Origin of the sequence: Streptomyces eurythermus (assembly GCF_014649115.1) — a bacterium.
Taxonomy (GTDB): domain Bacteria; phylum Actinomycetota; class Actinomycetes; order Streptomycetales; family Streptomycetaceae; genus Streptomyces; species Streptomyces eurythermus.
Window position 1 is genome coordinate 278,584 of the sequence record NZ_BMSK01000010.1, and the last position, 56,906, is coordinate 335,489.

Genomic DNA, 56,906 nt, shown 5'->3' on the forward strand with positions numbered 1-56,906 from the left:
ACCTGGGCGTCAAGGACGGCCTGATCTTCGGGCTCTGCCAGGCCTGCGCGCTCATCCCCGGCGTCTCCCGCTCCGGCGCGACCATCAGCGGCGGCCTGTTCATGGGCTACAAGCGGGAGGCCGCGGCCCGCTACTCCTTCCTGCTCGCCATCCCGGCCGTGCTCGCCTCCGGCGCCTTCGAGGTGAAGGACTCGCTGAGCGAGGGCCACGTGGACTGGGGGCCCACCCTGTTCGCGACGGTGATCGCGTTCGCCTCGGGGTACGCGGTCATCGCCTGGTTCATGAAGTGGATCTCCAACAAGAGCTTCATGCCGTTCGTCTGGTACCGCGTCGCCCTCGGGATCGTGATCATCGCCCTGGTGAGCATGGACGTCCTGAGCCCCCACGCCGCCGAGTCGGCGGGCTAGCCGGCCGCGGCGCGCGGCCCCTGGGGCCGCGAGGGATCAGGCATGCTCGGTGACCCCCTTGCCGGCCGGGGCCGGACGCCGGGCGGCGGCGACCAGCGGCCGCACCGCGAGCGTGGCGATCGCCAGACAGCCGGCGAAGACCACCCAGCCGGCCGTGCCGCGGTCGATCACCCCCGCGGTCACGATCGTCGGGCCGACGACGAACTGCAGACCGGTGCCGAGGTTGAAGGTGGCGAGGTACTCGGCCCGGCCCTCCTCGGGCGCCAGGGCGTAGGAGACGCCCCAGCCGCCCGCCGACTGGAACAGCTCGGCGCCCGTCATCACGATGACACCGGCGATCAGCAGCGCGACGACCCCGGCGGTCGCGTCGATGTGGGCCGCGGCGATGAAGAGCAGGCAGCAGCCGACCAGCGCCCAGCCGCCGCGGCGCAGCGCGGTGACGCTGCCGTCGAGGGTGTCGGAGCCCTTGGACGCCCACACCTGCCCGAGCACGGCGACGACCGTGTTGACCACGAGCAGCACGCCGACCGTGGACCGGGGCGCGCCGGTGTGCAGCGTCACCCACAGCGGGATGCCGACGCCGAGCAGCGAGATGTGCAGACTGAGCACACCGTTGATCCCGGCGACGGCCAGGTGGCGCGGGTTGCGCAGGTGGTGCAGGCGCAGGGGTGCGCGCCGGGCCGAGCCGGTCTCGCCGTCGGCCGCGGGGGCCGCGGCCAGCATGGCGGCCGCGGCGAGACAGAACACGGCGTTGCCCAGCATGATCATGTTGAACCCGGTGCGGGTCCCGTAGCCGATCGCGACCGTGGCGGCCAGGCCGCCGAGGGAGAATCCGACGTTGTAGACGACCCGGGAGCGGGCCATCATCGCCAGCCGGCCGTCGGCGCCGACGGTGCGCTCCACGAGGGCCTGGTAGATCGGCGAGAGGGCCTGCTGTCCGACGCCGATCATCGCGACGGCGATCAGGAACTGCCAGTAGGAATCGGCGAGCAGCAGGGCGCCGAAGCTCAGGGCCCGCCAGACGTGCAGCAGCGCGAGGACCTGGCGCGGGCCGTGGCGGTCCGCCAGCCAGCCGAGGACCGGTTGGCAGGCCAGGCCGAGCAGCCCGGCGACGGACAGGCCGAAGCCGACCTGTGCCGCGCTCAGGCCGAGGACGGCCACGAAGTAGACGGCCGAACCGGCCAGGTAGAGACCGGTTCCGGTGCTGTCGATGAGACCGATGCCGAGGAGGGTGCGGGCACCGCGCAAGTCGGCCGCGGGGCCGAGGAGGGCGAGGGCGAGCCGGCGGCGCCCAGGGGGGACGGGGGGTTCGGGGGTGGTCATGGGGCTGGCTCCTCAGGGACGGGCCGGGTGGGGGGACGGGGGAGGAACGGGTCTCCTCCCCCGCTCGGGTGCGGGTGCCGGGCGGGTCAGCGGTCACCGCGTGGTGTGTCGTGGACCGCCGTGGCCAGCAGGTCCGCGACCGCCTCCGGCCGGGTCCGCGCGAAGTAGTGGCCGCCGTGCGTGAGTTCGGCCAGCCGCGGTGCGCGGACCGCCGTCTCCCAGGCCCCGTACGCCTCGCCGTAGCCCTCGGTGGCCGGGTCGTCGGCCGCGATCACCACGGTGCACGGCACGTCCAGCGGCTCCGGCGGCGCGGTGCGCAGACCGAGCAGGTACGTGTTGCTGGTCAGCGAGTCGTGGCGGAAGGTGCGCACGAGCAGGTCGCGGGTCGCCTCCTCGGCCGAGTCGATCGCCGTCGAGCCCGTCCAGTCCACGACCAGGTCGCGTACGTCGTCGAAGGAGAGCCGCTCGGCGTTGCCCAGGGTGTCGCGGATGGTGCCGGCATCGGCGAGCAGCTTGGCCGCCAGGAACAGGTGCCGTACCGTGCGGCCCCGTGCGGTGAGCAGCCGGGCCAGGGCGAGGGCCAGGGCCGAGCCGACACAGTGGCCCCACAGCACCAGCGGTCCGCCGGTCGTCGCGTCGATCTCGGCGGCCAGCCGTGCGCAGAGGTCGTCGAAGGGCAGCAGGTCGGCGTCCGACGACCCCGGAGCGTGCCCGGGCAGTTCGGCGGCGGCCACGGCGACCGTGCCGTCACGCCGGGCGAGCTCCTGTGCGACCGGGCGGAAGTGCACGGCGTTGCCTCCCGCGTAGGGCAGGAAGACGACGGTCGCCGCCGCGTCGGCGGGTTCGGTGAACCGGGCCAGCAGCGTTCCCTCCTCGGAGGAGACCGAGGGGGCCGGGCCGGCCTTCTCCGCCGCGGCCTCCGCGAGTTCGCCGAGGATGGAGTTGCGCATCACGTCCCGCAGCGACACCCACTCCTTCAGCTGCACGCTCACGCGCAGCGCGGCCAGCGAGTTGCCGCCGATGTCGAAGAAGTCGTCGTCGATGCCGATGTCGTCCGGTTCGGTCTCCAGGACCCCGGCCCAGACGGCTCGGATCCGCTCGACGAACGGTGCGAGGGCGTCCTCGGCGTCCGGGCGGGCCGTCGGCCGGGCCGTCGCGGGCGCGGCCGGCGCCCGTACGGCCGCCGCGGGGGAACCGTCCGGGTCCGCGAACTCGAGGACGCCGTCCGGGCGCCAGAAGCCGCGCCGCCCCGTGGGGCGCCCCGCGATCACCACGTCGCCGGTCGTCCCGATGGGCGCGGCCGTCCCGCCGACCGCGTCGACCACCGTCGGTGCGTCCGGGTGGCCCGCGCTGAACGCGGCCAATTCCGCCAGCTCCGTCTCGTCCAGCAGCACCGCGGAGTGATGCGGGGCGTCGGGCGTGTCGACCATGTGTGTCAGGGCCCGGCGGTAGTACCCGCCGATCCGCTCGATGTGCTCGGGGTCGAACGCCCCGGTGTGGTAGTGCAGGCTCAGCTGCACCTCGTCGGTGTAGAAGTGCTGCGAGAACTCCGCGCGCAGCGGGAACTCGGTGATCGCCGCCGCCCGTACGTCCAGGAGCGCGAACTCCGGCAGGTCCTTGAGCGCCTTGAGCGAGTGGAAGTGCGTGAAGTTGAAGACCGTCTCGAACAGCGGGTCGGTGGTCCGCTGGTCCTGCTTCACCTTCGCCATCGGATACCGCCGGTAGGGCAGCAGTTCGGCCTCGCTGCGGTACGTCTGCCGGATCAGGTCCGTCCATGTCCCCTCGTCCACCTTTACTCGCAGGGGCATGGTGTTGAGGAAGACGCCCAGCGCGCGGTCCGCGCCCGGCAGTTCGGGCCGGCCGCCGTGCTCGTACCCGGTGATGACGTCGAGGTTTCCGCACAGCAGGGTGTGCACCCGCAGATGCGCGGCGAGCAGGACGTTCTTCACCGGTACGCCCAGCCGCCCGGCCAGGTCCACGATGCGGTCCGACAGGCCCTGAGGCAGGTCGATGTCCCGGAACACCACGTCCAGGCGTTCGCCGGCCCCGGCCGGCCGCAGCCGCGGGATCTCGGTGCGCGGCCGCCCCTCCAGCGCCTTGCGCCAGAACTCCCGGAAGTCCGGCGAGCCGATGGCGTGCCGCTCCAGGCCGATGAAGTTGCGCAGATGGTTGACCGCCGGGGGCAGCTCGACGGGCCGCCCCTCCAGCAGGGCGTAGTAGATGCCGAACAGCTGGACGTGCACCTGGTTGATGCTCCAGCCGTCCAGTGCGGAGTTGTGCTGGCTGACGCTGTAGCGGTAGAGGCCGTCGGACAGGATGTGGATGTGGAACCGGAACAGCCCCGGCTTGTCCCAGGCGAAGGGCCGGTTCTGCTCGCGGTGGAACCACTCGTCGTACCAGGCGTCCTGCTTGCCCGCGTCGAGGTGCCGGATGTCGTGGACGACGAGCGGCAGTTCGTCGGTCCGCTCGTGCACCAGTTGCAGGTACTCCGAGTACCCGTGCAGGTGGTAGCTCGTGCGGAAGATCGGGTTGCGTTCGACCAGGACGCGTACCGCCTCGCGGAACAGCCCGGGGTCGATGGAGCTCTGGATCAGGTAGCTGATGATGTCGTGGTAGCTCGTGTTGCCGTGCATGATCTCGCTCTGGTAGATCAGCCCGGACTGGAGCATGGCCATCGGGTAGGCGTCCTCGACGCCCTCGGGGATCAGGGCCCGGTCGCGGTCGCCGATCAGCTCGAAGGGCCCGAACTCCGTCGGCAGGGCGTCCCCGGCCGCCGCTTCGCCGACGCCCGCCGCGAGTTCCCGCACCGTGGGATGGGCGAAGAGCTGCTGGAAGGTGAACTCCATGCCTGCCTTGCGGGCCTTGGCGAGCACCGAGACGAAGTGGATGGAGTTGCCGCCCAGCGCGAAGAAGCTGTCCGTGGCGCCGACCCGCTCCACGCCCAGCGCCTCGGCCCAGATGCCGGCCAGGGCCCGTTCGGCGTCCGTCGCGGGCGCAACGTACTCGGTGGCCCGTGCGGCCGGCTCGGGCAGCGCCGAGCGGTCGAGCTTGCCGTTGGGTGACAGGGGGAAGGCCGCGAGCGGGACGATCCGCTCGGGGACCATGTACGCGGGCAGGGTGACGGCGGCGTGTGCGCGCAGGTCCTCCTCGGTGACGTCGCCGGCCGAGACGACGTACCCGTACAGCCGGCCCTGGCCGTCGTCGCCGGTCCGCAGCACCACGACGGCGTCGGTGACCTCCGGGTGGGCCAGCAGCCGCTGCTCGATCTCGCCCGGCTCGATGCGGTACCCGCGCAGCTTGACCTGGAAGTCGATGCGGCCGAGGTACTCGATGGCGCCGTCGGGCAGCCGCCGTACCAGGTCGCCGGTGCGGTAGGCGCGGTCCTCGCCGGGCAGCGGGCCGGTCACGAAGCGCTCGGCGGTGAGTTCCTCGCGGTGCAGATAGCCGCGGGCGAGTCCGGCGCCGGCGATGTACAGCTCGCCGGGCATGCCGACCGGCAGCTCGCGGCCCGCGGGGTCGAGAACGTACAGCCGGGTGTTGTCGATGGGCAGGCCGATCGGCACGACGGTGTCGTCGGCGGTGGTGCGATGGTGGCTGACGTCGACGGTGGCCTCGGTGGGGCCGTACAGGTTCACCAGTTCGGCACCGGTGCCGAGCTGGTGGAACGCGGTCACGTGGTGCCGGCCGAGGGCCTCGCCGCTGGCGAAGACGCGGCGCAGCGACGCCAGTCGGGAGGTCGCGCCCACGGCGCCGGCGTAGTCCAGGAACGCGCCGAGCATCGTGGGGACGAAGTGCGTGACGGTCACGCCGTGCCGGTCGATCGCCTCGACGATCGCTCCCGGTTCCCGCTCGCCCCGCGGTTCGAGCAGGCACACGGCGGCGCCTTCGACCAGCCACCAGAACAGCTCCCACACCGAGACGTCGAACGCGGTCGGGGTCTTGTGGAGGATGACGTCGTCGGCGCCGAGGGGGTAGGCGCGCTGCATCCAGTGCAGGCGGTTGACGACACTGCGGTGTTCCACGACGACACCCTTGGGCAGGCCGGTGGAGCCGGAGGTGTAGATGACGTACGCGGCGTCGTCGGGGCTGCCGAAGGGGACCGGTCCGGGCGTTTCCGCTTCGCATGTCTCCCGCACCGCCTCGTCGAGGGCGATCACGGTGGCGCCGGTCCGAGGCAGCCGGCCGGCCGAGGCGGCGTCGGCCAGCACCAGGCTCGTCCGGCTGTCGGACACCATGTGGGCCAGCCGCTCCCGCGGCAGCGACGGGTCCAGCGGCAGATAGGCGCCGCCGGCCCGGATCACGGCGACGATCCCGGCCAGCGCCGCGAAGGACCGCTCCGCCAGCACCCCCACGATCACGTCCCGCCCGACACCGCCGGACCGCAGGCGTGCCGCCAGGTGGGCGGTCACCCGGTCCAGCTCGGCGTAGGTGTAGGAGCGTTCGGCGGTGACGATCGCGGTCTGTCCGGGGCGGGCCGCCATGGTCCGGGCGAACAGCTCGCCGAGCGTCACCCGGTCCGGGAAGGGGTGCGCGGTGTCGTTCGCGGCCGCGGTGATCCTTCGGTCGTCCTCGGTGCGCAGGTCGAGTGCGGCCAGCGGCTGACGTGGCGCGGTCAGCGCCGCGGCCAGGAGGGTGCGGCACCGCTCGGCGAGCAGGTGCGCGGACTCCGGCAGGAAGCGGCCGCCGTCCACCCGGACGACGATCGAGCGCCGGTCCGCGCCGAAGCCGATGACGGTGTCGACGGCGGGAAGCGGGTCGTCGACGGGCACGGCGTCGCCGAGGACGACGACCTCCGGCGGGTCGGCCACCAGCTCGACCGGGTAGTCCTCGTACGGGCGGCTCTCACCGACCGCCGAGCCGAGGCGGGCCGCGACCGCGGCGAGCGAGTCGTCGTCGGTGAGGGTGGTGCGCAGCGGGACGATGCCGGCGAGGGCCCCCGGGGCGCCGGGAAGCCGGCCGATGACCAGGTCGTCGACGCCCGCGTAGGAGCGCAGCAACGCGAGGGCGGCAGAGGCCAGCAGCACGGTGGCGGCCTCGGCGTTCCCCCGGCTGACGGCCTCGAGGCGCGCGCCGGTGCCGGCGTCCAGTGGCAGCTCGGCCGTGTGGCGGTGGGGTGCGCGGTCGTCGGTGGGCCGGTCGGCGGGGAATCCGACGGCGGTCGCGCCGGCCAGACGCGAGGTCCAGAACGCGGCGGCCTCCGGGCGCTGGGCCGCCGCTACGCGCCGCTGGCCTGCGGTGAGGTCGGACCTCATGGGGACGGCTCCTTCGGTGTGATTCATGGTCGTTTTCAGAAGTCGAAGTCGAAGGCCGGCACGGCCGCGGGCGCTGCCTCGGGGGCGGCGGACGGCGGCACGACCGGCCCGTCGGGGTCGTCCAGCAGCCGGTCCACGGTCGCCAGCAGGAGTTCCTTGAAGGTCTCGACGGTCGGCGGGTCGAACAGCTCGGTCGAGTACTCCCAGTCGGCCCGGAGCCCCGACGGGTGGTCGTACACCTGGAGGTTCAGGTCGAACATGGTGTGGCCGGGGAACAGCGGGCGCAGGGTCCGCGGTGCGCCGAGGAAGTCGACGGCGAGCAGATCCGCGGAGTGCAGGGCGAGCATGGTGTCGAACAGCGGGGCGCGGCCCGGGGTCTGCCCGGCACCGGTCGACGCGGCCAGTTCGTCGAGGCCGCAGGCGCTGTGCGCGAGCGCCTCGCCGACGCGCCGCGCGGCCTGGGTGACCAGGGAGGCCGGCGGCGCCCCGGCAGCGGCGTCGAGCCGTAGGCAGACGGTGTCCACGAACATGCCGACGGTCCGGTCGAACGCGGCCTCGGCGCGGCCGATCACCGGCACCCCCATGGTGACGTCGGCGCTCCCCGTCAGCGTGCGCAGGAACGCGCCGTAGGCGGCGGCGAGCACGGGGAACAGCGTGGTCCGCCGCTCGGCGGCCAGCGCGCGCATCCGTGCGGTGCGCTCCGGTCCGAAGTCCAGCCGCGTGGTGGCGCCGGCGAAGGTCCGCAGCGCCGGGCGCGGCCGGTCCGCGGGCAGCTCGGGCCTGGCCGGCGCCGTGCGGAAGACGTCGTTCCAGTAGGCCCGGTCGGTCTCGCGCCGGGCCGCCGCCGCCTCGCCCTCGGACCAGGCGAGGTAGTCGGCGAACGACCGCGCGGGCGCCTCGACGGGACGCCCGTGGTAGGCGGCGTCGATGTCGGCGAAGACCCGGCGCAGCGAGTCCCCGTCCAGGATCAGGTGGTGCGTGTCGACGAAGAGCTGTGCCCCGTCCGCGTCCCGGAACAGGGCCGCGCGCAGCAGCGGTGCGCTCTCGAGCGCGATCGGCCGGATCTCCGCGGCGGGGTCCAGCGGCGCGTGCCGCCGCTCCAGGTGGAAGTCCACCGTGGGCACGACGCGCTGCACGGGGCCGTCCGGCCCGTCGGCGAACTCGGTGCGCAGTGCGTCGTGGGCCGCGATGACCTGTGCGAAGGCCCGCTCCAGGCCGGCCGGATCGACGTCGGGTGGCAGGTCGATCAGCAGCGCGACGTTGTACTGGACCGTCTCCGGCCTGCTGCGCTGCGCGGCGTACAGGGCGCGCTGCGCCGGTGTCAGGGCGAAGGTGGCGCGCCGCTGTCCTCCGTCCGGGCCGGTACGGGTCTCGGGGGGCGCGCTGTCCAGGATCGCGGCCAGCTCACGGATCGTCGGCCGGCTCAGGATCTCCGAGACCGCGAGGGTCCGGCCGAACTCGTCCGCGATCGCCCGTGACAGGCGGGCCGCCCCGAGCGAGTCGACGCCGAGGTCGAACAGCGAGTCCAGGACACCGGGTGTGTCGATGCCCGGCAGTGCCTCCCAGAGGGAGACGAGCCGTTTCTCGGCCTCGGACTCGGCGGGTACGTACTCCTCGGGCAGGTCCGGCATCGTCGTCGCGTCGGGCAGCGCCGCCCGGTCCACCTTGCCGTGTGCGGTCAGCGGCAGTTCGTCGAGGACGACCAGATAGCCGGGCACCAGATGGGGGGAGAGCTTCGATGCCAGGTGGGCGCGCAGGTCGCGGCTGTCCAGCCGGCCGGTGGCCGCGACGTACCCGACGAGGTAGCGGTCGGCCGGTTCCGGGCCCCGGTCGCGCGGGACGACGACCGCGTCGGTGACCTCGGGGTGGCCGCGCAGGGCCTCCTCGATCTCGCCGGGCTCGATGCGGAAGCCCCGCACCTTGACCTGGTTGTCGGCCCGGCCGAGGAACTCGATGACCCCGTCCGCGCGTCGCCGGGCCAGGTCACCGGTCCGGTACATGCGCCCGCCGGGGCGGAAAGGGTCGGTGAGGAAGCGTTCCGCGGTGAGTTCGGGGCGGTTCAGATAGCCCAGTGCGACGCCGTCCCCGCCGACGTACAGTTCGCCGGCCGTGCCGGGCGGCACGGGGCGGCGGGCCTCGTCGAGGACGTAGGCCGAGGAGTTGGCCGGTGGCAGGCCGATCGGGATCGTCCCCGAGGTGTCGGCCCCGGTGATGGTGTGCAGGGTGGAGAACGTCGTGTTCTCGGTGGGCCCGTAGCCGTTGACGACGCGCAGGTGGGGGCAGGCCGCCATGACGGCCGCGACGTGCCGGCCGACGACGACGTCCCCGCCGACGAACAGTTCCCGCAGCGGCGCGAACAGGCCGGGTTCCTGCCCGGCGAGCTGGCTGAACAGCGGCGCCGTCAGCCACAGCGTGTTCGCGGCGTGCTCGCGCAGCGCGGCGCCGAGCCGGGCGGCGTCCAGGATGGTGTCGTCGTCCACCAGCACCACGGAGCCCCCGGCCAGCAGCGGCCCCCAGACCTCGAAGGTGGTCGCGTCGAACGAGACCGCCCCGGTCTGCAGGACCCGCATGTCCGGGCCGAAGCGGGCGAACCCCGAGTTGATCACCAGCCGCAGGACGTTGCGGTGCGAGACGACGACGCCCTTCGGGACTCCGGTGGACCCCGAGGTGTACATCACGTAGGCGGGGCTGCCGGCCCGGACGTCGGCGGGCAGGGCGGTGTCCGGCGGGCCGCTCGCGCCGGCGTCCAGCACCGGCACCCCGGCGGGGGCGGCGGTGCCCGTGCCGATGACGGCCTTCGCCCCGCTGTCGGCCAGCAGCAGGGCGACCCGCCGGGCGGGTTCGCGCGGGCTCACGGGCAGCATCGCCGCGCCCGCCTTCAGGACCGCCAGATACGCGGTGATCCAGGCGGCGCCGCGGCCCAGCCGTACCGCCACCAGGTCGCCCGGCCGCACGCCGGCCGCGACCAGCGCCCTGGCCGACGCGGTGGACGCCTCGTGCAGTTCTCCGTAGGTCATCGAGGCCGTCGGGGTGACCAGGGCGGTGCGGTCCGGGGTGGTCCCGGCGATCCGGGTGAAGACCTGGTGGACGGTCGCGTCACGCGGATAGTCGGCGGCCGGACCGTGCGCGCCCGGCCCGGGGTCTGTCGGGGAGAAGGTGGCTGTCATGTCGTCGGCCTGTCCGGCTCGGAGCGGAAAACGGGGCGGAAGGCCGCCTGGACGGAGGTCACGGTGGCTTCCAGGGCGGCGTGGTCGGGGGCCTGTCCGTAGACGACGCCGAGGTGGCTCTGCGTCCCCTCCCGCCGGTCGTAGGTCCGGCCGGGGACGGCGTGGATCTCCACGTGGTCGACGCCGGGCAGCGCCGTGAGCTGGTCCACGCCCTCGACGGCGCTCAGCGTGCCGCCGCCGTCGTCCGGGACCGCCAGGAAGTACTGGTAGGTGACGCCCTGGAACCGTGGGGTCAGGTCGCCGCGGACCGGCCGGCCCAGGGCGTCGTCGATGGCGAGCCGGATCAGGTTGATCCCGGTGGCACGCTTGAGGATCTCCGGCACGTAGCCGCCGACGCGGCCGTTGACCTCGATGACCCGCGGTCCGTCAGGGGTCAGTTTGATCTCCGTGTGGGTGACGCCGCTGCTCACGCCGAGCGCCTTGACCGCGGCCGCCTCGACGGCCAGTACGGCGTCCTGGTCGGCGGCGCTCAGCGAACACGGCAGCAGCATCCCGGTCTCGCGGAACGGCTCGGCCAGCCGGAACTTGCCGGTGACGCAGACCTGCCGGGAGCCGGTGTCCGTGTGCACGGACTCGACCGAGACGTAGTCGCCGAAGAACGCCCCGGCGACGCCCGGGTCCCCCCGCAGCAGCTCCTCCACGACGAACTCGCCGTCGTCCGGCAGCGCGCCGAGGACCGTTTCGGCCTCCTGGGCCGTCGTGAGCCGGAAGGTGTCCTTGCTGCCCGCGCCGCGGCGCGGTTTCACCACGGCCGGCAGGCCCACCGCCTCGACGGCGGCCCGCGGGTCCGGTGACAGGGGCCGGAAGCGGGGGGTGTCGACGCCCGCGGCGGCGAGCGCGCCGCGCTGCTCGGCCTTGTCGGTCAGCAGGGCCACGGTCCGCGGGGCGTGGCCGCGCAGACCGAGGGCCTCGGCGAGGCGGGCGGTCTCGCCCAGCTGGTACTCGCTGAAGGTCACGATGCCCGTCGGCCGGTGCCCGGCCACGGCCCGCACCCGCTCGGCGTCGTCCAGTCCGGTCACGTCGCACAGTGCGCCGAGGGCGGCCAGGCCGGCCCAGGCCCCGGCGACGTGCGGCCGGTTCCGGTCGCCGACGAAGAGCAGGTCGCAGCCGCGGCCCGCGGCGGCGCGGATGGTGGCGCCGGAGGCCGAGCCGGTGTCGTACACGACCGCGAGCAGCGGCCGCCGTGATGCCGTCGTCATGCCGACGCGTCCTCGCTCCGGCGCGCGAACAGCTCGGCGAGCTCGGCCGGGGTGGCGTGGACGTACAGCTCGCGCAGCGAGATCGGGGGCAGGCCCGCGCGGCGCAGTGCGCCCGACAGGCGTACCGCGAGCAGTGAGTTGCCGCCGGTCTCGAAGAAGTCGTCGTCGGGTTCCGCGGTCTCGCCGAGCACCTCGGACCACGCGCTCAGGACCTGGCCGAGGAGGGTGCCGGTCGCGGCCGGGGCGGGTGCGGCGGCCGGCTCCGGCGCGGCCTTGGCCAGCTCCCTGAGCCGGGCCGAGTCCACCTTGCCGTTGATGGTCAGCGGCAGCGCGGCGAGGGGGGTGACCGTCGACGGCACCATGTAGGCGGGCAGGTAGGAGGCCATGCGCCGGCGGATGTCGTCCACGGCGCGGTCGCCGTCCACGACGACGTACGCCTCCAGCCGTGCGGTCGCCGAGTCGCCGGGCACGGCCTGGTGCACCGTGACGGCGGCCGCGGTCACCCCGGGGTCGGCGAGCAGCACCGAGCGGATCTCGTCCGGTTCGATGCGGAAGCCGCGCAGCTTCACCTGGCTGTCGATGCGGCCGAGGTGGTCGAGCCGGCCGTCCGGGTCGAGCCGTCCCAGGTCTCCGCTGCGGTACTGGCGGGTGCCGGTCACCGGGTCGTCGACGAAGCGCGCCGCGGTGAGTTCCGGCTGGTTCAGGTACCGGTCGGCGACACCCGCCCCGCCGACCCAGATCTCTCCCGGTACGCCGTACGGCAGCACCGCGCCCCTGCGGTCGCGTACCGAGACGGACCAGCCGGGCAGCGCGCGTCCCACCGAACGGCTCCCCGCCGCGGCGTCGCCCGGGGTCACCGTGCGGGCGGTGACATGGACGGTGGTCTCCGTGATGCCGTACATGTTCACGAGGCGGCAGCGGGTGGCGGGGTGCCGGCGGAACCAGCCCTGGAGCATGCGCACGTCCAGCGGTTCACCGCCGAAGACGACGAGGCGCACCGCGAGGGCGGTGCCCTTGCGCGCGTCGGCCTCCTGGAGGGCGGCGAACGCCGCCGGTGTCTGGCTGAGGACCGTGACGCCACGGGCGGCGAGGAGGTCGTGGAAGTCCTCGGGCGACCGGGCCGTGTCCGCTCCGACCACCACCAGGTGGCCGCCGGTCAGCAGGCAGCCCCAGATCTCCCAGACCGAGAAGTCGAAGGCGCTGGAGTGGAAGAACGACCACACGTCGCGGGAGCCGAGGGACATGTCCTCGCGGGTGGCGTCGACCAGTGCCGCCACGTTGGCGTGCGGGACCGCGACGCCCTTGGGCCGGCCGGTGGAGCCCGAGGTGTAGATGACGTACGCGATGCCGGCCGGGTCGGTCGCGGCCTCCCCGTCCGCCGGGGACGAGGCCAGGAGTTCCGCGGTGGTCACCGTCGGATGGTCGGGAAACGTCTCGTCATCGGCCGCGGCCGTCACGACCGTCTTCACCGCGGCGTCGGTGACGGTGTAGGCCAGACGCTCGGCCGGGTAGGCGGGGTCCACCGGTACGTAGGCGGCACCGGCCATCATCACGCCGAGCATGGCCGCGACGGTGTCGACGTCACGGCCGAGGCAGACGGCGACGTGGTCACCGGGGGCGACCCCGCGCTCGCGCAGCCCCGCCGCGATCCTGGCGCCGCGCTCGGCGAGTTCGCGGTAGGTCAGGGTGGTGGCGTGGTCGGACACGGCCGGGGCGTCCGGCTGGGCGCGGACGACGCCGGCGAAGGCGGCCGGGACGGTCGCCGGCCGGAATCCGGTACGGCCCGCGGTGCGGCCGCGTTCGACGATCCCGGCCGCCATGGCCTCGGGCAGCCGTGCCACCTCGTCGAGCGCCGCGTCGGTGGTGCCGAGCGCGTAGGCGTCCAGCAGGGCGCCGAGGACGTGGGCGAACTGCTCGGCGACCACCGGCGCCAGGACGGAGTCGTCGGTGGCGAGGGCGGCGGACAGACCGTGCCCCGGCGTCACCTCCACGGTGACCGTGACGGGGAACGGCGCGGCGGTGAAGGGGACGTAGCGGTCCCGGCCCGTCTCGACGACGAACACGCCGACCGCCGGATCGGTGCCGGCCTCGGCGGTGCCGACCGCCAGGGCGAGCGCGCCGAGGGACGGGGCGTCCTCGTCGTCCTCGGGGTTCGTCGTGGTGTGGCAGGTGACCGAGTCGTCGGCGAGCACCGCGAAGGGGGCCGAGTCCGCGAGGCGGTAGTGCGCCAGCGTCGCCGCCACGGCGTCCCGGGCCACCGCGGCGGCCTGTTTCGCGTCACCGACCCGTGCCCGGGCCGCCGGGACCGCGAGCCGGAGCGGCTCGCCGCGTCCCGTCCGTTCTCCGAGGCCCCAGGGGGCCGGGCCCGGGCGCGGCCCCGGCCCGGCCGGGAACGCCACGGTGACGTCCGCGCCCTGCGCCACGTCGGCGAGGGCGCCCAGACCGGACCGGCCGAGGCGGTCGCGGTGGGCCACTATCAGCAGGTCGGCGGTGCCGTCCGCGTAGGTCAGGACGGTCAGCCGGGCGACGCCGGCGACCGAGCGGCCGATCTCGCGGGTGCGGCGTTCCTCGGCGGCGGGGTCGTCGGCGGCGGCCGCGACGGACTCGTCCCAGACGCGGAGGCCGGCCAGTCCGGGCTGCCGTTCGGCGGCCGTGGCGAGCCGGCCGCGCAGGCCGTCGATGTCGGGGTCGCCCGCGAGGAGCCGCCGGATCAGGGCGTGGCTGCCTTTGTCGGTGGTGCTCCGCGCCGCTCGGGCGGTGGTCGGTGCCATGGTGGGCTGGTTCCTTCGGAGTTCAGCCGGCGGTGAGCCGGATTCGACGACGTGGCGTGACCGGTGCCCCGCCGGGCGCGGTCGCGTCCGGCGGGTGGCCCGGGGTGAGGGCCCGGGTGGAGGCGCGGCGCGCCGGCCGGTCCGTTCGTCGCCGCGGCGCGAAGGGAACGTTCTGCCGGTGCCGCCGCTGTTCGTGAGGGTGCAGCGGGACTTGCCGGGTGGTGCGGGCGGGCCTTGTCGAGGGGATCAGCGGGCCGTGAAGCCGGAGTCGACGGTGATGACGGTGCCGGTGACCCTCCGGGACTCGTCGCTGACCAGCCAGACCGCGGCGTCCGCGACGTCGAGCGGGTCGACCAGGGCGTTGGTCGGCACCGACTCCAGGTAGACCGCTTCCTGCTCGTCGTAGCTGATGCCGAGCGCGTCGGCGACGACCGCCGTCATCTGGCCGTCCATGGCCGGGTCGTCGCGTACCGGCCCGGGACACAGCGCGTTGACCCTGATGGCGTGGGGGGCGTAGTCGAGTGCGGCCGACTTGGTCAGTCCCACGACGGCGTGCTTGCTGGCCACGTAGCCGGCGAAGTGGCGGTAGCCGACCAGGCCCGCGGTGGAGGCGACGTTGACGATGGATCCGCCGCCGTCGCGCAGCATGACCGGGGCCACCGCCTTCAGCACCCGCCATTCACCGGACACGTTCACGTCGAGCATGACCTGCCACTCCCGCTCGGTGAACTCGTGGGCCGGTTTGCCGGACGGTGCGCCGATACCGGCGTTGTTGATCAGCCCGGTGATGGTCCCGAAGCGATCGACTCCCAGCTCGACGGCCGCCTCGACCGCTTCGGCGCTGCGTACGTCGGCCGGCGCCACGAGCACACTGGCGCCTTCCTTGCGGCACAGGCCGGCGGTGTGTTCCAGCTGCGCGGGCGAACCCAGGCTGTAGGGCACCTCGGAGAGGTCGCCGTCGACGTCGACCAGGATGAGGTCGGCGCCCTCGGCGGCGGCGCGCAGGGCGCAGGCCCGGCCGATGCCCCGGGCGGCACCGGTGATCATGACGACGGAGTCACGCAGGCGCATCTCAGACCTCCAGGGCCGGGGTCGAGCCGGACAGGGCGCCGACGACGATGTCGACGAGGGGCTGGGCGTCCACGGCGGGGTACATGTGGCCCCCGGCCACCTCGACCTGGCGGAACGGGCCCCGGGTCACCTCGCTCCAGCCGGCCAGCGCCGTACGCGGGACCAGCTCGTCCTCCGTGGCGCACACGGCCGTCACCGGGACCTCGACGGGACCGGTGCCGGTCGGTGTGTAGCCCTCGTCCATCCGGAAGTCGGCCCGCAGCGCGCCCATGAGGACCTCGCGCATCTCGGGGATCTCCATGGCGGGGTGCGTGTATCCGGTGGTGCGGCGGACATGGTCGAGGAACTCGTCGTCGGTCAGCCCGGCCGTCTTGGCACAGGCGCCCAGGAACGGCGCCCGGGCCGCGCTGACGAACAGGTGCCGCACCTGCTCCGCGTATCCGGCGGCGAGGAGTCGCAGACAGATCTCGTACGCCAGCGTCGCGCCGAGGAAGCAGTGGCCCAGCAGGGCGACGGGACCGGCCTTCGCGTGCTCGGCCGCGGCGGGCAGCAGGGCGTCCGCCGCGCCGTGCAGATCGGTGAACGGCTCCTCGTCCAGCAGCCGTTCCCGGCCGGGGAGGTTGAGCGGGGCGAACCGGACGGTGTCCGGGGCGAGTTTGTTCCAGGGCCGGAAGAAGCTCGCGCCGGCACCCGCGAAGGGCAGGCAGATCACACGGACGGGAGCAGCGGTACTCATGGGTCTCCTGACAGCACACGAGTGGTGCCTCGTGGGTGGGCACGGTTCTGGGCCGATCCAGGTCTCGGATCGGCCACAGCGAGGTGGGGAAAGCGATACGCCACGCCAAAAAGGGATGCTTTTGGCCATGGTCATATACAGGCGAACGCGCGCCTCTCGAGAAGCCTTTAAAGGTCAGTACATCCGCGTGCGGCACTTCTTGAGAAGTCGCGGATCACATGAGGCAGCGCGCGATTCATCTTCCCCCCGAAAGATCTTCCAAGACTCACTCAATGGGTGAGCAAGAGTGCGGTCGCACGCCTGACGACGGCCTGGCGACCACGACGACTAGAGGGTAGTACCAACGCGAGCAGCCGCCAAGCCGTCAAATTTCAACGGAATGCACAACTCCACTTCCATTAAATCAGGATATCTACCCCTATAGCTGATCATTCGGTTCCGTCGACCCTCACCGCCGGGACACATTCGACACTTTCGCGAGATGAAGCCGCGACGTCGGAATTCCACACGGTCGGCCATCGCACGGAAATGAATTTCCGGATTCCGCCGAGAACCGGAGCCCGGGACCGCGGCCCCGGTCGGCACCGCCGGTTTCCGCACCGCCGGTTTCGGACATCGTGCCGTCGGCCGCGACCCGTCCGTGACCTGCGGACCGCCCGGCGGGCCGCCGGCCGGCCGGGCGGCAGCGCACGGCCACGCGCGGACGACCGGGCGACACCGGTGACCAACGCGTTACCGTCTGCGTAGCCAGGCGGTAGCGCAGGGTCAGTGCTTGGGCCTAGGCTGTGCCGCATGTCCCCGGATTCCCCGCCCTCTGGTTCCGTGCGCTCCGCCGCCGAGCTGAACGAGCGGATCAGAGCGCTGTGGCTGCGCGCGGGCGGCACCCTGTCGGCCCAGGAGCGCGCGGAGTACGAGCTGTTGGTGATCGAGTGGGCCGCCGCCGTCCGCGGCCGGATCATCGAGGCGGCCTGAAGCGGCGACCACGGCAAGGCCCCTGAGCGTCCCTACGCCCGCAGATGCGCGAGCACCTCGTCGGCCACCGGATACGGCCGCTCCCCGGGCAGCAGCGCGCTCGCCCGCTCCGTCTCGCCCGCCCGTACCAGCGCGTGGATCTCCGCTGCCAGCGGGGTGACGTCCTCGATGCCGGCGATCCACTCGTCCGCGTACCGGGCCGCCGCCTCCCCGGCGAGGCCGAGCTGCAAGGACCGGTACGGCAGCGGATTGTGGTGAAGATCCCGCTCCGGGTCCCACTGCACCCGCGCCGGGCTGCGCGCCAACTCCCGCTTCCAGGCGGCCCGGTCCGGGTGCAGGGCGGGCACGTGGTGGGACAGGCAGGCATGGCGCAGGGCCCACTCGAAGCCCTCCCGGGTGATCTCCACGGCGAGGACGGTCTCCTGGTTCTCCTTGGTGCCCCAGCCGCAGCGGTACATCATCCACAGGAACGACGGCTTGACCCAGGTCATACGGTCCCGTTTCCAGCCGGACGGGAAGCGTCCGGTGCGGGCGGCGGCGCGGCCGATCCCCGGGTGGTAGGCCTGGTAGACGGTGATTGTGGTGTCCGTGTGCCGGGCACGGATGCGGAACTTCGGTTCGGTTTCGACGGCTTGCGCGTTCACGGGGACAGGGTCGGCCGCCGCTCCGGTCCCGCACCACCGAATATTCACCCCGCAGGCCTCTTGGCTCGGCGTCCCGCGTACCCAACACTGTGGCGATGACGCAGCGTGCGGAGTTCGCGACCGTGAGGGACCGGCTGGCCGTGGAGGACCTGGTCACCGCCTACGCGGTGGCGCTGGACGACGGCGACTGGTCGGCGTACCACGGGCTGTTCACGGCGGACGGCCGGGCCGACTACCGTTCGGCGGGCGGTATCGAGGGCGACGCGGGGCGGGTCGCCGCCTGGCTCGCCGAGAACCTGGCCGGCTTCGCCATGCGGCAGCACCTGATCGTCAACCGGCAGGTGCGGTTCGGGGTCCTGGAGCACGACACCGGTGACACCGCCCGGGTGCGCGCCGACTACCTCAACCCCATGCGCCTCGCCGCTACCACCGGCTCCGCCGCCCCGGACCTGGTGTGCGGCGGCCGGTACGACTTCGGTCTGCTGCGCACACCGGACGGCTGGCGCCTGCGCGAGGTCGTCGTCCACGAGAAGTGGCGCCGGCTGCCGGCCGGACAGCCCGGCACCGCGTGACGTCCGGCCGCCCGCGCCCACGAGCACCCGTCCCGCCCGGCCTCCGCACGCGCATGCTGTCGAAACCGCCGCGCACACTGGAGGCATCGGCTGGGTAGGGAGGCTCCCTATGAGGACGATCGACCGCTGGCTGACCTCCCCTTGGCGCCGTTCGGCCGCCGCCGCCCTGTCCGGCGCGCTGCCCGTGCTCGCGTTTCCGGCTCCCTCCCTTTGGTGGTGGGCGTACGTCGCCCTGGTGCCGTGGCTGCTGCTCGCCCGGTCGGCGCCGACCGGGCCGCGGGCCGCGTACGACGGCTGGTGCGGCGGCTTCGGCTTCCTGCTGGCCGTGCACCACTGGCTGCTGCCGAGCCTGCACGTGTTCATCTTCCTGATAGCCGCGCTGCTGGGCGTGCTGTGGATGCCGTGGGGATGGCTGGTGCGCCGGCTGCTGGGCGGGCCGGCGCCGGCGGGCCGGGGCTTCGCGGCGCTGCTGGTGCTGCCGTCGGCCTGGCTGGCGGTGGAGCTGGTGCGGTCCTGGCAGGGGCTCGGCGGGCCGTGGGGCATGCTGGGCGCCAGCCAGTGGCAGGTGGCTCCGGCGCTGCGGCTGGCCTCGGTCGGCGGGGTGTGGCTGCTGAGTTTCCTGGTGGTGGCCGTCAACGTGGCGGCGGCCGTGCTGATATCGGTGCCCGCCGCCCGTGTACCCGCCGTCGCCTCGCTGGCCGCGACGGCCGCCGTGGCCTCGGCCGGGTGGGTGTGGGCGCCGCGCCCGGAGGTGGACGGGCGGGCCCGGATCGCCGTCGTGCAGCCGGGCGTCGTCGCCGGGCGGGACAGCGCCGAGCGACGGTTCGATCTGGAGGAGCGGCTGACCCGGCGGCTCGCCGGGCAGGACGTCGACCTGGTGGTGTGGGGCGAGTCCGGCGTCGGCTTCGACCTGGACGACCGGCCCGATCTGGCCCGGCGGCTGACCGCGCTGTCCCGGGCCACCGGCGCCGATCTGCTGGTGAACGTGGACGCCCGCCGCTCCGGCCGGCCCGGCATCTACAAGAGCGCGGTGCTGGTCGGCCCGGACGGCCCGACCGGCGACCGGTACGACAAGATGCGGCTGGTGCCGTTCGGCGAGTACATACCGGCCCGTTCGCTGCTCGGCTGGGCCACCTCGGTGGGCCGGGCCGCCGGCGAGGACCGGCACCGCGGCACCCGGCAGACCGTGGCGGACGTCGGGCACGGGCTGCGGGTCGGCCCGCTGATCTGCTTCGAGACCGCGTTCCCGGACCTGGGCCGGCACCTCGCCGACGACGGCGCGGACGTCCTCCTCGGCCAGTCCTCGACCTCCACCTTCCAGCACAGCTGGGCGCCGGAGCAGCACGCCTCGCTGGCCGCGCTGCGCGCCGCCGAGACCGGCCGCCCGATGGTGCACGCCACCCTCACCGGTGTCTCGGCGGTCTACGGCCCCGAAGGGCGCCGCCTCGGCCCGTGGCTCGGCACCGGCGCGAGCGCCGCCCGGGTGTACGACGTACCGCTCGCGCACGGAGTCACGCCGTACGTCCGCCACGGCGACTGGCCGGTGCACGGCGCGCTGCTGGTGCTGGCCGTGCTGGGGGTGACCGAGGGGGTGCGGGCGGTCAGGACGCGCCGTAGCGGTCCCGCACCTCTCGTACCACCCGCTCGCACAGCTCATGGGTCGCCAGCGCGTCCCGGGCGCTGAGCACCCGTCCGGCCCGTACGGCGTCGAGGAAGGCGAGGACCGCCTGCTCGATGCCGCGCTGGCGGGGCACCGGCACCCAGTCGCCGCGCCGGCGCACGGTGGGCTGCCCCTTGTGGTCGATCACCTCGGCGAGGTTGACCACCTGGCGCTTGGTGTCCTGCCCGGACACCTCCAGGATCTCCTCGTTCGAGCCGCTGAGCCGGTTCATCACGCCGAGCGCGGTGAAGCCGTCACCGGCGAGCTGGAGCACGACGTGGTGGAGCAGCCCGCCCTCGACGCGGGCCCGCACCGTGACGTCGTCGACCGGGCCGGGCACCAGGAAGCGCAGGGTGTCGACGACGTGGATGAAGTCGTCCAGGATCATCGAGCGGGGTTCCTCGGGCAGCCCGGTCCGGTTCTTCTGCAGGAGGATCAGCTCGCGGGGGTGGTCCAGGCACTGGGCGTACCCGGGGGCGTGGCGGCGGTTGAAACCGACGGACAGCGGGACGCCGCGCCGCTCGGCGAGGGTGACCAGCCGTTCGGAGTCGGCGAGTTCGTAGGCGAGCGGCTTGTCCACGTACGTCGGGACGCCGGCCTCCAGCAGCCGGGTGACGATCTCGGGGTGGACGGCGGTGGGCGCGTGCACGAAGGCCGCGTCGAGGCCGGCGTCGAGCAGCGAGTCCAGGGTGGTGTGCCGCCGGGCCGGCGGCAGGTGCAGGCTGTCCCCGACCCGCTCCAGGGTGGCGGGGGTGCGGGTCTGGAGGTGCAGGTCGATCCCCGGCTGGGTGCCGAGCACCGGCAGATAGGCCTTCTGCGCGATGTCCCCGAGTCCGATACAGCCGACCTTCACGTGCTCTCCCCTGTCACTGGCCTGCGGGTTGTCTGCCGGAAGCATACGGGGGCCGTGGGTTCGCGAGGCCGTCGAAGCCGCGCGGGAAGAACGCCCGTCTGGGCGGGGGCACCTGATCGGCACCTGTCAGCGGCGGGGTGTCCAGCCCTCGCCGCCATCGCCGCCCTCGTCGTCCTCGCCCAGCCGCAGCGCCAGCCGGCTGATCGCGGACCGGACCCCCGCGCCGTAGCCGTCGTCGGCGAGGGCGGACGCGGCGCTGCGGGCCCGGCGCAGATGGCTGCGGGCGGCCTCGGCGCGGCCCAGTTTGTCGTAGTCGGCGGCCAGGTTCAGGTGCAGGGACGGCAGGAAGCCCCGCACGCTGCCCGGGTCGCCGCCCGGGCGGCCGTCGGCCAGTTCCTCGGCCGCCGACAACGCCCGCAGGTCCCAGGCCAGTTCGTCCGCCGGGTCGTCGTGGGTGTCGGCCAGATAGTGGGCGAGGGTGCAGCGGTGCAGCGGGTCGCCGTCCTCGCCGATCTCCGCCCACAGGTCCAGGAAGCGGCTGCGGGCCTCCTCGCGGTCACCGCCGTGGTGCAACATCACGACCTGCCCGATCCGCGTCAGCACGGCGTCCGGCGCCGTCTGCTCCTGTCGCTCCACCACGGTGCCCTCCGGGCCGTCGCCGGTTGTTGCCGCTCCCGACGCTAACCGGCGCGACCCGGATTCCCGGACAGGCGGCGCCGTCTCGCCTACGGGCCGGTGATCGGGCGCGGGGGCGTGGGTGGCCGGCCACCCACGCCCCCGCGCCCCGGGGAGGTGACGGCGACCGCACCCGGACGTCACTTCACTCGTCAGCCCAGGTTCGGGATGCGCCAGTCGATCGGCTCGTGTCCCTGCGCGGCGATCGCCTCGTTGATCTGCGTGAACGGGCGGGAGCCGAAGAACCTCTTGGCGGACAGCGGCGAGGGGTGCGCGCCCTTGACCACCACGTGCCGGGTCTCGTCGATCAGCGGGAGCTTCTTCTGCGCGTAGTTGCCCCACAGGACGAAGACCGCCGGGTCGGGGCGGGAGGCCACCGCGCGGATCACGGCGTCGGTGAACTTCTCCCAGCCCTTGCCCTTGTGTGAGTTGGCCTCGCCGGCCCGGACGGTGAGGACCGCGTTGAGCAGCAGCACGCCCTGTTCGGCCCACGGCATCAGATAGCCGTTGTCCGGGACGGGCAGGCCCAGTTCCTCGTGCATCTCCTTGTAGATGTTCCGCAGGGACGGCGGGGTCTTCACCCCGGGCCGCACCGAGAAGCACAGGCCGTGGCCCTGGCCCTCGCCGTGGTACGGGTCCTGGCCGAGGATGAGGACCTTCACCCGGTCGTAGGGCGTCGCGTCCAGCGCGGCGAAGACCTCCTCGCGCGGCGGGTAGACGGGGCCCTTCGCCCGCTCCTCCTCGACGAACTCGGTCAGCTCCTTGAAGTAGGGCTGCTGCAGTTCATCGGCCAGAACCCCGCGCCAGGACTCGGGCAGCATGGCGATGTCGGTCACGTCAACGTCCTCACGATGTCGATCAAGTACCGCGTGCGGTCACTTCCAGGCTTCAGAACCTACAGGCGACCACTGACAACCGGTGCCGCAAGGGGTCTCACCAGCTGGTCTTGCGGTGCAGTGCCCACATCATCATGATCGTCGAGGGATCCAGGGCCTGTTCGCCGCCGGAGATGTCGACGCTGGCCGCCACGAACTGCCTGCCCTGCCACAGCGGGAGCAGCCGGGCGTCGTCGACCATGATCTGCTGGGCGGCCTCCATGTCCTTGACCGTCTGGGCGCGGTCGCTCTCGGCGCGCGCGTGGGGCAGCAGCCGGCCGGTGATCTCCTTGGCCGGGTAGGGCGTGTTGAGCGCGTTGTGCTCGCCGACGAACGGCGCGATGAAGTTGTCCGCGTCGGGGAAGTCCGGGAACCAGCCGCGTCCGAACACCGGGTACTCGCGCTTCTGGAAGCCGGCCACATAGCTCTTCCAGGGGCGGCTCTTGAGGGTGATGGCGAACAGGCCGGAGCCGTCCAGCTGCCGCTTGAGCTCCTGGAACATCAGGCCGGTCTCGGAGCCGTAGCGGTCGGTGGTGTACCAGAGGGTGAGCGGGACGCGCCGGGTGATGCCGGCGTCGGTGAGGATCTCGCGGGCCTTGGCGACGCTCGGTTCGCCGTAGTCGTCGAAGAAGCCGGTGGCGTGGCCGGTCAGGCCCTTGGGGACCATCGAGTACAGCGGGTCGACGGTGTCCTTGTAGACCTTGTGCGCGATCGCGCCCCGGTCCACGAGCTGGGCGACGGCCTTGCGGACGGCGGTCCGTCCGGCCCAGGGGTCGGCGGGGTTGAACACCAGGTAGCTGATGTCGGTGCCGGCGCCGTCGACCAGTTGCAGGTCCTCGTCGTCGTGTTCCTGGAGGGTCACGATGTCGTCGGCGGCCAGTCCTCGGTAGGTGACGTCCACGCGCTTGTCGCGCAGCGCCTCGACCATGCCGGCGGAGTCCTTGAAGTAGCGGATGGTCACCGCGTCGTTCTGCCGCTTGGCGAAGCCCTGGTAGTTGTCGTTGCGGACCAGGACGGCCCGCTCCCCCTCCTCGTAGGACCGGAGCTTGTACGGCCCCGAGCCGTGCACGTCGGTGCCCTCGCGCAGCGAGTCCGCCGGGTAGTCGTCCGGGTCGACCAGGGACATGGCGGGGGTGGCCAGCACGAAGGGGAAGGTGGCGTCGGGCTTGTCGAGGTGGAAGACGATGTCGCGGTCGCCGGAGGTCTCCACCCGGTCCAGGCTGCCGAGCAGTCCGGCGGGACCGCCGGGGGCGTTGATGGCGCGGATGCGGTCGATGGAGTGCTTGACGGCCTCGGCGGTGAGCGGGTCGCCGTCGGCGAACTTCAGGCCGGCGCGCAGCTGACAGCGGTAGGTGCGGCTCGTGGAGTCGGTGAAGGAGCAGGTCCGGGCGGCGTCGGGCTGGGGGGTGGTGGCGCCGTTCGGGTAGGCGAGGAGGGTCTGGAAGATGTTGCGGTACAGCTCCCAGGAGCCGTCCCAGGCTCCGGCGGGGTCCAGGGTGCTCGGGACGCTGGTGGTGCCCACGACGATCGGACCCTGGTCGTCGGGGTCGCCGTCGGACAGCAGGCCGCAGCCGGCGACCAGGGCCAGGGACGCGATCGCCGCGACTCTTCGCAGGAATCGGTACCGGTAGAACACGCGCACGCTCCTCGATCCGCCATACCAAGGGTCGGCAGACCATACCGCAGCGTTCGCGCCCTGAACCTCCCCTGGAACAGGGCCCGTTGATCGATCCGGTGATGACGACGTTGTCAGTCCGCCAGGCGGACACCAGACGGTCTTCCGGGCGCCGTTCCGTCCGGAAACCGGGCGCCCGGAAGAGTCGGTCAGGAGACTCCCGCGTTGAGGAAGATGCCGCCGTCCACGACGAGCGTCTGGCCGGTGATCCAGTCGGACTGCGCGGAGGTGAGGAACGCGGCGGCGCCGCCGATGTCGGAGGGCACCCCCAGCCGGCCCAGCGGGTAGGCGGCCGCGGCCTCCTCCTCGCGGCCCTCGTACAGGGCCTGCGCGAACTTGGTCTTGACCACGGCCGGGGCGATCGCGTTGACCCGGACCCGCGGCGCGAACTCGTGCGCCAGCTGCTGGGTCAGGTTGATCATCGCGGCCTTGCTCACGCCGTACGCGCCGATGAACGGCGAGGCCGACAGGCCGGCGACCGAGGCGATGTTGACGATCGCGCCGCCGTTGTCCTTCTGCCAGGCGTGCCAGGTCTTCTGGGCGAAGCCGAGGGCGGAGATCACATTGGTCTCGAAGACCTTGCGGGCGACGTCGAGGTCGAGGTCCGCGATCGGGCCGAACACCGGGTTGGTGCCCGCGTTGTTGACGAGGAAGTCGACCCGGCCGAAGGCGGCCATGGTGCGCTCGACGACCTCGGTCTGGTGGCCGAGGTCGTGTGCCTTGCCGGCGACGCCGATGACCCGTTCGGTGCCGAGCCGCTCGACGGCCTCCTTCAGGGCGTCGTCGCCGCGGCCGGTGATGCAGACGCGGTCCCCGCGGGCGACGAGCGCCTCGGCGACGCCGTAGCCGATGCCGCGGCTGGCGCCGGTGACGATCGCGACCCTGCCGGAGAGCTCCGGGAGTTCAGTCATGTCCGTGCTACCCCTGAATCCCTTAGTTGAGCGGTCCGCCGGCGACGTACAGCACCTGGCCGGAGACGAAGCCGGCCGCCTCGCCGGTGAAGAAGGCGATGGCGTTGGCGATGTCCTCGGGCTCGCCGACGCGCTGCACGGGGATCTGGGTGGCGGCGGCCTTCTTGAAGTCCTCGAAGTCCATCTTGACGCGCTCGGCGGTGGCCTTGGTCATCTCGGTGGCGATGAAGCCGGGGGCGACGGCGTTGGCGGTGATGCCGAACTTGCCCAGCTCGATGGCGAGGGTCTTGGTGAAGCCCTGGAGGCCGGCCTTGGCGGCCGAGTAGTTGACCTGGCCGCGGTTGCCGAGCGCCGAGGAGGAGGAGAGGTTGACGATCCGGCCCCAGCCGGCCTCGACCATGTGCTGCTGCACGGCCTTGGTCATCAGGAACGAGCCGCGCAGATGCACGTTCATGACCGTGTCCCAGTCGGACACGCTCATCTTGAACAGCAGGTTGTCGCGCAGCACGCCCGCGTTGTTGACCAGGATCGTGGGGGCGCCCAGTTCCTCGGCGACGCGGGCGACGGCCGCCTGGACCTGCGCCTCGTCGGAGACGTCCGCGCCGACCGCGACGGCCTTGCCGCCGGCCGCGGTGATCTTCTCGACGGTGTCCTTGCAGGCGGCCTCGTCGAGGTCGATCACGGCGACCGCGCGGCCCTCGGCGGCCAGCCGTACGGCGGTGGCGGCGCCGATGCCGCGTGCCGCGCCGGTGACTACCGCGACCCGCTGTTCATTGGTGGACATGCTGTTTCTCCTCGCCCTTGAGAGAACCTGTCGGACCCTCGGAGAGGGCCCTCCGGTGCGGTGAGCGACCGCTTAGTACCTTCTCCACCCGTGACGCTAGAAGCCCTGGCACGCGGTGTCAACGGCAACATCGGCCGGTGTGATCGATTACCTCACCAGGAGGTTCAGCAGGCGCTCCGTCTCGGCGGCCGGGTCGGCGGTCAGTCCGGTGTGCACGGGGCCGGGCTGGACGATGGCGGAGCGGGGTGCGACCAGCCAGCGGTAGCGGCGCCCGGCGTCGTCACCGGCCGCCTGTCCGGCCTGTTCACCGCCCGCGCAGGTGCGCTCGATCGCGGCGAGCGCGGCGCGCACCCCGGCCACGTCGGCGGCCGGGTCCAGGGCGAGCAGCCGGGCCTCGTCCAGGTGGGTGCGGGCGCCGAGGTAGCCCCGCGCGCGGCAGTAGACGACCACGCCGGCGTTGACGCACTCCCCGCGCTCCACCCGGGGCACGACCCGCAGCAGCGCGTACTCGAACACGTCCCGGTCGCCGCCCTGGCCCGCCCGGGTGATGTGCCGTTCGGTGACATGGCCGGCCATGTGGATGTGACGCTCGCTCACTTGCCCTCCTCCGATCCGGTGCCGAGGCCGGTGATCCGCTCGGCGATGACGGCCGCGCGCGCGAGCAGCGGCCGCGCGTAGGCCCGGCGCAGGTCGTCCGGGGTGTCGAAGCCCGGCTCGCCCTCGAGCCAGACGTCCGGGATCTCGGCGGTGACCTCGGCGAGCAGGTCCTCGGTGACCCGGGGGGCGAGGTCGGCCGCGGCGGCGCGCACGTCCGGGGCGAAGCGGGCGAGGGCGTGGTCCGAGGCGTCGTACGGGCGGGCCGCCGAGGTCTCGGCGCCGGGCCAGTTGTGGTGCCAGATCATCGTGGCGCCGTGGTCGATGAGCCACACCTCCCCTTGGCTCACGAGCAGGTTGGGGTTGCGCCAGGACCGGTCGACGTTGTTGATCAGCGCGTCGAACCACACGATCCGGCCGGCCTCCTCCGGGCTCACTGGAAAGGCGAGCGGGTCGTAGCCGAGGGCACCGGACAGGAAGTCCATGCCGAGGTTGGTGCCGCCGCTGCCGCGCAGCAGGTCCTGCACCTGCTGTTCGGGCTCGCCGAGCCCGAGGACGGGGTCCAGTTCCAGGGTGACCAGCCCGGGCACCCGCAACCCGAGCCGCCGGCCGAGTTCACCGCACACCACCTCGGCGACCAGGGTCTTGCGGCCCTGTCCCGCGCCGGTGAATTTCATGACGTAGGTGCGGAGGTCGTCGGCTTCTACCAGTCCCGGCAGCGACCCGCCTTCACGCAAAGGTGTGATGTAGCGGGTCGCGGTGACCTGTTTCAACATTTCCCCGGCCATCCATCTTTCGAGCCTTGTGATCCACGGTGGATTCCGGAGGGGCGCGACATCAGGAAGCGCCCGTCAGCGGTGCCGGGGAGAATCCGGGGAGTTTCGGCCGGCATGCCGTTCTCCCTGCTCCCCGAGCAGTCCGTCGACGGCGGTAAGCCCCTTGCTTCCGGCCTCCGGCACGAAGTGAGCATAGTAACCCTCGGATCTCGGCTCCCTCCGGGAGGGCGAAGCACGGCCTTCCCTTGACGTTGTCGTCTGCGGGTGCCTCCGGAATCGGGGAAAACCGGGGCGGGATTCCGGCACGGATCCGGGCCGGGTGACCGGAACTCCGCGCGGCCGCCCCGCTGCCGGCAGGCGCTCCGCGGCGGCGAGTTCGACGCAGAGGGCCGGCCCCAGGGAGTGCGGCTCGGCGGTGTCCGGATTCGAACTCCCATCGAAAGGATATGGAAGCGGGGCGACGCTTCTCGGAGAACGAGACGGTCTGGGCGCGGGGGCTCTCGCGCACCCGCTCCGCCTTCTGAACGGCCGCGGCCGTGCGTCCGTACCCCAGGGCGGACCATGAGCAGCTCCGCCGAAGGGAAATGTCATATGAGCAGCGCCTCGTCCCACCCCAGCGCCGGTCCGGACCGTCGTACGGTCGTGGCGGCGGTCGGAGCCGCCGGGCTCGCCGCCGCGCTGACCGCCTGCGGCTCGGGCGACGACTCCTCCGACGCCGGGTCGGCCGACGCCGGTGCCACCGCCACCGGGGCCGCGTCGGACGGCGGTGGCACCGCGCTCGCCAAGGCCGCCGACATCCCCGAGGGCGGCGGCAAGATCTTCAAGGACCACGGTGTGGTGGTCACCCAGCCGATGGCGGGCACCTACAAGGCGTTCTCCGCCGAGTGCACCCACCAGGGCTGCGTGGTCGGGAGCATCGCAGGCGGCATGATCGTGTGCCCGTGTCACGGCAGCGAGTTCTCCGTGGCGGACGGCAGCGTGAAGAAGGGACCGGCGACGAAGGGGCTGGCCCCGGCGCGGATCACCGTCTCGGGCGACGACATCAGGCTGGCCTGAACCGGCCCGGCTCAGCGCTGTTCCCTCGGCCCGCCGAGACAGCCCAGTATCTCGTCGGTGGTCGTGACCGTGGCGACCAGCGCCAGCGTGTGGCGGAGCACCGCGGCCGTGTAGTCGGCGGGCACGCCCGCGATGGCGTCGGCCGGGACCACGGCGGTGTAGCCGAGGTTGACGGCGTCGAACACCGCGTTGGGGACGGCCACGTTGGCCGACACCCCGGTGACGATCAGCACCCGGCAGCCGAGGTTGCGCAGCAGGGCGTCGGCCTCCGTGCCGTGCAGCGGGGACAGCCCGTGCAGCCGCCGCAGGACGAAGTCCTCCTCGGCGACCTCGATCGGCGGCGCGACCCGGACCGCCGCGGTGCCGGTCAGCTGCCGCACGGCAAGCCGCTCGGCGGCCCGGAACAACCGGGCGTTACGGCCGGCGCCCCGGCCGTCGGGGCGGCGCTCGGCGATCGCGTGGATCACCTGTACACCGCTTCGGTGGGCGGCGGCGACCAGCCTGGCCACATTGCGCAGGGCGCCCGAGGAGCGTGCCGCGCGGACCAGTTCGGGCAGGGCGCCGGCCGGGCCGACGACCCCCTGCTGGCACTCCACGGTGAGCAGGACGGTACCGGCGGGCTCGAGGAGTTCGCCGAGCTGCTCGTACGACGGCATGACGCGCCCCCTTGAAGACGACCAGTTCTCTTTTCTGACGTCATGTCAGAGGATCGGCGGGAGCACGATAAGTCTCCGACCCGACAGGGAGAAGAGAGGGGGCCGCATGTCCGACACCCGTCAGCGCCGGGGCCGCAGGATCATGATGTCGCCGGCCGAGCTGGACGAGTTCCTCGCCACCCAGCGCACCTGCCGGATCGCGACCGTCTCGGCCGACGGCACACCGCATGTCAGCGCGCTGTGGTTCGCCTGGGACGGCACGTCGCTGTGGCTGTACTCCGTGGTGCGCAGCCGGCGCTGGGCGCAGTTGCGCCGCGATCCCCGGGTGGCTGTCGTGGTCGACTCCGGGGAGGAGTACGGCGAGTTGCGCGGGGCGGAGCTGTCCGGCCGGGTGGAGTTCGTGGGCGAGGTACCGCGCCGGGGTGAGCTGTGCGCCGAACTCGACACGGCCGAGACGCTGTTCGCGCGCAAGAACTTCGGCCTGGAGGAGATGCCGCACGACGGCCGGCACGCGTGGGCCCGGCTGACCCCGGAGAAGATCGTGTCCTGGGACTTCCGGAAGCTGGGCGGAGTGTAGGGCTCAGCCGAGCCGCCGAGCCGCCGTCCGCAGGGCCTCCACAGCCGCGCGGATGGAGGGCCGGCGGTCGGCGTCCGCCCGCCAGATCACGTACACATGGCGGCGCACCCGCTGTTTGAGCGGCACGAGGACCACACCGTCGGGCACCGGGTGCCGGCCCAGCAGCGGTGCGATGCACACGCCCAACCCTGCGGCGACCAGCCCGAGCTGGGTGTGGGTCTCACCGGCGCGATGGCCGACGATCGGCTCGACGCCCTTGGACCGCAGGGTGAACAGCAGCCACTCGTGGCAGAACTCGCCCTCGCCCCAGGTGATCCACTCGTCCTCGGCGAACTCGGTCAGATCCACCTCCGCCCGGTCCGCGAGCCGGTGCCCGACGGGCATGGCGACATCGGCGGGGTCGTCCAGCAGGGGCGCCTTGACCAGGCCGTCGGGTACGGGCATCGGCTTGTTGTACCAGTCCAGCACCACCGCCAGGTCGAGATCGCCGCGGACGACCCCGGCGATCCCCTGTTCCGGTTCCAGCTCGCTGGAGCGCACCCGCAGCCCCGGGTGCTCGGTGCGCAGCGCGCCCAGCGCGGCGGGGAACAGGCCCCGGGCCGCGGTCGGGAACGCCGACAGCCGCAGTTCGCCGACGACCTGGCCGCGGTGCGCCTCCAGGTCGGACTCGGCCAGCTCGACCTGGGACAGGATGCGCGCCGCGTGCTCCGACAGCAGCCGCCCGGCGTCGGTGAGCCGCACGCCCCGGCCGTTCTTGGCGAGGAGCCGCTGGCCGACCTCCCGCTCCAGCTTGCCCAGCTGCTGGGAGACCGCGGACGTGGTCACGTGCAGCGCGTCGGCGGCGGCACTGACCGAGCCGTGCCGGGCCAGTGCGTCCAGGGTGCGCAGGCGCTCAAGGTTCAACATGTAAGTGATCCTAAGAGGTACCAGGTGGGAAATCTCGATTGTGCTACGAGGTTGCCTCCAGCATCGTGGTGGCCATGAGCACGATCAGCGCCCGCACTCGCAGCCGTACCCCCTCCCCCGCCGCCCCCGGCCCCGCCAGGAGCCGCGCCCGCCTGGACTGGCGGCTGCGCTTCGGCCTCCTGTCCCTGATCTGGGGCTTCAGCTTCCTGCTGATCAAGGTGGGCACCGAGGGGTACGCGCCGTTCCAGGTCACCCTCGGGCGGCTGGTGTTCGGCACGGCGGTGCTGGCGGCGACGATGGCCGTGAAGCGGGAGCGGCTGCCGCGCGGAACCCGGCTGTGGGGGCACATGGCAGTCGCCGCGTTCCTGCTGAACGCCCTGCCGTTCTCCCTCTTCGCCTACGCCGAGCTGACGATCCCGTCCACCCTGGCCGGCATCTGCAACGCCACGTCCCCGCTGTGGGGCATGGCCCTGTCCCTGGTCGCGCTGTCCGAGGACCGGCCGACCCGGGTGCGCGTGGCCGGGCTCGGGCTGGGCTTCCTGGGCGTGCTGACCGTGCTCGGCGTCTGGCAGGGCTTCCACGGGCTGGACGCCACGGGCACGGCGATGGCGCTCCTGGCCTCGCTGAGCTATCCGGTGGGCTGGATCTACGTCCGGCGGACGCTGGCCGGTACGGGCAACTCCCATCTGTCCATGACCGGCGGGCAGTTGCTGCTCGCCACGGTCCAGCTCGCCGTGGTGACGCCCCTGTTCGCCGGCGTGCCCGGGCACTTCCCGCTCGTACCGCTGCTGGCCGTCGCCGCGCTGGGCGCGCTGGGCACGGGGCTGGCGGTGCTGATCCAGTACGGGCTGGTGGCCGAGGTCGGGCCGACCACCGCCCAGATGGTCACGTACTTCATCCCGGTCATCGCGACGGCGGCGGGGGTGGCGATCCTCGGGGAGTCGCTGCGGTGGACGACGCCGGTGGGGGCGGTGATCGTGCTGGCGGGCGCGGCGCTGACCCAGGTGCGGGGGAAGGGCGCGTAGGGGCGAGGGACGCGTGAGGGAGGGGGCAGGGGGGCGTGCGCGGGTGCGGGCTCACCGTGGCTCGTCGCGCGGTTTTTCCCGCGCCTCTTCTCCCGGCCCCCGCCCCCCCGGTTCTCCCGTTCCCCTCTGGCTCTTCCGGTTCTCCCGGTCGCCTCAGCCGTAGACGCGGGCCGGGGACGGGCGGACGGCCGCCGCCACCGCGTCGGCCAGCACGGTGATGTCCGCCTCCGTGAGCGGTGAGACCGTGATGCGCACGCCCTGCGGGGAGGCCAGGCGGAAGCGGGCGCCCGGGGCCACCGCCCAGCCGTTCTGGAGCAGCCGGGCGAGGGCGCCCGTCTCGTCGGGGACCGGGACCCAGACGTTCATGCCGCTGCGGCCGTGGGCGGTGACGCCGCGCTCCGCCAGCGCGTCGACGAGGGCGTCCCGCCGGGCGCCGTAGGACCGGGCCACCGCCGCCCGGTCCACCGCGCCGTACGCCCACAGGTGGGCCACGGCGCGCTGCAGCAGCAGGCTCACCCAGCCGGGGCCGAGGCGCTGGCGGCCCCGGAGGCGGTCCACGGTGACCGGGTCCCCGGTGAGGACGGCCAGGCGCAGGTCGGGGCCGTAGGCCTTGGCGGCGGAGCGGACGAAGGCCCAGTGGCGGGTGACGCCCGCGAGGGGGTGCAGCGGCAGGTCGACGATGCCGTGGCCGTGGTCGTCCTCGATGAGCAGGGTCTCCGGGTGCTCGCGCAGCACCGCGCGCAGGGCACGTGCGCGCGTGGCGGTCACCGAGGCGCCGGTCGGGTTCTGCGCCCGGTCGGTGACGATCAGCGCGCGGGCCCCGGACTCCAGGGCGCGGCGCAGGTCGTCCGGGCGCGGTCCGTCGTCGTCCACGCCGACCGGGGCCGTGTGCAGGCCGAGCGCGGGGACGAGGTCGAGCAGGCTGCCCCAGCCGGGGTCCTCGACGGCGACCGTGTCGCCGGGCCTGAGGTGCGCGGCGAGGACGCGTTCGATGGCGTCGAGGGAGCCGGAGGTCACGGTCAGCGGGCCCGCGGGGACGCCGTCGGCGTCGAGTTCGGCGCGGGCGAGCCGGGCGAGGTCCGCGTCCACGGGGTCGTCGCCGTAGCGGACGGGCCGCCGGTCGCCCTGTTCGGCCGCCGCGGCGAGGGCCGGGGCCAGGCTGGGCAGCAGGGCCGGGTCGGGGTTTCCCGTGGACAGGTCGCGGCCGCCGGGGGGCACCTCGACGCGCAGTTCCTCGCGGCCGGTGGTGGCCGGCTTGGGGCGGACCCGGCTGCCCCGGCGGCCGGCCGTCTCGATCACCCCGCGTTCGCGCAGGATGCGGTAGGCGGCGGCGACCGTGTTCGGGTTCACCCCCAGCCGTTCCGCCAACTCCCGCAGCGGAGGCAGGAGTTGCCCCGGTTCCAGCCCGCCCGACCCGACCGCCTGTTCGACGCTGGCCGCGATCTCGGCTGCGCCACGCCCTTCGATCCGATACTCTCCTAGCACAAAGCTCATTATGCACTAGTGCAATAGAGATCGCCATGGAGGGGACCATGCAGGGCACCACCGAGGAATCGCGGCCCGCCGCCTACGCGCCGACCGGCCGGACCGTGCCGACGCGTTCCGCGGAGCGGGCGTCGTACGACAGGGAACTGGTGCACGCGATCCTGGACGAGGGGTACGTCTGCCACCTCGGCTTCGTCCGGGACGGCGCCCCCGTGGTGCTGCCGACGCTGTACGGCCGGGTCGGCGAGCGGCTCTACGTCCACGGCTCGACCGGCTCCCGGCCGCTGCGGATGACCGGCCAGGCCGACCCGGGCCTGCCGGTGTGCCTGACGGTCACCCACGTCGACGGGCTGGTGCTGGCCCGCTCCGCCTTCCACCACTCGATCAACTACCGCTCGGTCGTGGTGCACGGCATCGCGCACGAGGTCACCGACCCGGAGGAGCGGCGGCTGGCCCTGGACGCGCTGGTCGACCATGTCGTACCGGGCCGGGCCGCCGACTCCCGGCCCGCGAACAAGAAGGAGCTGGCCGCCACCGCGGTGATCCGCCTGGACCTGGAGGAGGTCTCGGCCAAGGTCCGCACCGGCGGCGCCAACGACGAGCCCGAGGACCTCGCCCTGCCGCACTGGGCCGGCGTCGTCCCGCTCCGCAAGGGCTACGAGGCCCCCGTTCCCAACCACGACCTGACCCCCGGCATCGAGCTGCCGGACTACCTGGCGGCACCGTAACGGCGACGGTCCGCCCCGGAACCCACGGCCCGGGGCGGCCACCGGTCACACCGCGGTCGGCTCCGGGGCGGCCGGGCGGTCAGACCCGGTCGCCCGCGGAGGGCCGGCCGGCCGCTCGCACCGCGGTCGGCTCCGGGCGGCCGGACGCGCGGGCCTCGCTCACGGCCAGCCCCGCGACGGCGCCGAGCATCAGCAGGGTGCCGGCCGCCGTGGCCCCCGTGAGCCGCTCGCCGAGCAGGAGCACGGCCAGTACGGCCGCGGTCACCGGCTCCAGCAGCATGATCACGGAGACGGTGGCGGACCGGACGACCGCCGCTCCCGCGAAGTAGAACGCGTACGCGAGGGCCGTCGGCACGGCGGCGATGTAGAGCAGCAGGCACAGCAGCCGGACCGGGTGGGCGGTGTGCGGGAGCAGCCCCTCGTGGACGGCGAACGGCAGCAGGCACAGGCTGGTCACGGCGAAGGCGCCCACCGTGGTGCCGGCGGTGTCGCCGCCGCCGTCCCTCCCCCACCAGCGGGTGAGCAGGGTCATGGCGCCGTAGGCCGCCGCGGAGACCACGGCGAGCAGCACCCCGGCCGGCCGGACGGTCGCGGCGGAGCCGCCCAGGGTGAGCACGGCCAGCCCGGCGAGCGCGCCCGCGACGGCCGCGGCACCGCCCGCGCCCAGCCGCTCGCCGAGCAGCAGCCGGGCGCCGAGCGCTATCAGCACGGGACCCGCGCCGAGGGTCACGACGGTGGCCACGGCCAGCCCGGTCGACGCCACCGCCGCGAAGTACGCGGTCTGGAACACGGCGAGGGCGACTCCGGTGGCCAGGACCCTCCCGACCGCGCGGCGCGCCGGCCGGGCGGGGGCGGTGCGGCCGGCGCGCGGGCGCAGCAGGCGGCCGGCCAGCAGCAGGGCGAGCCCCAGCGCGCAGCGCCAGAAGGAGAGGGCGACGGCGCCCAGGTCGCTGGTCCGGTAGACCAGCGAGCCGGCGGCGCCCGCGGTGCCCCAGGTGGCACCGGTGATGATCAGGTAGAGCAGGCCACGCCCGACGGGCAGGCCGGAGGAAGTGTTCGACAACAGAATCTCTCCGCAGAAACGCGCGTGACAGCGCGGAAGTTCGAAGGCGTCCCGGTTCGGCGGGGCGCGCTGACTTCATCTGCGGGCAGCACCGTCCAGCCCGGCGCGTGCGCGCGTCGGGCGAGTGTCCCGGAGGCCCGCCTCAGGCGGCCGGGGGCGGAAGGACGAGTGCGTTCTGCGGCATGATCGGGACTCTAGGCCGCGGTGCCCCGCGCGGACAACTCCCTTTCCGCGCCACCGGCGGCCACCGGCTCGGGAGTGCCCTTGCCGGAGCCGGCGGACTGGGCGATGAACGCGCCGACCAGGACGACCGCGCCGCCGGCGACCTGCGGCGCGGAGAGGTGCTCGCCGAGCAGCACCCAGGCCAGCACGGTCGCGATGACCGCCTCCAGGCAGGCGACGACGCCGGCGACCTGCGGTGACAGCCGGCGCACGGACAGCACCCCGGTGACGTACGCGATCACCGTGGCGACGAGCACGATCCAGGCGAGCAGGGCGGCGGCCGGCACGGCGGTGCCGTTCAGGTCGGCGGAGCCGCCCAGCACCGACCAGTCCATGCTCCACGGGCGGGCCACCGCCGTCAGTACGGCGGCGCCGACGAGCAGCCCGTAGGCGATGACCCCGAGCGGGTCCGGTGCGGTCTCGCCCGCGTCGCCGCCCTGGTCGGCGAGGATGAAGTAGCCGACCTGGCAGCAGGCGGCGCCGAGGGCGAGCACCAGGCCGAGCGCGTCGAAGCTCAGCCCGGACCAGACCTCCACCACGCAGGCGAGGCCTCCGGCCGCGAGGACCACGCCGAGCGCGGCGGCGCGGGTGACGGGCCGCCGCTGCACGAACCGCACCCAGCCCAGCACCAGGGCGGGCGCCAGGTACTCGATGAGCAGGGCGACGCCGACCGGGATCCGGGAGAGCGCGGCGAAGTAGCAGGCCTGGACTCCGGCGACGGCGAGCAGTCCGAACCCGGCGAGCAGCGCGGGCCGGCGGCGCGGCAGGGCGCGGTGCCGCACGGCGAGCGGCAGCATCACCAGGGCGGCGCCCGCCACCCTCAGCCACACCACGTGCAGCGGGTCGAGGCCCGCCTCGATCAACGGCTTCGCGGCCACACCGGATCCGCCGAAGGCCAGCGCGGAGACGAGGGCGAGGCCGAGCCCGGCCCCCTTGCCGGGACTGTCCTGACTGCTCACAGACGTATGCACCGGCACATGATGCCAGGCGCCGACAGGAGCGTCATCCCTGTTGACACCTGTCTCAGCCGGTGGACGGTTCGGGCCGTTCGCCGTCCGTCCGGCCGTCGTCGGCGCGTGCCCCGGTCCCGGCCTCGATCCCTGCGATCAGGTCGCGGGCCGCGATGCCGGCGCGTCCGAGCACCTCCACGGCCCGGGACCCCGGGTCGGCGGCGAGCGCCGCGAGCAGATCGGTACCGGCGACGCGGTGGGCGTTCCGCCGCCGGGCGCGGGCACGGGCGTCGACGAGCGCGGCGGCAGCGGCGGGCGACCAGCGGCCGGCGTCCCGGCCCGCGGTATCGACGTGTCGATCCGTGGCGTCGGCGTACCGGCCCGTGGCGTCGGCGGGCGGCTGTCCGGAACGGGGGCCGGCCGGAGCGGTTACGACGGGGAGCGCGCCGGAGTCCTCGACACCGGCCCGCCAGCGCAGTCCGTAGCCGATGCTGCGCTGCACGAGGTAGCCGAGGAGCCGGGCGAGCCGCCGTGGCTCGCCCACGGCGGCACGGGCCTCGGGGTCGTGTTCCAGCAGGGCGTGGAGCAGATGGGCGGTGTCGGTCTGCCGGTCCCCGTCCCGGACGGCCCTCCTGCGGGCACCGGCGACCACCGCCGCCAGCTCCGCGTCGAGCCCGGCAGCGCCGTCCTGGTGCGGAACCGCTTGGTCGGGGGCGGTCCGGTCGGCTGTACGGGGTTGCACATCCCCTACCTCATCAGCCCCAACGGGACGGGACATCCGCGACAGGAACCATTTGCGCGTCCCACGCGGAGTGGACATCACCGGCCCGGATTTCATCCTTACGGAGGAGATCCGGCCGATGTGGCACGACTCCGCGCGCGCCGCCTTGCCGTACGCGCGCCGGCCCCGATGCGCGGCTGACGGTTCGTCAGTATTGAATGTTCGCGCCCCTGCGGCTACGTTCCGCGACACCGCAGCCCGGTACGCCCGATCCGAAGGGGTGGTCGCATGGCCGAAGTCAGCGCGGAGGCACGCATCGAGGCGCCGGCCGGGGAGGTGTGGGCCCGGCTCACCGACTGGCCGTCGTACGGGGAGTGGAACGCGACCCACACCGGCTTTCCGCAGGGCGGCCCGGCGAACCCGGCCGTGGGCGGGACGTTCCGGGAGAACATGAAGCTGATGGGCTTTCCGGCGGAGGTCGACTGGACCATCGAGGAACTGGAACCGGCCCGGGTCCTCGCCATCCGCGGCAAGGGCCCGATGGCGGTGACCGTCGCCACCCGCTACACGCTGACCCCGGACGGGGACGCCACGACGGTCCGGATCGACGGCGAGTTCACCGGCGCCGCCGTGTCCCTGATGGCGGCCAGGCTCAAGGACTCGGCGACGGCCGCGCTGACCGAGTCACTGCGCAGACTGGGCGACCTGGTGACCTGAGGGGGAGAACTCCACCCGGCCGGACCACCGGGCGCCCCGAAGGGCCCAGCCGAGTCCGGTCACCGTACGGACCTCAGTGCTCGTCGGCGAGGATCAGATACAGCTTCTTGCGGGCGTCGTTGAGAACGGTCAGCGCCTTCTCCCGCTGTTCCTTGCTGCCGGTCTTCCAGACCTGGCCGAAGGCCTCCATCAGACCGAAGCCGGCCTGACGGATCTCACCGAGGGCCTCCCAGTCGACCCCCCGCGAGGCCTCCTCCCAGGGGGCGTCGGGACCCTCCTCGGCGGCGGCGCGCCCGCTCTCGGTGAGCGCGAACAGTTTCTTGCCGCCCTCGCTCCGGCTGGCGATCAGACCCTCGTCCTCCAGCAGCTGGAGGGTGGGGTAGACCGAGCCGGGGCTGGGCTTCCAGGCGCCGCCACTGCGTTCGGCGATCTCCTGGATCATCTCGTAGCCGTGCATGGGCCGCTCCTTGAGCAGGGCCAGCAGCGAGGCGCGCACATCACCGCGCCGCGCCCGCCCCCGCGGACCACCACGCCCGCGCGGCCCCCAGGGACCGGCCCCGAACCCGGGCCCGCCGGGTCCGAACCCCGGCCCGCCCGGCCCGAACGGCCCGAAGGCCCCCCGCCGCCCCTCGAAACCGCCCATGCCCCACCGCCCGGAACCCTCGTGCCGGTGCCCACGCTCGAATCCATGACCCCGCATCACGACCACTCCATCCCATCGCTGATCAGTCCCGTACGCATCGCGTATCGTTCGCGATGATTCAACGATATATCGGAATGGAGGGTGTGCCAAGACCCCGCGTCCGTCCAGTGACCTGTGACAGCGGACCTCGCCCGACTGCCACCGAGGATTGATCGACGACGGTTTGTGCCAGGGACGCCGTTTTGCGGGAGCGGCAACAGGAGTGGCGTCACCGGGCCGCGACGGGTGACGTTGGGCCCGTGACCGACAACATCGCAGCGGGATCGCCCGCGTCCGACACTTCCCTGCCTGGCGACGGATACATCGGAGACCCCACGGTGCGGGCGGAGTGGGACAACCGATACGCCGACCGACACCAGCTGTGGAGCGGCCGGCCCAACGGCGCGCTCGTGGCCGAGGTCGCCGGGCTCACGCCCGGGCGGGTGCTGGACGTCGGCTGCGGCGAGGGCGCGGACGCCGTCTGGCTCGCGCGCGGCGGCTGGGACGTGACCGCGCTCGATGTCTCGGGCGTGGCGCTGGAGCGGGCGGCCGGGCACGCGCGGGACGCGGGCGTCGCCGTTCGCTGGGTGCACGCCGCGCTGACGGAAGCGGCGCTCCCGGCGGCCTCCTTCGACCTGGTCTCCGCGCAGTATCCCGCCCTGCTGCGCACCCCCGACGCCGCAGCCGAGCGAGCGCTGCTCGCGGCCGTCGCGCCCGGCGGCGTGCTGCTGCTCGTACACCACGCGGGGATGGACACCCAGCAGGCGCACGACAGCGGCTTCGACCCGGCTGACTACGTCTGGCCGTCGATGGTCGCCGCCCTGCTCACCGACGACTGGAAGGTGGAGGTGAACGAGCAGCGACCACGCGTGGCACCCGACGGCGGCGCCGGCGCGCACCACACCGACGACCTGGTGCTGCGTGCCCGACGGCTGCGCTGAGCCCCTCCGCTCACAGCAGACCCGGCTTCCGGACAGACTGGACGACCGAGCCACGGAAACCGGGCTGCTGCCTCCCAGCCTTCGATGGCGAACGGCCAAGGTTCACTGTCACAGGTCATCTAGGCTGACGCGGTGACTGATGAGCAGCAGCGGGAGCGGCCGTCGGGAGTGTGGGCCACGGCGGTGGGGGTGGCCAGGGTGCGGGCGCTGGAGAGCGAGCGGAAGAACGCGCTGTTCCACGATCCACTGGCGCAGGCCTTCGCCGCCGCCGGCGGCCTGTGGCCCTCCTCGCCGCCACCCGGCGACGAGGCCGCGCGCCGCCGCCGGGCGGCGGTGTCGTCGTCCATCGTCATCAGGACGAGGTTCCTCGACGACCTGTTGCGGCAGGCGTCCGCGTCCGGGATCCGGCAGGTCGTGCTGCTCGGCGCCGGCATGGACAGCCGGGCCTTCCGGATGGACTGGCCCGAGGGCACCCGGCTGTTCGAGGTCGACACCGCCGCACCACTGGACTTCAAGGCTTCGGTACTGCGCCGGGAGCGGGCCGTCGCACGCTGCGAGCGGATCACCGTCGCGGTGGATCTGCGCGAGGACTGGCCGGGCGCGCTGGCCGCCGCGGGGCACGATCCGGCGTCGCCGACCGTGTGGATCGCCGAAGGACTGCTGATCTACCTGCCCGAGGACGCGGTCGAGCTGCTGCTGGCCCGGATCGGCGCGCTGTCGGCGGCAGGCAGCCGGATGGGGCTGACATGGGGCTCGCGCGGTGTGATCGAGCGCTTCGGCGCGGACGCCGAGCCGGGATCGGCGGCCTCCATGTGGGTCTCGGAGATGCCCGACGACCCGGTGGGCCGGCTGGCCGGGCACGGCTGGGAGGCCGTCGGCCACACCCTGCGCGAGCGCGCCGCCGCCTACGGCCGCCCGCTCGGCACCCCGCCGCGGCACGAGGAGGGGCCGGGCGGGCTGATCTCCGCGGTCCGCCGGTAGCGCGCCCCCGGGCGGCGCCCCGCACACGGCGCCATCGGGCCGGGCTCGGGGCGAAGCGGGTGATGCCCCGCTTCCCTGCCTCGCCACGCCGTTCAGCGCCCCGCCCTCCTCGAGTTCGCCGGGAGAGCGAGGCTCGTGGTTCCGCAACCCGGCCATGGGACAGGGGCGGCGCCCGGCCCGGGTCCACCGCGCCGATAGCCTCGGCTCCGTGGCCCGTCATCCGAGGAAGCCCCGCCGCCTGGTCGCCGACGGGCGCGTGTACCTGTGGACGCTGCGCCACAGCCACCGCGTGCCGTACGGCGGCCGGCCCACGGAGTGCCGCCAGATCCTCACGCTGTATCCGCAACCGGCCGGCGCCGGCGGCCCGCTGCGCATCGTCTTCGCCGCCGGCCCGGGCCGGTATGTCCCCGGCGGGTTCCCCATGGGCTCGGGGGACGTGGGGTACGTACGGGGCGGTTCCCTGAACCTGCACGAACCGGGTGCCGTACGGGCCCTGCTCGACGCGGCGTCGACCCAGGGCCGGCGGCCGGACGGGCACGGGGTGGTGGAGGTCGACGGCTGGCCGCTGCTGGAGGCGGTGACGGCCACGACAGCCGAACGCGCCGGTTGCCCGGACTCGTAGGCTCCGTCGCGCTCCGTGGCAACGGCCCCCGGTCCGGCCCGTGGCCCGGAAAACCAGTCCGGTCCTCGTGAATTGGCCTTGGTCCCAGGGCCGTCGCTGCCGCTAGCGTCGGCGTCATGCGCATTCGAATCGTGGACGCCTTCGCCGACCGCCCGTTCACCGGCAACCCGGCCGGAGTCCTGCTCCTGGACGACGTCTTCCCGGACGACGACTGGCTCCGGAACGTCGCGATGGAGGTGAACCACGCGGAGACGGCGTTCGCCCACCCCCTGCCCGAGGGCGGTGACGCCGACTGGGCGCTGCGCTGGTTCACCCCCGTCACCGAGGTCGCCATGTGCGGGCACGCCACCCTCGCCACGGCCCACGTCCTGCACACCACCGGTGCCCACGAAGGGCCGGTGCGGTTCGCCACCCGCAGTGGTGTGCTGATCGCCACGCCCGGCACGGACGGTTCGCTCACCCTGGACTTCCCGACCGCCCCGCTCACCCCCGCCGAACTGCCGGCCGGGGTCGCCGAGGCGCTGGGCGCGCAGCCGCTCGCCGCCTTCGACACCGGGCCCGACATCGGCGACCTGCTGGTGGAACTGGCCGACGAGAAGACCGTCCTCGGGCTCTCCCCCGACCACAAGGCCCTCGGCGCCTACTCCGCGCGCGGCATCATCGCCACGGCCCGCGCCGAGGACCCCGCCCGCGGCTACGACTACGTCTCCCGCTGCTTCTTCCCCAACGTCGGCATCGACGAGGACCCGGTGACCGGCAGCGCCCACACCGCGCTCGCCCCGTACTGGTCGCCCCGGCTCGGCAGTGACGACCTCACCGGGCTCCAGGCCTCCCGCCGTACCGGACTGGTCCGTACGGGCCTGCGCGGCGCGCGGACGCTGCTCACCGGCCAGGCGGTGACGGTCATCGAGGGCGACCTGCGCGCCTGAGCGGCTCGCCGGCGGCCCGCGCGGTCAGGCCGTCGGCAGCCAGCCCACCTTGCCGGCGAGGAGGGCGTAACCGACGAACGCCCCGATGTCGAGCAGGGAGTGGGCGACGACCAGCGGGCCGACGCGCCCCCAGCGGCGGTACAGCCAGACGAACACCACGCCCATGGCCATGTTGCCGAGGAAGCCGCCGATGCCCTGGTAGAGGTGGTACGAGCCGCGCAGGACCGCACCGGCCAGCAGGGCGGCGCCCGGGCCCCAGCCCAGCTGACCCAGCCTGCGCAGCAGATAGCCGACGACGATGACCTCTTCGAGGACCGCGTTCTGCACCGCCGACAGGACCAGCACCGGGTACTTCCACCAGACGTCCGGCAGCGCCTCGGGTACCACGGTGAGGTTGAAGCCGAGGCCGCGGGCGGCCAGGTAGAAGGCGATGCCGGTGCTGCCGATCACGGCCGCGACCCCGGCGCCCCGGGCCAGGTCGGTCCAGGGGCGGGTACGGTCGAAGCCGAGGACGCGCAGGCTCGCGCCCTCGCGCAGCAGCAGGTGGGCGACGAGGGCGACGGGGACCAGCGCGGTGGCGATGCCGAACAGCTGCCAGGCCAGGTCCAGCCAGGGGCGCCCCGGCGCGGCGGAGGCGTTGAGGGTGGCCGCCTGGTCCTTGAGGCCGCCCGGCTTGGTGACCGAGCCGATGAAGCTGATCAGCGCGGACACCCCGCTCGCCCCCAGGGAGAGCGCCAGCACGAGCAGCGTCTCGTCCCGCAGCGTCCGCCGCGCCTCGCGTGCCCGCACCGGGGAATCGGCCACCGCGTCAGCCTCCACCTGCACTCCCGCCTCCAGCCGGCTCATGGACCCGTGGCCCACCTTCGCCTGGCAAGGATCGCAGAAGCGCACCGGGACCCCACACACCAGCCCACACCCGAACGCACCCGGGCCCCGCACCCGAGCCCACACCCGAACGCACCCGGACCCCCGGCGCCGGCCCGCGCAGGCGGCCGGGCGGCGTCACGGTGCGACGGCCCAGCCGCCGTCACCCCAGCGGTACCGGCTCCGGCAGACCCACCGGCCAGGTGTGGACCGGTTCCCCGCCGTGCATCAGCTCGGCGTACCGGCGGGTCGTCGCCGCCAGGGCCGCCTCGCGGGACAGGCCCCTCTCCAGCGCCCGGTGGAAGGTGGCCGCCTGCCAGGACGCCCCGTTGACCCGGCGCCGGCAACGCTCCTCGATCACGCCCAGGTAGAGGTCCCGGTCGGCCGCCTCCACGCCCCACGCGTCCAGCCCGGCCGCGGCGAGCGGCAGCAACTCGTCGCGGACCAGCGTCACCGCGTCGACCTCGCCCGTGCCGCCGTAGCGTCCCCGCCGGGGCCAGACGAAGCGCGCGTCGATCCCGTACCGGCACGCCGCGTCGAAGTTCGCCTCGGCCGCGGCGAACGGCAGCCGCGTCCACACCGGCCGGGAGTCCTCGGCGAGCGCCCGGACCAGGCCGTAGTAGAAGGCCGCGTTGGCGATGACGTCGGTGATGGTCGGCCCGGCGGGCAGCACCCGGTTCTCCACGCGCAGGTGCGGCAGGCCGTCCGCGATGCCGTACACCGGCCGGTTCCAGCGGTAGATCGTGCCGTTGTGCAGCACGAGCTCGCCGAGCCGGGGCACCCCGCCGGCCTCGATGACCTCCAGCGGCTCCTCGTCGTCGCGGATCGGCAGCAGCGCCGGGAAGTAACGCAGGTTCTCCTCGAACAGGTCGTACGCCGAGGAGATCCATCGCTCGCCGAACCAGGTCCGCGGCCGTACGCCCTGTGCCTGCAACTCGGGCGGCCGGGTGTCGGTGGACTGCAGGAACAGCGGGGGCCGGGACTCGCGCCACAGCTCGTGCCCGAACAGGAACGGCGAGTTGGCGCCCACGGCGATCTGCGCGGCGCTCGCCGCCTGGGCCGCGTTCCACACGTCCGCGAACCGGTCCGGGGTGACCTGGAGGTGCAGCTGCACCGAGGTGCACGCGGCTTCCGGCACGATCGACTTGGACGTGCAGACGAGGTGTTCCACGCCGTCGATGTCCAGCCGGAAGTCCTCGCCGCGGGCGGCGACGATCTGATCGTTGAGAAGGGTGTAGCGGTCGACCTCGGAGAGGTTGGAGGAGACCAGGTCGTCCCGGTCGAGGGTGGGCAGGATGCCTATCATCACTATGCCCGCGTCCACCTCGCCGGCCTTGCGGTCGGCGTAGGCGAGCGAGGTGCGCAACTCCTCGGCGAGCCGGTCGAACACCCGCCCGCCCAGCCGGTGGGGCGCAATGTTCACTTCAAGGTTGAACATGGCGAGTTCTGTTTGGAAATCACGGCTCGCGATGCGTTCCAGCACCTGACCGTTCAACATTTTCGGCATACCATCGGGCCCGGCGAGATTCAATTCTATCTCCACCCCCATGAGGTTCTTGGGGCGGTCGAATCGCTTCTCCCGCAGCAATCGCTCCAGTCCCGTCAGACACTTCTGGAGCTTTTCGCGATAGCGCTGGCGATCGGACAGGTCGAACTGCCCCGCCACGACCTTTTCCCCCATCGAAGTGTCCCTCCTCGGATGGGCGGGCCGGCGCTCCGGCCGCCGGGCTCCCGGTCAGGGGGGATGATGCCCAGCCGAAGCGATCGATAACGTGTCCTGCCGGCCCGCCGCCCGTTACTCTGTCGGAATGTTCCCGGCGGCACATTCACGAGGCATGCCGCAGGGTGCACCCTCGGGTGCCCCGAACGCCTCGTGAAAAACGCCGACGACATCAGGCCGACCACTACCGGCGCGTAATGCGAGGTCAGCGGCGACCGGCCGGACCGGAAATCGGGATGAGTTCGGCAAATCGACGACCTAATTCACCCTTGCCCCCGGAACCGGAATCGGATAGCCGAAACATCGGCCGAACAAACGTCGTATAAACTTCGTGCGCACGGCAGAGGTGGCACCCTCGGTCCTGGTTGCCGAGGCGTTACCGCCATCCCGGTTGACGGGGGGCGGACCGAGCCGCACCCTCGTTCACACCCGACCCGGGCCCCCACCTCTCCGGCCTTCCGTGAGCAGACAGCGCCGTCCGCCCCACCCCCTCCTCGCGCCGCCGCGCCTGTCGAATGAGAGGCGACCCACATGCCGCTGCACGTGCCCCCTGCCCCCGCGCCCGCCCTGCGCTCCGTCCTCACCGCCCTCGGTTCTCCCACCGCGGTCCGTGAGGCGCGCACTCCTTCCCTGCGCGCCGCGCAGGGGCCCGCGACACCCGAGCTCCCCCTGCCGGTCCATGTGTGGGACCGCATCTCCGAACAAGGCCTGTCCGCGACCCGGCTGGCCGGCTGGCGCTTCCTGATCCGGTGCGGCGACCGGGCGGTGGCCGCGGCCGACACCATGCTCACCCCTGACGGCTGGACCTTCTCGCACTTCTTCGAAGGCCCGTACATCGCCTCCACCGAACGCGCCCTGAAGCAGGCCGAGGCACTCCAACTCCCGTACCAGCCAAGGCTGTTGTCCGTACCGGGGCTGTATATGCTCACCCTGTGGCTGCACGGCGACCACTCCGGCGACGGCACCGGGGGCCATCCGGCCGCCACCGATCTGCTCGTCCCGCTGGCCCCGGCCCCGCCTGGCATTCCGGCCCACCGTCCCTTCCGTGTCGCCGAGTTGCTTCCGGTGCTGACCCAGCGGGTGACTCCGCTCCCGCTGCTCGGCCCGACCGCGCTCGGCTCACCCGCCGCCTGACCGACACCCGCCTACCCCGCTTCCCGTCCGGGAAGCGGGGTACGGCTGTTTCCGGGGCGCGGGTACGGCCGCTCCGTGGCCCTGGTACGGCCGCACCAGGGCCCGGGTACGGCCGCTCCGTGGCCCTGGCCGGCCGGACTAGTCCCTTCCGGCCAGGGCGAACCACCCGAAGTGACCGGGGGGTTGGGCTGAACCGCCCGCGCGGGTGACGCGTCATGAACCTGTGAGAAGCGGTGGTGGGAAAACCCTGCGGAATGACACGCAGGAGAGAACACTGGATGCAGACCGACTCTTTCATCACGGGGGACGGACATGATCACGACAGAGCGAAAGATCCCGCCCATGTGCCAGCACAAGCCACCGTGCCCGCCAGCCGAATCCGCCGACCGGGAGTCCGCCCGCCTTGTGGCGCACCACCCGGAACAGGGCTGGAGCCTGCTGTGCAACGGCGTCCTGCTCTTCGAGGACACCGGTGAGCTGTTGCCCGACGGCCGCATCATCGCCCCGCACCGCCCGCTCGGTGCGGAGCAGGTGATGACCGCCGCCTGAGCAGGCACAACAATCCAGGGGCCGGCCGCACACACCCGTGCGCACCGGCCCCGACGCATGCCGGGCGCTACCCGCAAGCGCCGCTGCGCCGACGCCGCCCGGCTGATCTGATCCCTGGTCCGGGGGCGGACGGAGACAAAGGGGGGCCTCGACAGACGGGCACCCCGCTCGTGCCCGTACCCGTGATGCCGGTGCCCGTGCGGAACGCCTCGGCGGTGGCCCGGGTGGTGCTCGGGGCCATCGGCTCCCTGAGCAGGGTCACGGCCCTGCGGCGGGCCACCACGCCGGCCCGCCGGCTGGGCGCCGAGCGGTGGCCGGCGCCGGCGATACGGTCCCGTCAAGAACGGCCGCCCCGCCGTCAGGGCGCCGTCAACGGGGGGCGCTCCGGGCCGCCCGCGGGTCTACCGTTTTCCCCATGGAGCACCGCGACGACACCCGTCCCCTGGCGACCGGCCGGCACCCGTCCGGCACCGCGGCCGTGGCCCACGACCGCGACTGGGCCGGGGAGGTACGCGGCGCGGTCCGCTACGCCACCGCGCTGCTCGGGCTGCTGCTGTGCCTGGACGGGGCGGCCGGCTCGCTGACCTGGTGGCGCGGTGTCCTGTGGCTGGTCACGGCCCTGCTGCTGTTCCTCGTCCTGTACCCGGCGCGCGTGTCGGCCGGCCAGGGCTGGCTGGCCTCGCGCCGCCTGGGGCGCACCCGCCGGGTCCGTACCGATCTGCTGATCGCGGTACGCCCGCTGGACGGTGTCAGCCGGCGGCTGGTGCTGCGCGACGCCTTGGGCCACCGGGCCGAGATCGACCCCGAGGTGCTGGTCCGCAACCCGGACCTGTGGTACCGGCTCGACGAGGGTGCCCGGCGCGCCGAGACCGCCGGCATCCTGCTGACCGGTACGACCGCCCTGCACGCCCTCGCCCGCCGCGTGGACCGCGAGACCGCGCTGGGCGTGTTCCGCGCGTCGGGCATGGAGTAGCGGCTCCCGATCAGAACAGCGGCGGCCGGTACGCCGAAGACCCGGTGGTCATGGGCCTCACACACCCACGGGTTCCAGGCCCGCTCCGGCGACGGCGCGTTGTCCCGTGGGCCCGGCCGCCCCCTCCGGCGTTGTCCGGGCGCTGCCGGCCCAACCATCCGCTCCGACGATGGACGCTGTCCGGGTGCCGTAGACCCCGCAGCCCGCTCCGGCGATGTCCGGAGGCTATAGGCCCCGCAGCCCGCTCCGGACGGTGACAGTCCGGGTGCAGTACCCCGTGACTGCCCCGTGCCGCATGACACCGGCCGGCCTCGCTCACCCGGCGCGGCGCGTCCCAGCCCTCGTACCCCACGACACCCGGCGTCCTCGCCCCAGCCGACCCGCGCCCGCGCACCCCGGGCGCATGACCCGCGGCGACCCTCACCCACGCGGCGAGCGGCCAAGCCTCGTACGCCATGACACACGGTGGCCGCCGACCAGCCATCCCCGACAGCCCCGCCACCCGGTCACGCGGTCGGCGCCGGCTCGGTGCACCGGTCCCGGCCTCCCCTTCTTCGTGCGCCGCCTGCGTTCGGGGGCCATTCTTAACGCAAGCTTGACGCCGTCGGCCCGCCGATCCGCAGGCCCGAGCGTCACTCTCTGCTTACGCTGGTGCCACCGTCCGGGTGATGGCCGGAAAGAGCCGCCGCACGTCAGGAGCACACCGATGGCCACGACCGAACGCCCTCCCAGTACCGGCCGCCTGCGCGCCTGGATGCTGGAGGGGCTGTCCGACCTGGCCAAGCAGCATCCGGGTCCGCACGCCGAGCCGGAGCCCGCCCACAAGGGCCAGCGCTGGTGGCGGGTAATGTGCCTGACCGGTGTCGACTACTTCTCCACCCTCGGTTACCAGCCAGGCATCGCGGCCCTGGCGGCCGGCCTGCTGTCACCGGTGGCGACCATCGTGCTGGTCGTCGTCACGCTGGCCGGCGCCCTGCCGGTCTACCGGCGCGTGGCCGAGGAGAGCCCGCGCGGCGAGGGGTCCATCGCGATGCTGGAGCGGCTGCTCTCCTTCTGGAAGGGCAAGCTGTTCGTCCTCACCCTGCTGGGCTTCGCGGCGACCGACTTCCTGATCACCATCACCCTCTCGGCCGCCGACGCCTCCACCCACCTGGTGGAGAACCCGCATCTGACGGAAGCCCTTCAGGGCAAGCAGATGCTGATCACCCTGTGCCTGGTGGCACTGCTCGGCGCGGTGTTCCTCAAGGGCTTCCTGGAGGCCATCGGCGTCGCGGTCGCCCTGGTCGGCGTCTATCTCCTGCTCAACGTCGTCGTCGTGATCACCGGCCTGTGGCACGTCGTCACCGCCGGGCATGTGATCACCGACTGGAGCGGTGCCCTGACCACGGAGCACGGCAACGTCTTCGTGATGATCGGCGTGGCACTGATCGTCTTCCCGAAGCTCGCCCTCGGCCTGTCCGGCTTCGAGACCGGCGTCGCCGTCATGCCGCACGTCCAGGGCGACCCCGGTGACACCGACGAGCGGCCGGCCGGCCGGATCCGGGACACCAAGAAGCTGCTGACCACCGCCGCGCTGGTGATGAGCTGCTTCCTGATCACCACCAGCTTCATCACGACGCTGCTCATCCCGGAGCGGGAGTTCAAGCCGGGCGGCGACGCCAACGGCCGCGCGCTCGCCTACCTCGCGCACGAGTATCTCGGCAACGCCTTCGGCACGGTGTACGACGTCTCGACGATCGCCATCCTGTGGTTCGCCGGCGCCTCCGCCATGGCCGGACTGCTCAACCTGATGCCGCGCTATCTGCCCCGCTACGGCATGGCCCCGCACTGGGCCCGGGCGGTACGCCCGATGGTCATCGTTTTTACCCTGGTCGCCTTCCTGGTGACGTGGATCTTCGACGCCAACGTCGACAAGCAGGGCGGCGCCTACGCCACCGGTGTGCTGGTACTGATCAGCTCGGCCGCGATCGCGGTGACCATCGCCGCGCGCAAGGCGGGCCAGCGCGGCTGGACCCTGGCGTTCGGGGCGATCTCGGCGGTGTTCCTCTACACGACCGTGGTGAACGTCATCGAGCGTCCGGACGGTGTGAAGATCGGTGCCTGCTTCATCGTCGGGATCATGCTGATATCGCTGCTGTCCCGGCTCGCCCGCGCCTTCGAGCTGCGCGTGACCCACGTGGCGCTCGACCCGATGGCGGAGCGGTTCGTCCGGGACATGGCCCATCGGCGCATCCGTTTCATCGCCAACAAGCCGGGGCGGCGGGACCAGGCCGAGTACCGGGACAAGGCCGAGCAGATCAGGGCCGACAACGACATGCCGGAGCAGGAGGACTTCGTCTTCGTCGAGGTCACGGTCACCGACCCGTCCGAGTTCGAGGCGGGGCTGACCGTGCGCGGAGAGGTGCTGCACGACCGCTACCGGGTGCTGACGCTGGAGTCCGCCTCCGTCCCGAACGCTCTCGCCGCGCTGCTGCTGCACGTCCGGGACGCCACGGGCTGCACCCCGCACATCTACTTCGAGTGGACCGAGGGCAATCCGTTCGCCAACTTCCTCCGTTTCTTCCTCTTCGGCCAGGGCGAGGTCGCCCCGGTCACCCGCGAGGTACTGCGCGAGGCGGAACCGAACCGGGACCGCCGGCCACGGGTACACACCGGCTGAGCCACCCGTCCGTCCCCCACGGCTTGGCCACCGCCCGCATCCGGCGCCCCGGCGTGACCACACGTCACCCCCGCCGCCACGCGGGCCCGCCCCCGACACCCTTCCCCCCGGCCACCGTCTCCGGGACCGCACCTCCAGCCGCCCGAAGCCGAGCCGGCCGTGTATCCCCACGCGGTCGGCCCCCCACACATGGTTTTCGGCGCTTGGCTCTATCGTGACGGGCATGCAGTCCTACACGATCGGCCAGGCCGCGCGGCTGCTCGGCGTCAGCCCCGACACCGCCCGCCGCTGGGCCGACGCCGGCCGGGTGGCCACCCACCGCGACGAGTCCGGGCGCCGGCTCATCGACGGCAGGGACCTCGCCGCGTTCTCCGTCGAACTCGCCAAGGGTGACGGCGGCGAGGAAGAGACCTCGTACACCTCCGTCCGCAACGCTTTCCCCGGCATCGTCACCGCGATCAAGCTCGGCGATGTCGCCGCCCAGGTGGAGATCCAGGCGGGTCCGCACCGGCTCGTCTCGCTGCTGACCCGGGAGGCCGTGGAGGAACTGGGCCTGGAGGTCGGCATGGAGGCCACCGCGCGCGTGAAGTCGACGAACGTACACATCGACCGCGTCTGACCGGCGCGCCGTCGACGCCCTCGTCGCCGCCGCGGCCGCTCCCCCCTACGCCACGCCGTACGAACGCACATGCAAGCCAGAACCCTCGTACTCCCGGCTCATGCGAACCGACAGGAGACATGTGCCTCGCAGATGCGGCAGTATCATCGCCGCACGGCCGATCAACGGGCGTGCCCGGGCGCGACCGTTGTCCAAGAACCGAGGAGTCGATCCGTGATGACCCGTTCCGTGCGCCGGACCCGGCGGACGCTGCGACTGGCCGGTGCCGGAGCCGCCGCCGCACTGGCCCTGAGCGCCTGCTCCTCCTCTGCGGACTCGTCCGGCGCGTCGGGCGCCGGGGCGTCCGGGTCCGCGGGCGCGTCGGCTTCCCCGGAACTGTCCGGCACGGTCACCGTGTTCGCCGCCGCCTCCCTGAAGGAGAGCTTCACGACCCTGGGCGAGGAGTTCGAGCACCGGCACCCCGGGACCAAGGTCAGCTTCAACTTCAGCGGCAGCGACGCCCTCGCCGCGAGCATCACCGGCGGCGCCCCCGCCGACGTCTTCGCCGCCGCCAGCCCCAGGACGATGAAGACCGTGACGGACGCGGGAGCGGCGTCCGGCGCCCCGGTCACCTTCGTGCGCAACCAGCTGGAGATCGCCACCCGGCCGGGCAACCCCGCGAAGGTGTCCTCCCTGAAGGACCTCACCAAGTCCGGGCTGAAGGTCGTCCTGTGCGACAAGACCGTGCCCTGCGGCGCCGCCGCGCGAAAGGCCCTGGACGCCGCCGGGATCGAACTCACCCCGGTCTCCTACGAACAGGACGTCAAGAGCGCCCTGAACAAGGTGCGACTGGACGAGGCGGACGCCGCGGTCGTCTACAAGACCGATGTGAAGGCCGCGAAGGGCAAGGTGCAGGGCGTGGAGTTCCCCGAGTCCGCCGGTGCCGTCAACGACTACCCGATCACCGCGCTGAAGAACGGGCGGAACGCCGAGGCGGCCCAGGCGTTCATCACCCTCGTGCGGTCCGCCGACGGCCAGAAGGTGCTGGGCGAGGCCGGATTCCTCAAGCCGTGACCCCGCTCGACAAGCCCGGCGCCGCGACCGGCCTCCGCACGGGCCGGCCACGACGCCGCCGCGCCGGTGCGGGGGGCCGGCGCGTGGTGCCGTTGCCGCTGCTGCTGCCGGGCCTGCTGGCGCTGGCGTTCCTGCTGCTGCCACTGCTCGCGCTGCTCGTCCGCGCGCCCTGGCGCTCCCTGCCGGAGCAGCTGGGCAGTACGGAGGTGTGGCAGGCGCTCCAGCTGTCACTGATCAGCGCCACCGCGGCGACCGCCGTGAGCCTCGTCCTCGGCGTGCCGCTGGCCTGGCTCCTGGCCCGTACGGACTTCCCCGGCCGTGGCCTGGTACGGGCCCTGGTCACCCTGCCGCTGGTGCTGCCGCCGGTCGTCGGCGGTGTGGCGCTGCTGCTGGCCCTGGGCCGCAACGGGGTCGTCGGGCGGTGGCTGGACGCGTGGTTCGGGATCACACTGCCGTTCACCACCACCGGGGTCGTGATCGCCGAGGCGTTCGTGGCGATGCCGTTCCTGGTGATCAGCGTCGAGGGCACCCTGCGCGCCGCCGACCCGCGCTACGAGGAGGCGGCCGCCACGCTCGGCGCGTCCCGCTTCACCGCGTTCCGCCGGGTCACGCTGCCGCTGATCGCGCCCGGTATCGCGGCCGGCGCGGTGCTGGCCTGGGCGCGGGCGCTCGGCGAGTTCGGCGCGACGATCACCTTCGCGGGCAACTTCCCCGGCCGCACCCAGACCATGCCCCTCTCGGTCTACCTCGCCCTCCAGAACGACCCGGAGGCCGCCATCGCCCTCAGCCTCGTGCTGCTCACCGTATCGATCGCGGTCCTGGCAGCCCTCAGGGACCGCTGGATGACAACCCCATGACCCACACCACCCCCCACCCCGACAAGCACCTCGCCGACAGCACCACCACCGGCCTGAACGCCCGCCTCGTGGTCGACCGCCCCGCATTCCGCCTGGACGTGACCCTGACGGCCGCCCCCGGCGAGGTCGTGGCGCTCCTCGGCCCCAACGGCGCCGGCAAGACCACCGCCCTGCGCGCCCTCGCCGGCCTCACCCCCCTCACGGACGGCCACCTGCACCTGGACGGCACCCCCCTGGAGCACACGCCCCCCGAGTCCCGCCCGGTCGGTGTCGTCTTCCAGGACTACCTGCTCTTCCCCCACCTGTCCGCCCTGGACAACGTCGCCTTCGGCCCCCGCTGCCAGGGCGTGGGCAAGGCCGAGGCCCGCGCCCGGGCGGCGGCCTGGCTGGACCGCATGGGCCTCGCCGACCACGCGGCCACCAGGCCACGCCGTCTGTCCGGCGGCCAGGCCCAGCGCGTGGCCCTCGCCCGCGCCCTCGCCACCCGCCCCCGCCTGCTGCTCCTGGACGAGCCGCTGGCGGCGCTGGACGCCCGTACCCGCCTGGAGGTCCGCGCCGGGCTCCGCCGCCATCTGGCCGAGTTCGAGGCGGTCTCGGTCCTGGTCACGCACGACCCGCTGGACGCCATGGTGCTCGCGGACCGCCTGGTGGTCGTGGAGCACGGCCGGGTCGTACAGCAGGGCACCCCCGCCGGCATCGCCCGGCACCCGCGCACGGACTACATCGCCCGGCTCGTCGGCCTCAACCTCTACCGGGGGCAGGCCGCGGGGCACACCGTACGGCTCGACACCGGCCCCGCGGTCACGACGACGGAGGAGCTGTCCGGACCGGCCTTCGTGGCGTTCCCGCCGTCCGCCGTGACCCTGTTCCGGGACCGGCCCTCCGGTGTGAGCGCCCGCAACCTGTGGCGCTGCGAGGTCACCGGCCTGGAGACGCACGGCGACCGGATCCGCGCCGACCTCACCGGCGAACTCCCGCTCGCCGCGGATCTGACGACGGTGGCCGCCGCCGAGCTGGGCCTGCGCCCCGGTACACCGGTCTGGGCGACGGTGAAGGCGACCCAGACCCACGCATACCCGGCCTGACCGGACCCGCGCCCTACGGTGGGTGCCCATGACCCTGAGCATCCGCAACCAGCTGCCCGGCACCGTCACCGAGGTCCACGCAGGCCAGGTCATGGCCACCGTCGAGGTCCGGCTGGACGGCGGCCCGCACCTGCTGGCCGCCATCACCCTGGACGCCGCCGAGCAGCTCTCCCTCGCGCCCGGCCGGCCCGTGCACGCCCTGGTGAAGTCCACCGGGGTCGCCCTCGCCGCCCGCCGGGCCGAGGGGCTGTCCATCCGCAACCGGTTCCCCGGCACCGTCACCGAGATCCGCCCGGGCGAGGTCATGGCCTCCGTGAAGATCGCCACGGCCGCCGGCGAACTCACCGCCGTCGTCACCCGGGACGCGGTCGCCGACCTCGGCCTCTTCGTGGGCTCGGAGGTCATCGCCCTGATCAAGGCGACCGAGGTCTCACTGGCGTCCCCGTAACAGCGGAAAAAGGCCCCGCCCGGCAGAACCCGACGTTCCGGGCGGGGCCTTTCGAACAGCGTTCGCTCAGTCCTCGTAGGCGTCCAGCGGCGGGCAGGAGCACACCAGGTTGCGGTCGCCGAAGGCCTGGTCGATGCGGCGCACCGGCGGCCAGTACTTGTCGGCGGCCGAGCCGCCGGCCGGGAAGACGGCCTGCTCACGGGTGTAGGCGTGCGCCCACTCGCCGCCCAGCGCCGCCGCGGTGTGCGGGGCGTTCCGCAGCGGGTTGTCCTCCGCGGGCCACTCGCCCGAGCCGACCTTCTCGATCTCCGCGCGGATGGCGATCATCGCGTCGCAGAAACGGTCCAGCTCGGTGAGGTCCTCCGACTCGGTCGGCTCGATCATCAGCGTGCCGGCCACCGGGAAGGACATGGTCGGCGCGTGGAAGCCGTAGTCGATCAGGCGCTTGGCGACATCGTCCACGCTCACGCCGGTCGCCTTGGTGATCGGGCGCAGGTCGATGATGCACTCGTGCGCGACCAGGCCGCCGGGGCCGGTGTAGAGCACCGGGTAGTGCGGCTCCAGGCGCTTGGCGATGTAGTTCGCCGACAGCACGGCCACCTGGGTGGCCCGCTTCAGGCCCTCGCCGCCCATCAGCCGGACGTACGCCCAGGAGATGGGCAGGATGCCCGCGCTGCCCCACGGGGCCGCCGAGATCGGGCCCACGCCCGTCTCGGGGCCGGCCTCCGGCTGGAGCGGGTGGTTCGGCAGGTACGGCGCGAGGTGCGACCGGACCGCGACCGGCCCGACGCCCGGACCGCCGCCGCCGTGCGGGATGCAGAAGGTCTTGTGCAGGTTCAGGTGGGAGACGTCGCCGCCGAAGTGGCCCGGCTTGGCGAGGCCGACGAGCGCGTTGAGGTTGGCGCCGTCCACGTACACCTGGCCGCCGGCCTCGTGGACCCGGGCGCAGATGTCGGCGACGTGCTCCTCGAACACACCGTGCGTGGACGGGTAGGTGATCATCAGCACCGCCAGCTCGTCGCGGTGCTGCTCGATCTTGGCGCGCAGGTCCTCCACGTCGATCTCGCCGTCCTCGGCGGTCTTGACGACGACGACCTTCATGCCGGCCATCACGGCGCTGGCGGCGTTGGTGCCGTGCGCGGAGGACGGGATCAGGCAGACGGTGCGCTGGTCGTCGCCGTTGGCGCGGTGGTAGCCGCGTACGGCGAGCAGACCGGCCAGCTCGCCCTGGGAGCCGGCGTTCGGCTGGAGGGAGACCTTGTCGTAGCCGGTGACCTCGGCGAGACGGTCCTCCAGCTCGCGGATGAGGGTGAGGTAGCCCTGGGCCTGCTCGGCGGGCGCGAAGGGGTGCAGCTGCCCGAACTCGGGCCAGGTGACCGGCTCCATCTCCGTGGTCGCGTTGAGCTTCATGGTGCAGGAGCCCAGCGGGATCATGCCGCGGTCGAGCGCGTAGTCGCGGTCGGCCAGCCTGCGCAGGTAGCGCAGCATGGCGGTCTCGGAGCGGTGCTGGTGGAAGACCGGGTGGGTGAGGTAGTCGTCGGTGCGCAGCAGCGCCTCGGGCAGGGTGTCCTCGGCGGTCGCGTCCAGCGCCTCGATGTCGGCCTCGACGCCGAAGGCGGACCAGACGGCGTCCAGCCCGGCCCGGTCGGTGGTCTCGTCGCAGGCCACGGAGACGTGGTCGGCGTCGACCAGCCGCAGGTTGACGCCCTTGTCCCGGGCGGCGGCGACGATCCCGGCGGCCTTGCCGGGCACGCGCGCGGTGACCGTGTCGAAGAAGGCGCCGTGGACGATCTCGACACCGGCGGCCTGCAGGCCCTCGGCGAGGAGGGTGGCGTAGCGGTGCGTGCGCCGCGCGATGGTCCTCAGGCCCTCGGGCCCGTGGTAGACGGCGTACATGCCGGCCATGACGGCGAGCAGCACCTGCGCGGTACAGATGTTGCTGGTGGCCTTCTCACGGCGGATGTGCTGCTCACGGGTCTGCAGCGCGAGCCGGTAGGCCTTGTGGCCGTCGGCGTCGACGGAGACGCCGACCAGGCGGCCGGGCAGGCTGCGCGCGAACTTCTCGTGTACGGCCATGTAGCCGGCGTGCGGACCGCCGAAGCCCATGGGCACGCCGAAGCGCTGGGTGGTGCCCACGGCGATGTCCGCGCCCAGCTCGCCCGGCGAGGTCAGCAGCGTCAGGGCGAGCAGGTCGGCGGCCACGGTCACCAGGGCGCCCAGCTCGTGCGCTTGGTCGATGACGGGCTTGAGGTCCCGTACGGCACCGGAGGCGCCCGGGTACTGGAGCAGCACGCCGTTGATCTCGCGCTCGGCGAGCTGAGCCGGGATGCCGGCGGACAGGTCGGCGACGACGACCTCCACGCCGGTCGGCTCGGCGCGGGTCTCGATCACGGCTATGGTCTGCGGCAGCGTGTCCGCGTCGACCAGGAACAGGCCCTTCTTGTTCTTGCCCATGCGCCGGGACAGGGCCATCGCCTCGGCGGCGGCCGTGCCCTCGTCCAGCAGGGAGGCCCCGGAGGTGGGCAGCCCGGTCAGCTCGGCGACCATCGTCTGGAAGTTCAGCAGGGCCTCCAGACGGCCCTGGGAGATCTCCGGCTGGTACGGCGTGTAGGCCGTGTACCAGGCGGGGTTCTCCATGACGTTGCGCAGGATGACGGGCGGGGTGAAGGTGCCGTAGTAGCCCAGGCCGATCATGGAGCGCAGGACCTGGTTGCGGTCGGCGAGCGAACGCAGTTCGGCGAGCACCTCGGCCTCGGTGCGGGCGCCCGGCAGGTCCAGGGAGTCGGCATTCTTGATCACATCCGGGACCGCGGCGGCGGTCAGCTCGTCCAGCGAGCCGTATCCGACCTGCGCGAGCATCTTGGCCCGCGCCTCCTGGTCGGGCCCGATGTGGCGCTGCTCGAACGGGGTGCCCGCTTCGAGTTCGGAGAGCGGAATGCGATGGGCGGTCATTGCGGAGGCCTCCTGGTCTGACGCGACCTGCGAGGGGCACCCCGGCGCGGGTACCCCGACGGCCTCCCCCTCTGTCATCTGCACCTGAGAGCTTCACCGGACACCCGCGGGCGCCGGCTTTCACCGTCGGTGAGGGCGGGAGCCGTCGACGCCCGCCCTGCTTTCCAGAGTGACCTCGTCCGTGCGGTACGTGAGCCTGAGAGATTCCGGGGAGGAGTTGCTCCTTCGGCGCCTCCGAGGTGGTCGGAGGACTCTCCCGCGCGGGGTCAGCAGCCGCTGTCAGCCTACCAGCGAGGTCAATGGGGCAGTCTTCGAGTGGCCGCCTCCTCCAATGTGCTCTTTCGTAGTGCTTACGGATGAGTTGCGACCACGTGGAGGGAGAGGGACCGTGCAGACCGACATCGATCCGCGCAGCCTGATCGGCCGCAAGGCGTTCGACCGCGATGGCACCAAGATCGGCACGATCGACGAGGTGTACCTGGACGACGCGACCGGCGTGCCCGAGTGGGCGGCCATACGCACCGGCCTGTTCTCCCGGGACGCCTTCGTGCCCCTGGAACCCAGCGAACTCGTCGACGGCGCCCTGCGCGTTCCCTTCGACCGCGCCCTGATCAAGAACGCCCCCGGCTTCGGGGTGGGCCGCCACCTCTCCCCCGAGCAGGAACTCCAGCTCTACCACCACTACGGCCTCGATACGGACTCCCCTCCCCCGCTCCCCGACCACGACTTCGGCAGACTGGCGGGCTCGGAGGAAA

General features: G+C 73.1%; 49 protein-coding genes and 1 riboswitch (2 of these 50 only partly in view). Of the genes, 23 read left to right on the forward strand and 26 right to left on the reverse strand.

Annotated elements, in window-relative coordinates; translation table 11 throughout:
• Window positions 1–407, forward strand: partial view of an undecaprenyl-diphosphate phosphatase gene (locus IE251_RS21120; RefSeq protein WP_189754544.1) — the final stretch only. It extends 469 nt beyond the left edge of the window; 407 of the gene's 876 nt are visible here — the last part of the coding sequence; its start codon lies beyond the left edge, outside the window; its stop codon occupies window positions 405–407.
• A gap of 36 nt (window positions 408–443) precedes the next feature.
• Here the strand turns inward: IE251_RS21120 and IE251_RS21125 are convergent, their stop codons facing one another.
• The 7 genes from IE251_RS21125 to IE251_RS21155 form a co-directional block, all read right to left on the reverse strand.
• Window positions 444–1,730 (reverse strand): MFS transporter, encoded by a 1,287-nt coding sequence (locus IE251_RS21125; protein WP_189754545.1) that lies wholly within the window; start codon window positions 1,728–1,730, stop codon window positions 444–446.
• Between the two features lie 86 nt (window positions 1,731–1,816).
• Entirely contained in the window at window positions 1,817–6,982 is a 5,166-nt protein-coding gene (locus IE251_RS21130) for a non-ribosomal peptide synthetase (protein ID WP_189754546.1), read from the reverse strand.
• A 35-nt stretch (window positions 6,983–7,017) separates the two neighbouring features.
• Window positions 7,018–10,149: a non-ribosomal peptide synthetase gene (locus IE251_RS21135; protein ID WP_189754547.1), complete on the reverse strand. Its 3,132-nt coding sequence runs from the start codon at window positions 10,147–10,149 to the stop codon at window positions 7,018–7,020.
• A complete protein-coding gene (locus tag IE251_RS21140; protein ID WP_189754548.1) occupies window positions 10,146–11,408 on the reverse strand; it encodes an ATP-grasp domain-containing protein in 1,263 nt (420 codons plus the stop codon). The genes IE251_RS21135 and IE251_RS21140 overlap by 4 nt, the downstream gene beginning before the upstream one ends.
• The gene (locus tag IE251_RS21145; protein ID WP_189754549.1) at window positions 11,405–14,179 is read right to left on the reverse strand and encodes an amino acid adenylation domain-containing protein; all 2,775 of its coding nucleotides are present in this window, start codon (window positions 14,177–14,179) and stop codon (window positions 11,405–11,407) included. Before IE251_RS21145 ends, IE251_RS21140 begins: the two co-directional genes overlap by 4 nt.
• Window positions 14,180–14,425: 246 nt before the next feature.
• On the reverse strand, window positions 14,426–15,250 hold the full coding sequence (locus tag IE251_RS21150; protein WP_189754550.1) for an SDR family oxidoreductase: 825 nt from the start codon (window positions 15,248–15,250) through the stop codon (window positions 14,426–14,428).
• A gap of 1 nt (window position 15,251) precedes the next feature.
• Window positions 15,252–15,986: a thioesterase II family protein gene (locus IE251_RS21155; RefSeq protein WP_189754551.1), complete on the reverse strand. Its 735-nt coding sequence runs from the start codon at window positions 15,984–15,986 to the stop codon at window positions 15,252–15,254.
• A gap of 792 nt (window positions 15,987–16,778) precedes the next feature.
• Here IE251_RS21155 and IE251_RS21160 point away from each other — a divergent pair.
• The gene (locus IE251_RS21160) at window positions 16,779–16,958 is read left to right on the forward strand and encodes a hypothetical protein (protein WP_189754552.1); all 180 of its coding nucleotides are present in this window, start codon (window positions 16,779–16,781) and stop codon (window positions 16,956–16,958) included.
• A 32-nt stretch (window positions 16,959–16,990) separates the two neighbouring features.
• Here the strand turns inward: IE251_RS21160 and IE251_RS21165 are convergent, their stop codons facing one another.
• Window positions 16,991–17,602: a DUF4291 domain-containing protein gene (locus tag IE251_RS21165; RefSeq protein WP_189754553.1), complete on the reverse strand. Its 612-nt coding sequence runs from the start codon at window positions 17,600–17,602 to the stop codon at window positions 16,991–16,993.
• A gap of 95 nt (window positions 17,603–17,697) precedes the next feature.
• Here IE251_RS21165 and IE251_RS21170 point away from each other — a divergent pair, with 95 nt between their 5' ends.
• Complete coding sequence (locus tag IE251_RS21170; RefSeq protein ID WP_189754554.1) at window positions 17,698–18,174, forward strand: nuclear transport factor 2 family protein; 477 nt, start codon at window positions 17,698–17,700, stop codon at window positions 18,172–18,174.
• 109 nt (window positions 18,175–18,283) lie between these two features.
• Window positions 18,284–19,858, forward strand: coding sequence for an apolipoprotein N-acyltransferase (gene lnt / locus IE251_RS21175; RefSeq protein WP_189754555.1), 1,575 nt, complete (start codon window positions 18,284–18,286; stop codon window positions 19,856–19,858).
• Here the strand turns inward: lnt and IE251_RS21180 are convergent.
• From IE251_RS21180 to IE251_RS21215, 8 genes are all read right to left on the reverse strand, one after another.
• Window positions 19,776–20,687 carry a Gfo/Idh/MocA family protein gene (locus IE251_RS21180; protein ID WP_189754556.1) on the reverse strand — a complete coding sequence of 304 codons (912 nt, stop codon included), beginning with the start codon at window positions 20,685–20,687 and terminating at the stop codon, window positions 19,776–19,778. The two genes, lnt and IE251_RS21180, sit on opposite strands and share 83 nt — an antisense overlap.
• Before the next feature lie 126 nt (window positions 20,688–20,813).
• Window positions 20,814–21,326, reverse strand: a complete 513-nt coding sequence (locus IE251_RS21185) for a hypothetical protein (protein ID WP_189754557.1) — start codon at window positions 21,324–21,326, stop codon at window positions 20,814–20,816.
• A 188-nt stretch (window positions 21,327–21,514) separates the two neighbouring features.
• Window positions 21,515–22,198 carry a uracil-DNA glycosylase gene (locus tag IE251_RS21190; RefSeq protein ID WP_189754558.1) on the reverse strand — a complete coding sequence of 228 codons (684 nt, stop codon included), beginning with the start codon at window positions 22,196–22,198 and terminating at the stop codon, window positions 21,515–21,517.
• 97 nt (window positions 22,199–22,295) lie between these two features.
• Window positions 22,296–23,873 (reverse strand): ABC transporter substrate-binding protein, encoded by a 1,578-nt coding sequence (locus tag IE251_RS21195; protein WP_189754559.1) that lies wholly within the window; start codon window positions 23,871–23,873, stop codon window positions 22,296–22,298.
• A gap of 188 nt (window positions 23,874–24,061) precedes the next feature.
• Entirely contained in the window at window positions 24,062–24,823 is a 762-nt protein-coding gene (locus tag IE251_RS21200) for an SDR family oxidoreductase (protein ID WP_189754560.1), read from the reverse strand.
• A 22-nt stretch (window positions 24,824–24,845) separates the two neighbouring features.
• Window positions 24,846–25,607: a 3-oxoacyl-ACP reductase FabG gene (gene fabG / locus IE251_RS21205; protein WP_189754561.1), complete on the reverse strand. Its 762-nt coding sequence runs from the start codon at window positions 25,605–25,607 to the stop codon at window positions 24,846–24,848.
• Window positions 25,608–25,754: 147 nt separating this feature from the next.
• The gene (locus tag IE251_RS21210; RefSeq protein WP_030775010.1) at window positions 25,755–26,204 is read right to left on the reverse strand and encodes a DUF3037 domain-containing protein; all 450 of its coding nucleotides are present in this window, start codon (window positions 26,202–26,204) and stop codon (window positions 25,755–25,757) included.
• Window positions 26,201–26,977 (reverse strand): HipA family kinase, encoded by a 777-nt coding sequence (locus IE251_RS21215; protein WP_189754562.1) that lies wholly within the window; start codon window positions 26,975–26,977, stop codon window positions 26,201–26,203. The genes IE251_RS21210 and IE251_RS21215 overlap by 4 nt, the downstream gene beginning before the upstream one ends.
• 591 nt (window positions 26,978–27,568) lie before the next feature.
• Here IE251_RS21215 and IE251_RS21220 point away from each other — a divergent pair.
• On the forward strand, window positions 27,569–28,033 hold the full coding sequence (locus IE251_RS21220) for a Rieske (2Fe-2S) protein (RefSeq protein ID WP_189754563.1): 465 nt from the start codon (window positions 27,569–27,571) through the stop codon (window positions 28,031–28,033).
• An 11-nt stretch (window positions 28,034–28,044) separates the two neighbouring features.
• Here the strand turns inward: IE251_RS21220 and IE251_RS21225 are convergent, their stop codons facing one another.
• Entirely contained in the window at window positions 28,045–28,689 is a 645-nt protein-coding gene (locus IE251_RS21225; protein ID WP_189754564.1) for a cysteine hydrolase family protein, read from the reverse strand.
• A gap of 106 nt (window positions 28,690–28,795) precedes the next feature.
• Between IE251_RS21225 and IE251_RS21230 the strand changes: the two genes are divergently transcribed.
• Window positions 28,796–29,266: a pyridoxamine 5'-phosphate oxidase family protein gene (locus IE251_RS21230; RefSeq protein ID WP_189754565.1), complete on the forward strand. Its 471-nt coding sequence runs from the start codon at window positions 28,796–28,798 to the stop codon at window positions 29,264–29,266.
• Between the two features lie 3 nt (window positions 29,267–29,269).
• On the opposite strand, the gene IE251_RS21235 is transcribed toward IE251_RS21230, so the two are convergent.
• On the reverse strand, window positions 29,270–30,172 hold the full coding sequence (locus IE251_RS21235; protein WP_189754566.1) for a LysR family transcriptional regulator: 903 nt from the start codon (window positions 30,170–30,172) through the stop codon (window positions 29,270–29,272).
• A gap of 74 nt (window positions 30,173–30,246) precedes the next feature.
• On the opposite strand from IE251_RS21235, the gene IE251_RS21240 reads away from it, so the two are divergent.
• Window positions 30,247–31,197, forward strand: a complete 951-nt coding sequence (locus tag IE251_RS21240) for a DMT family transporter (RefSeq protein WP_189754567.1) — start codon at window positions 30,247–30,249, stop codon at window positions 31,195–31,197.
• Window positions 31,198–31,350: 153 nt separating this feature from the next.
• On the opposite strand, the gene IE251_RS21245 is transcribed toward IE251_RS21240, so the two are convergent.
• Window positions 31,351–32,682 carry an aminotransferase class I/II-fold pyridoxal phosphate-dependent enzyme gene (locus IE251_RS21245; protein ID WP_189754568.1) on the reverse strand — a complete coding sequence of 444 codons (1,332 nt, stop codon included), beginning with the start codon at window positions 32,680–32,682 and terminating at the stop codon, window positions 31,351–31,353.
• Window positions 32,683–32,729: 47 nt separating this feature from the next.
• Between IE251_RS21245 and IE251_RS21250 the strand changes: the two genes are divergently transcribed.
• Entirely contained in the window at window positions 32,730–33,410 is a 681-nt protein-coding gene (locus IE251_RS21250; protein ID WP_189754569.1) for a pyridoxamine 5'-phosphate oxidase family protein, read from the forward strand.
• Window positions 33,411–33,489: 79 nt separating this feature from the next.
• Here IE251_RS21250 and IE251_RS21255 read toward each other — a convergent pair whose 3' ends face one another.
• From IE251_RS21255 to IE251_RS21265, 3 genes are all read right to left on the reverse strand, one after another.
• Window positions 33,490–34,473: a DMT family transporter gene (locus IE251_RS21255; protein ID WP_189754570.1), complete on the reverse strand. Its 984-nt coding sequence runs from the start codon at window positions 34,471–34,473 to the stop codon at window positions 33,490–33,492.
• A 194-nt stretch (window positions 34,474–34,667) separates the two neighbouring features.
• Window positions 34,668–35,672 carry an EamA family transporter gene (locus IE251_RS21260; RefSeq protein WP_189754571.1) on the reverse strand — a complete coding sequence of 335 codons (1,005 nt, stop codon included), beginning with the start codon at window positions 35,670–35,672 and terminating at the stop codon, window positions 34,668–34,670.
• A 46-nt stretch (window positions 35,673–35,718) separates the two neighbouring features.
• Window positions 35,719–36,387, reverse strand: coding sequence for a Clp protease N-terminal domain-containing protein (locus tag IE251_RS21265; RefSeq protein ID WP_229896873.1), 669 nt, complete (start codon window positions 36,385–36,387; stop codon window positions 35,719–35,721).
• A 267-nt stretch (window positions 36,388–36,654) separates the two neighbouring features.
• On the opposite strand from IE251_RS21265, the gene IE251_RS21270 reads away from it, so the two are divergent.
• The gene (locus IE251_RS21270; protein WP_189754573.1) at window positions 36,655–37,083 is read left to right on the forward strand and encodes a type II toxin-antitoxin system Rv0910 family toxin; all 429 of its coding nucleotides are present in this window, start codon (window positions 36,655–36,657) and stop codon (window positions 37,081–37,083) included.
• Between the two features lie 73 nt (window positions 37,084–37,156).
• Here the strand turns inward: IE251_RS21270 and IE251_RS21275 are convergent, their stop codons facing one another.
• Window positions 37,157–37,783 (reverse strand): PadR family transcriptional regulator, encoded by a 627-nt coding sequence (locus IE251_RS21275; protein WP_189754574.1) that lies wholly within the window; start codon window positions 37,781–37,783, stop codon window positions 37,157–37,159.
• 242 nt (window positions 37,784–38,025) lie between these two features.
• Between IE251_RS21275 and IE251_RS21280 the strand changes: the two genes are divergently transcribed.
• The 4 genes from IE251_RS21280 to IE251_RS21295 all read left to right on the forward strand — a co-directional run bounded on the left by IE251_RS21280 (window position 38,026) and on the right by IE251_RS21295 (window position 41,238).
• Window positions 38,026–38,706 carry a class I SAM-dependent methyltransferase gene (locus IE251_RS21280; RefSeq protein ID WP_189754575.1) on the forward strand — a complete coding sequence of 227 codons (681 nt, stop codon included), beginning with the start codon at window positions 38,026–38,028 and terminating at the stop codon, window positions 38,704–38,706.
• A 168-nt stretch (window positions 38,707–38,874) separates the two neighbouring features.
• A complete protein-coding gene (locus IE251_RS21285; protein WP_189754616.1) occupies window positions 38,875–39,687 on the forward strand; it encodes a class I SAM-dependent methyltransferase in 813 nt (270 codons plus the stop codon).
• 208 nt (window positions 39,688–39,895) lie between these two features.
• Window positions 39,896–40,309: a hypothetical protein gene (locus IE251_RS21290; protein WP_189754576.1), complete on the forward strand. Its 414-nt coding sequence runs from the start codon at window positions 39,896–39,898 to the stop codon at window positions 40,307–40,309.
• A 116-nt stretch (window positions 40,310–40,425) separates the two neighbouring features.
• The gene (locus IE251_RS21295) at window positions 40,426–41,238 is read left to right on the forward strand and encodes a PhzF family phenazine biosynthesis protein (RefSeq protein ID WP_189754577.1); all 813 of its coding nucleotides are present in this window, start codon (window positions 40,426–40,428) and stop codon (window positions 41,236–41,238) included.
• Between the two features lie 24 nt (window positions 41,239–41,262).
• Here the strand turns inward: IE251_RS21295 and IE251_RS21300 are convergent, their stop codons facing one another.
• Window positions 41,263–42,063, reverse strand: a complete 801-nt coding sequence (locus tag IE251_RS21300; RefSeq protein WP_189754617.1) for a CPBP family intramembrane glutamic endopeptidase — start codon at window positions 42,061–42,063, stop codon at window positions 41,263–41,265.
• A gap of 202 nt (window positions 42,064–42,265) precedes the next feature.
• Window positions 42,266–43,783 (reverse strand): glutamate-cysteine ligase family protein, encoded by a 1,518-nt coding sequence (locus tag IE251_RS21305; RefSeq protein ID WP_189754578.1) that lies wholly within the window; start codon window positions 43,781–43,783, stop codon window positions 42,266–42,268.
• A gap of 570 nt (window positions 43,784–44,353) precedes the next feature.
• Here IE251_RS21305 and IE251_RS21310 point away from each other — a divergent pair.
• The 9 genes from IE251_RS21310 to IE251_RS21350 all read left to right on the forward strand — a co-directional run bounded on the left by IE251_RS21310 (window position 44,354) and on the right by IE251_RS21350 (window position 53,199).
• A complete protein-coding gene (locus IE251_RS21310) occupies window positions 44,354–44,956 on the forward strand; it encodes a hypothetical protein (protein WP_189754579.1) in 603 nt (200 codons plus the stop codon).
• A 342-nt stretch (window positions 44,957–45,298) separates the two neighbouring features.
• Entirely contained in the window at window positions 45,299–45,505 is a 207-nt protein-coding gene (locus tag IE251_RS21315; RefSeq protein WP_189754580.1) for a DUF5999 family protein, read from the forward strand.
• Window positions 45,506–45,920: 415 nt separating this feature from the next.
• Window positions 45,921–46,478, forward strand: a complete 558-nt coding sequence (locus IE251_RS21320; protein ID WP_189754581.1) for a hypothetical protein — start codon at window positions 45,921–45,923, stop codon at window positions 46,476–46,478.
• Window positions 46,479–47,184: 706 nt separating this feature from the next.
• Complete coding sequence (locus tag IE251_RS21325; RefSeq protein WP_189754582.1) at window positions 47,185–49,137, forward strand: APC family permease; 1,953 nt, start codon at window positions 47,185–47,187, stop codon at window positions 49,135–49,137.
• A 223-nt stretch (window positions 49,138–49,360) separates the two neighbouring features.
• The gene (locus IE251_RS21330) at window positions 49,361–49,756 is read left to right on the forward strand and encodes a TOBE domain-containing protein (protein WP_189754583.1); all 396 of its coding nucleotides are present in this window, start codon (window positions 49,361–49,363) and stop codon (window positions 49,754–49,756) included.
• A gap of 216 nt (window positions 49,757–49,972) precedes the next feature.
• Window positions 49,973–50,809 (forward strand): molybdate ABC transporter substrate-binding protein, encoded by an 837-nt coding sequence (gene modA / locus IE251_RS21335; RefSeq protein ID WP_189754584.1) that lies wholly within the window; start codon window positions 49,973–49,975, stop codon window positions 50,807–50,809.
• Entirely contained in the window at window positions 50,806–51,666 is an 861-nt protein-coding gene (gene modB / locus IE251_RS21340; protein ID WP_189754585.1) for a molybdate ABC transporter permease subunit, read from the forward strand. The genes modA and modB overlap by 4 nt, the downstream gene beginning before the upstream one ends.
• Window positions 51,663–52,751: an ABC transporter ATP-binding protein gene (locus IE251_RS21345; RefSeq protein WP_189754586.1), complete on the forward strand. Its 1,089-nt coding sequence runs from the start codon at window positions 51,663–51,665 to the stop codon at window positions 52,749–52,751. Before modB ends, IE251_RS21345 begins: the two co-directional genes overlap by 4 nt.
• Before the next feature lie 28 nt (window positions 52,752–52,779).
• Window positions 52,780–53,199: a TOBE domain-containing protein gene (locus IE251_RS21350; RefSeq protein WP_189754587.1), complete on the forward strand. Its 420-nt coding sequence runs from the start codon at window positions 52,780–52,782 to the stop codon at window positions 53,197–53,199.
• Window positions 53,200–53,265: 66 nt separating this feature from the next.
• Here the strand turns inward: IE251_RS21350 and gcvP are convergent, their stop codons facing one another.
• On the reverse strand, window positions 53,266–56,151 hold the full coding sequence (gene gcvP, locus IE251_RS21355) for an aminomethyl-transferring glycine dehydrogenase (protein ID WP_189754588.1): 2,886 nt from the start codon (window positions 56,149–56,151) through the stop codon (window positions 53,266–53,268).
• A gap of 174 nt (window positions 56,152–56,325) precedes the next feature.
• Window positions 56,326–56,420, reverse strand: a riboswitch (glycine riboswitch).
• A gap of 119 nt (window positions 56,421–56,539) precedes the next feature.
• On the opposite strand from gcvP, the gene IE251_RS21360 reads away from it, so the two are divergent.
• On the forward strand, window positions 56,540–56,906 hold the 5' portion of the coding sequence (locus IE251_RS21360) for a PRC-barrel domain-containing protein (RefSeq protein ID WP_189754589.1). 5 nt of this gene lie beyond the right edge of the window; 367 of the gene's 372 nt are visible here — the first part of the coding sequence; the start codon lies at window positions 56,540–56,542; the stop codon falls past the right edge of the window.

What these genes read in the sequence shown, in the direction of transcription:
- IE251_RS21125 (WP_189754545.1), bottom strand. Translation starts at nt 1,730, where the DNA reads ATGACCACCCCCGAACCCCCCGTCCCCCCTGGGCGCCGCCGGCTCGCC.
- IE251_RS21130 (WP_189754546.1), bottom strand. Translation starts at nt 6,982, where the DNA reads ATGAGGTCCGACCTCACCGCAGGCCAGCGGCGCGTAGCGGCGGCCCAG.
- IE251_RS21135 (WP_189754547.1), bottom strand. Translation starts at nt 10,149, where the DNA reads ATGACAGCCACCTTCTCCCCGACAGACCCCGGGCCGGGCGCGCACGGT.
- IE251_RS21140 (WP_189754548.1), bottom strand. Translation starts at nt 11,408, where the DNA reads ATGACGACGGCATCACGGCGGCCGCTGCTCGCGGTCGTGTACGACACC.
- IE251_RS21145 (WP_189754549.1), bottom strand. Translation starts at nt 14,179, where the DNA reads ATGGCACCGACCACCGCCCGAGCGGCGCGGAGCACCACCGACAAAGGC.
- IE251_RS21150 (WP_189754550.1), bottom strand. Translation starts at nt 15,250, where the DNA reads ATGCGCCTGCGTGACTCCGTCGTCATGATCACCGGTGCCGCCCGGGGC.
- IE251_RS21155 (WP_189754551.1), bottom strand. Translation starts at nt 15,986, where the DNA reads ATGAGTACCGCTGCTCCCGTCCGTGTGATCTGCCTGCCCTTCGCGGGT.
- IE251_RS21160 (WP_189754552.1), top strand. Translation starts at nt 16,779, where the DNA reads ATGTCCCCGGATTCCCCGCCCTCTGGTTCCGTGCGCTCCGCCGCCGAG.
- IE251_RS21170 (WP_189754554.1), top strand. Translation starts at nt 17,698, where the DNA reads ATGACGCAGCGTGCGGAGTTCGCGACCGTGAGGGACCGGCTGGCCGTG.
- lnt (WP_189754555.1), top strand. Translation starts at nt 18,284, where the DNA reads ATGAGGACGATCGACCGCTGGCTGACCTCCCCTTGGCGCCGTTCGGCC.
- IE251_RS21200 (WP_189754560.1), bottom strand. Translation starts at nt 24,823, where the DNA reads ATGACTGAACTCCCGGAGCTCTCCGGCAGGGTCGCGATCGTCACCGGC.
- fabG (WP_189754561.1), bottom strand. Translation starts at nt 25,607, where the DNA reads ATGTCCACCAATGAACAGCGGGTCGCGGTAGTCACCGGCGCGGCACGC.
- IE251_RS21215 (WP_189754562.1), bottom strand. Translation starts at nt 26,977, where the DNA reads ATGTTGAAACAGGTCACCGCGACCCGCTACATCACACCTTTGCGTGAA.
- IE251_RS21220 (WP_189754563.1), top strand. Translation starts at nt 27,569, where the DNA reads ATGAGCAGCGCCTCGTCCCACCCCAGCGCCGGTCCGGACCGTCGTACG.
- IE251_RS21225 (WP_189754564.1), bottom strand. Translation starts at nt 28,689, where the DNA reads ATGCCGTCGTACGAGCAGCTCGGCGAACTCCTCGAGCCCGCCGGTACC.
- IE251_RS21230 (WP_189754565.1), top strand. Translation starts at nt 28,796, where the DNA reads ATGTCCGACACCCGTCAGCGCCGGGGCCGCAGGATCATGATGTCGCCG.
- IE251_RS21235 (WP_189754566.1), bottom strand. Translation starts at nt 30,172, where the DNA reads ATGTTGAACCTTGAGCGCCTGCGCACCCTGGACGCACTGGCCCGGCAC.
- IE251_RS21240 (WP_189754567.1), top strand. Translation starts at nt 30,247, where the DNA reads ATGAGCACGATCAGCGCCCGCACTCGCAGCCGTACCCCCTCCCCCGCC.
- IE251_RS21250 (WP_189754569.1), top strand. Translation starts at nt 32,730, where the DNA reads ATGCAGGGCACCACCGAGGAATCGCGGCCCGCCGCCTACGCGCCGACC.
- IE251_RS21270 (WP_189754573.1), top strand. Translation starts at nt 36,655, where the DNA reads ATGGCCGAAGTCAGCGCGGAGGCACGCATCGAGGCGCCGGCCGGGGAG.
- IE251_RS21275 (WP_189754574.1), bottom strand. Translation starts at nt 37,783, where the DNA reads ATGCGGGGTCATGGATTCGAGCGTGGGCACCGGCACGAGGGTTCCGGG.
- IE251_RS21295 (WP_189754577.1), top strand. Translation starts at nt 40,426, where the DNA reads ATGCGCATTCGAATCGTGGACGCCTTCGCCGACCGCCCGTTCACCGGC.
- IE251_RS21305 (WP_189754578.1), bottom strand. Translation starts at nt 43,783, where the DNA reads ATGGGGGAAAAGGTCGTGGCGGGGCAGTTCGACCTGTCCGATCGCCAG.
- IE251_RS21310 (WP_189754579.1), top strand. Translation starts at nt 44,354, where the DNA reads ATGCCGCTGCACGTGCCCCCTGCCCCCGCGCCCGCCCTGCGCTCCGTC.
- IE251_RS21315 (WP_189754580.1), top strand. Translation starts at nt 45,299, where the DNA reads ATGTGCCAGCACAAGCCACCGTGCCCGCCAGCCGAATCCGCCGACCGG.
- IE251_RS21320 (WP_189754581.1), top strand. Translation starts at nt 45,921, where the DNA reads ATGGAGCACCGCGACGACACCCGTCCCCTGGCGACCGGCCGGCACCCG.
- IE251_RS21325 (WP_189754582.1), top strand. Translation starts at nt 47,185, where the DNA reads ATGGCCACGACCGAACGCCCTCCCAGTACCGGCCGCCTGCGCGCCTGG.
- IE251_RS21330 (WP_189754583.1), top strand. Translation starts at nt 49,361, where the DNA reads ATGCAGTCCTACACGATCGGCCAGGCCGCGCGGCTGCTCGGCGTCAGC.
- modA (WP_189754584.1), top strand. Translation starts at nt 49,973, where the DNA reads ATGACCCGTTCCGTGCGCCGGACCCGGCGGACGCTGCGACTGGCCGGT.
- IE251_RS21345 (WP_189754586.1), top strand. Translation starts at nt 51,663, where the DNA reads ATGACCCACACCACCCCCCACCCCGACAAGCACCTCGCCGACAGCACC.
- IE251_RS21350 (WP_189754587.1), top strand. Translation starts at nt 52,780, where the DNA reads ATGACCCTGAGCATCCGCAACCAGCTGCCCGGCACCGTCACCGAGGTC.
- gcvP (WP_189754588.1), bottom strand. Translation starts at nt 56,151, where the DNA reads ATGACCGCCCATCGCATTCCGCTCTCCGAACTCGAAGCGGGCACCCCG.